Annotated in this window: 43 protein-coding genes and 1 tRNA gene; 28 read left to right on the top strand and 16 right to left on the bottom strand. The window is 71.4% G+C overall.

The features are described from left to right. The first annotated feature begins 1 nt into the window (after position 1). Positions 2-3,541, top strand: coding sequence for an indolepyruvate ferredoxin oxidoreductase family protein (locus IM725_RS08725; protein ID WP_193780189.1), 3,540 nt, complete (start codon positions 2-4; stop codon positions 3,539-3,541). A 64-nt stretch (positions 3,542-3,605) separates the two neighbouring features. On the opposite strand, the gene IM725_RS08720 is transcribed toward IM725_RS08725, so the two are convergent. Then, on the bottom strand, positions 3,606-4,745 hold the full coding sequence (locus IM725_RS08720) for an MFS transporter (RefSeq protein ID WP_193780188.1): 1,140 nt from the start codon (positions 4,743-4,745) through the stop codon (positions 3,606-3,608). Between the two features lie 215 nt (positions 4,746-4,960). Here IM725_RS08720 and IM725_RS08715 point away from each other — a divergent pair. From IM725_RS08715 to IM725_RS08705, 3 genes are all read left to right on the top strand, one after another. Further along, a tRNA-Arg gene (locus tag IM725_RS08715) sits at positions 4,961-5,037 on the top strand. Positions 5,038-5,215: 178 nt separating this feature from the next. Continuing rightward, positions 5,216-5,491 (top strand): DUF4242 domain-containing protein, encoded by a 276-nt coding sequence (locus IM725_RS08710; protein ID WP_193780187.1) that lies wholly within the window; start codon positions 5,216-5,218, stop codon positions 5,489-5,491. Positions 5,492-5,555: 64 nt separating this feature from the next. Further along, positions 5,556-6,695 carry an NAD(P)/FAD-dependent oxidoreductase gene (locus IM725_RS08705; RefSeq protein ID WP_193780186.1) on the top strand — a complete coding sequence of 380 codons (1,140 nt, stop codon included), beginning with the start codon at positions 5,556-5,558 and terminating at the stop codon, positions 6,693-6,695. On the opposite strand, the gene IM725_RS20715 is transcribed toward IM725_RS08705, so the two are convergent. The 4 genes from IM725_RS20715 to IM725_RS08685 form a co-directional block, all read right to left on the bottom strand. After that, the gene (locus IM725_RS20715; RefSeq protein ID WP_193780185.1) at positions 6,692-7,396 is read right to left on the bottom strand and encodes a helix-turn-helix domain-containing protein; all 705 of its coding nucleotides are present in this window, start codon (positions 7,394-7,396) and stop codon (positions 6,692-6,694) included. The two genes, IM725_RS08705 and IM725_RS20715, sit on opposite strands and share 4 nt — an antisense overlap. 208 nt (positions 7,397-7,604) lie before the next feature. Continuing rightward, positions 7,605-7,838: a hypothetical protein gene (locus tag IM725_RS08695; RefSeq protein ID WP_193780184.1), complete on the bottom strand. Its 234-nt coding sequence runs from the start codon at positions 7,836-7,838 to the stop codon at positions 7,605-7,607. Further along, positions 7,835-8,203 (bottom strand): phage holin family protein, encoded by a 369-nt coding sequence (locus IM725_RS08690; RefSeq protein WP_193780183.1) that lies wholly within the window; start codon positions 8,201-8,203, stop codon positions 7,835-7,837. The genes IM725_RS08695 and IM725_RS08690 overlap by 4 nt, the downstream gene beginning before the upstream one ends. Position 8,204: 1 nt before the next feature. Further along, positions 8,205-8,516: a DUF883 family protein gene (locus tag IM725_RS08685; RefSeq protein WP_193780182.1), complete on the bottom strand. Its 312-nt coding sequence runs from the start codon at positions 8,514-8,516 to the stop codon at positions 8,205-8,207. A gap of 101 nt (positions 8,517-8,617) precedes the next feature. Here IM725_RS08685 and IM725_RS08680 point away from each other — a divergent pair, with 101 nt between their 5' ends. After that, complete coding sequence (locus IM725_RS08680; protein WP_193780181.1) at positions 8,618-9,190, top strand: hypothetical protein; 573 nt, start codon at positions 8,618-8,620, stop codon at positions 9,188-9,190. Positions 9,191-9,426: 236 nt separating this feature from the next. Here IM725_RS08680 and IM725_RS08675 read toward each other — a convergent pair whose 3' ends face one another. Further along, positions 9,427-9,861 (bottom strand): response regulator, encoded by a 435-nt coding sequence (locus IM725_RS08675; RefSeq protein WP_193780180.1) that lies wholly within the window; start codon positions 9,859-9,861, stop codon positions 9,427-9,429. Positions 9,862-9,955: 94 nt separating this feature from the next. Here IM725_RS08675 and IM725_RS20710 point away from each other — a divergent pair, with 94 nt between their 5' ends. Next, positions 9,956-12,373 (top strand): bifunctional diguanylate cyclase/phosphodiesterase, encoded by a 2,418-nt coding sequence (locus IM725_RS20710; protein ID WP_193780179.1) that lies wholly within the window; start codon positions 9,956-9,958, stop codon positions 12,371-12,373. A gap of 25 nt (positions 12,374-12,398) precedes the next feature. On the opposite strand, the gene IM725_RS08665 is transcribed toward IM725_RS20710, so the two are convergent. Next, on the bottom strand, positions 12,399-13,157 hold the full coding sequence (locus tag IM725_RS08665; protein WP_193780178.1) for a hypothetical protein: 759 nt from the start codon (positions 13,155-13,157) through the stop codon (positions 12,399-12,401). 179 nt (positions 13,158-13,336) lie between these two features. Between IM725_RS08665 and greB the strand changes: the two genes are divergently transcribed. Further along, positions 13,337-13,897, top strand: coding sequence for a transcription elongation factor GreB (greB, locus tag IM725_RS08660; protein ID WP_193780177.1), 561 nt, complete (start codon positions 13,337-13,339; stop codon positions 13,895-13,897). A 12-nt stretch (positions 13,898-13,909) separates the two neighbouring features. Here greB and IM725_RS08655 read toward each other — a convergent pair whose 3' ends face one another. The 4 genes from IM725_RS08655 to IM725_RS08640 all read right to left on the bottom strand — a co-directional run bounded on the left by IM725_RS08655 (position 13,910) and on the right by IM725_RS08640 (position 18,092). Next, positions 13,910-16,174: a RelA/SpoT family protein gene (locus IM725_RS08655; RefSeq protein WP_407692511.1), complete on the bottom strand. Its 2,265-nt coding sequence runs from the start codon at positions 16,172-16,174 to the stop codon at positions 13,910-13,912. A gap of 202 nt (positions 16,175-16,376) precedes the next feature. Then, the gene (gene rpoZ / locus IM725_RS08650) at positions 16,377-16,580 is read right to left on the bottom strand and encodes a DNA-directed RNA polymerase subunit omega (protein WP_193780176.1); all 204 of its coding nucleotides are present in this window, start codon (positions 16,578-16,580) and stop codon (positions 16,377-16,379) included. Between the two features lie 14 nt (positions 16,581-16,594). After that, the gene (gmk, locus tag IM725_RS08645; RefSeq protein ID WP_193780175.1) at positions 16,595-17,215 is read right to left on the bottom strand and encodes a guanylate kinase; all 621 of its coding nucleotides are present in this window, start codon (positions 17,213-17,215) and stop codon (positions 16,595-16,597) included. A 43-nt stretch (positions 17,216-17,258) separates the two neighbouring features. Further along, on the bottom strand, positions 17,259-18,092 hold the full coding sequence (locus tag IM725_RS08640) for a universal stress protein (RefSeq protein ID WP_193780174.1): 834 nt from the start codon (positions 18,090-18,092) through the stop codon (positions 17,259-17,261). 215 nt (positions 18,093-18,307) lie between these two features. On the opposite strand from IM725_RS08640, the gene IM725_RS08635 reads away from it, so the two are divergent. Next, positions 18,308-19,510 (top strand): extracellular catalytic domain type 1 short-chain-length polyhydroxyalkanoate depolymerase, encoded by a 1,203-nt coding sequence (locus tag IM725_RS08635; RefSeq protein WP_193780173.1) that lies wholly within the window; start codon positions 18,308-18,310, stop codon positions 19,508-19,510. 28 nt (positions 19,511-19,538) lie between these two features. On the opposite strand, the gene IM725_RS08630 is transcribed toward IM725_RS08635, so the two are convergent. Then, positions 19,539-20,441, bottom strand: a complete 903-nt coding sequence (locus tag IM725_RS08630; protein WP_193780172.1) for a YicC/YloC family endoribonuclease — start codon at positions 20,439-20,441, stop codon at positions 19,539-19,541. 82 nt (positions 20,442-20,523) lie between these two features. On the opposite strand from IM725_RS08630, the gene IM725_RS08625 reads away from it, so the two are divergent. The 5 genes from IM725_RS08625 to hemW are packed head-to-tail and all read left to right on the top strand — an operon-like array spanning position 20,524 to position 25,000. Beyond that, entirely contained in the window at positions 20,524-21,543 is a 1,020-nt protein-coding gene (locus IM725_RS08625; protein ID WP_193780171.1) for a serine/threonine protein kinase, read from the top strand. Further along, a complete protein-coding gene (locus tag IM725_RS08620) occupies positions 21,540-22,442 on the top strand; it encodes a PP2C family protein-serine/threonine phosphatase (protein ID WP_193780170.1) in 903 nt (300 codons plus the stop codon). Before IM725_RS08625 ends, IM725_RS08620 begins: the two co-directional genes overlap by 4 nt. A gap of 46 nt (positions 22,443-22,488) precedes the next feature. Beyond that, on the top strand, positions 22,489-23,214 hold the full coding sequence (gene rph / locus IM725_RS08615; RefSeq protein WP_227753688.1) for a ribonuclease PH: 726 nt from the start codon (positions 22,489-22,491) through the stop codon (positions 23,212-23,214). Beyond that, positions 23,211-23,822, top strand: a complete 612-nt coding sequence (rdgB, locus tag IM725_RS08610) for an RdgB/HAM1 family non-canonical purine NTP pyrophosphatase (RefSeq protein ID WP_193780169.1) — start codon at positions 23,211-23,213, stop codon at positions 23,820-23,822. The genes rph and rdgB overlap by 4 nt, the downstream gene beginning before the upstream one ends. Next, complete coding sequence (gene hemW / locus IM725_RS08605) at positions 23,810-25,000, top strand: radical SAM family heme chaperone HemW (protein ID WP_193780168.1); 1,191 nt, start codon at positions 23,810-23,812, stop codon at positions 24,998-25,000. The genes rdgB and hemW overlap by 13 nt, the downstream gene beginning before the upstream one ends. Before the next feature lie 17 nt (positions 25,001-25,017). Here the strand turns inward: hemW and IM725_RS08600 are convergent, their stop codons facing one another. Then, positions 25,018-25,581, bottom strand: a complete 564-nt coding sequence (locus IM725_RS08600) for a GspH/FimT family pseudopilin (RefSeq protein WP_193780167.1) — start codon at positions 25,579-25,581, stop codon at positions 25,018-25,020. Positions 25,582-25,832: 251 nt separating this feature from the next. Here IM725_RS08600 and IM725_RS08595 point away from each other — a divergent pair, with 251 nt between their 5' ends. The 5 genes from IM725_RS08595 (at position 25,833) to IM725_RS08575 (ending at position 33,129) form a co-directional block, all read left to right on the top strand. Further along, positions 25,833-30,653 carry an NAD-glutamate dehydrogenase gene (locus tag IM725_RS08595; protein ID WP_193780166.1) on the top strand — a complete coding sequence of 1,607 codons (4,821 nt, stop codon included), beginning with the start codon at positions 25,833-25,835 and terminating at the stop codon, positions 30,651-30,653. 237 nt (positions 30,654-30,890) lie between these two features. Then, complete coding sequence (locus IM725_RS08590) at positions 30,891-31,523, top strand: ShlB/FhaC/HecB family hemolysin secretion/activation protein (RefSeq protein ID WP_193780165.1); 633 nt, start codon at positions 30,891-30,893, stop codon at positions 31,521-31,523. Between the two features lie 12 nt (positions 31,524-31,535). Then, positions 31,536-31,787, top strand: coding sequence for a ShlB/FhaC/HecB family hemolysin secretion/activation protein (locus IM725_RS08585; RefSeq protein ID WP_193780164.1), 252 nt, complete (start codon positions 31,536-31,538; stop codon positions 31,785-31,787). Positions 31,788-31,919: 132 nt separating this feature from the next. Continuing rightward, positions 31,920-32,189 (top strand): GNAT family N-acetyltransferase, encoded by a 270-nt coding sequence (locus IM725_RS20365; protein WP_227753687.1) that lies wholly within the window; start codon positions 31,920-31,922, stop codon positions 32,187-32,189. 616 nt (positions 32,190-32,805) lie between these two features. Continuing rightward, on the top strand, positions 32,806-33,129 hold the full coding sequence (locus tag IM725_RS08575) for a hypothetical protein (protein ID WP_227753686.1): 324 nt from the start codon (positions 32,806-32,808) through the stop codon (positions 33,127-33,129). An 88-nt stretch (positions 33,130-33,217) separates the two neighbouring features. Here IM725_RS08575 and IM725_RS08570 read toward each other — a convergent pair whose 3' ends face one another. Then, complete coding sequence (locus IM725_RS08570) at positions 33,218-33,673, bottom strand: glycine zipper 2TM domain-containing protein (protein WP_227753685.1); 456 nt, start codon at positions 33,671-33,673, stop codon at positions 33,218-33,220. A gap of 134 nt (positions 33,674-33,807) precedes the next feature. On the opposite strand from IM725_RS08570, the gene IM725_RS08565 reads away from it, so the two are divergent. Continuing rightward, on the top strand, positions 33,808-34,824 hold the full coding sequence (locus IM725_RS08565; protein ID WP_193780162.1) for an HDOD domain-containing protein: 1,017 nt from the start codon (positions 33,808-33,810) through the stop codon (positions 34,822-34,824). A gap of 22 nt (positions 34,825-34,846) precedes the next feature. Here IM725_RS08565 and IM725_RS08560 read toward each other — a convergent pair whose 3' ends face one another. Further along, a complete protein-coding gene (locus IM725_RS08560; RefSeq protein WP_193780161.1) occupies positions 34,847-35,194 on the bottom strand; it encodes a hypothetical protein in 348 nt (115 codons plus the stop codon). Between the two features lie 180 nt (positions 35,195-35,374). Here IM725_RS08560 and IM725_RS08555 point away from each other — a divergent pair, with 180 nt between their 5' ends. Genes IM725_RS08555 through IM725_RS08515 form a run of 9 tightly spaced genes read left to right on the top strand, consistent with a single transcriptional unit; the run spans position 35,375 to position 44,899 of the window. Beyond that, positions 35,375-36,091, top strand: coding sequence for a TetR/AcrR family transcriptional regulator (locus IM725_RS08555; protein ID WP_193780160.1), 717 nt, complete (start codon positions 35,375-35,377; stop codon positions 36,089-36,091). Between the two features lie 4 nt (positions 36,092-36,095). After that, on the top strand, positions 36,096-37,892 hold the full coding sequence (locus IM725_RS08550) for an acyl-CoA dehydrogenase C-terminal domain-containing protein (RefSeq protein ID WP_193780159.1): 1,797 nt from the start codon (positions 36,096-36,098) through the stop codon (positions 37,890-37,892). Continuing rightward, entirely contained in the window at positions 37,889-38,338 is a 450-nt protein-coding gene (locus IM725_RS08545) for a DUF2147 domain-containing protein (protein ID WP_193780158.1), read from the top strand. The genes IM725_RS08550 and IM725_RS08545 overlap by 4 nt, the downstream gene beginning before the upstream one ends. Before the next feature lies 1 nt (position 38,339). Then, a complete protein-coding gene (locus tag IM725_RS08540) occupies positions 38,340-40,733 on the top strand; it encodes a 3-hydroxyacyl-CoA dehydrogenase/enoyl-CoA hydratase family protein (RefSeq protein ID WP_193780157.1) in 2,394 nt (797 codons plus the stop codon). A gap of 2 nt (positions 40,734-40,735) precedes the next feature. After that, positions 40,736-41,944, top strand: coding sequence for an acetyl-CoA C-acyltransferase (locus IM725_RS08535; protein WP_193780156.1), 1,209 nt, complete (start codon positions 40,736-40,738; stop codon positions 41,942-41,944). Positions 41,945-41,996: 52 nt separating this feature from the next. Beyond that, complete coding sequence (locus IM725_RS08530; RefSeq protein WP_193780155.1) at positions 41,997-42,803, top strand: acyl-CoA thioesterase; 807 nt, start codon at positions 41,997-41,999, stop codon at positions 42,801-42,803. A gap of 4 nt (positions 42,804-42,807) precedes the next feature. Beyond that, positions 42,808-43,548 (top strand): SDR family oxidoreductase, encoded by a 741-nt coding sequence (locus IM725_RS08525; RefSeq protein ID WP_193780154.1) that lies wholly within the window; start codon positions 42,808-42,810, stop codon positions 43,546-43,548. After that, positions 43,548-44,138 (top strand): 2-hydroxychromene-2-carboxylate isomerase, encoded by a 591-nt coding sequence (locus IM725_RS08520; RefSeq protein WP_193780153.1) that lies wholly within the window; start codon positions 43,548-43,550, stop codon positions 44,136-44,138. Before IM725_RS08525 ends, IM725_RS08520 begins: the two co-directional genes overlap by 1 nt. Continuing rightward, positions 44,135-44,899, top strand: a complete 765-nt coding sequence (locus IM725_RS08515; RefSeq protein ID WP_193780152.1) for an enoyl-CoA hydratase — start codon at positions 44,135-44,137, stop codon at positions 44,897-44,899. The genes IM725_RS08520 and IM725_RS08515 overlap by 4 nt, the downstream gene beginning before the upstream one ends. A gap of 54 nt (positions 44,900-44,953) precedes the next feature. Here IM725_RS08515 and IM725_RS08510 read toward each other — a convergent pair whose 3' ends face one another. Continuing rightward, positions 44,954-47,134: a penicillin-binding protein 1A gene (locus IM725_RS08510; RefSeq protein WP_407692512.1), complete on the bottom strand. Its 2,181-nt coding sequence runs from the start codon at positions 47,132-47,134 to the stop codon at positions 44,954-44,956. Positions 47,135-47,154 lie beyond the last annotated feature (20 nt).

The raw sequence follows: 47,154 nt of genomic DNA, 5'->3' as shown, positions 1-47,154 counted from the left end.
CCTGGGTGCCGGTCAGGAAGATGGGGCCGCGCTCTGGGCCGAGCGCGGCCCCATCTTCCTGACCGGCACCCAGGCCCTGGTGCGGCTGCTGCTGATGCAGCGTGCGCGGGACGCGGCGGCCGGCCTGGCCAGCCAGGGCTTCATCAGCGGCTACCGGGGCTCGCCGCTGGGCATGGTGGACCAGGCGGTGTGGAAGGCCGGCCCGCGCCTGGCGGAGCGCGGCATCCGCTTCCTGCCGGCGGTGAACGAGGAACTGGGCGCGACCGCGGTGCTGGGCACGCAGCGGGTGGAGTCCGACCCCGAGCGCACCTGCGAGGGCGTGTTCGCGATGTGGTACGGCAAGGGCCCGGGCGTGGACCGGGCGGGCGACGCGATCAAGCACGGCAACGCCTATGGCGCCTCGCCGAACGGCGGCGTGCTGGTGGTGGCGGGCGACGACCACGGCTGCGTCTCCTCCTCCATGTCGCACCAGAGCGACCTGGCCTTCCAGGCCTGGCGCATGCCGGTGGTCTCGCCCGGCTCGGTGGCCGAGATGATCGAGTACGGCCTGTACGGCTGGGCGCTCTCGCGCTTTTCAGGAAACTGGGTCGGCTTCACCGCGCTGTCGGAGATCGTGGAGAGCGGCAGCACCGTGGACCTGGACCGCATCCACGCCCGCATGGCCGCCTGGCAGGACGCGGACAGCGTGCGGGCGCTGACCGGCTTCGTGCCGCCCGAGGACGGCCTGCACTACCGCTGGCCCGACCTGCCCGGCATGAAGATCGAGCAGCGCCTCGCGCACAAGCTGGACGCGGTGCGCGCCTTCGCGCGCATCAACTCGATCGACCGGCTCATCGCACCGGCGCCGCGCGCCACGGTGGGCATCGTCACCGCCGGCAAGGCGCATGATGACTTCATGGAGGTGCTGCGCCGGCTCGAGCTTTCGCCCGAGGTGCTGCAGGCGCACGGCGTGCGCATCCTCAAGCTGGGCCTGACCTATCCGATCGAGCCGCAGCGCATGCGCGCCTTCGCCCAGGGCCTGCGCGAGATCGTGGTGATCGAGGAGAAGGCGCCGGTGGTGGAGCAGCAGATCAAGGACCTGCTCTACAACGATGCGCAGCGGCCGGTGATCACCGGCAAGCATGACGCCGCCGGCGCGCCGCAGGTGCCGGTGGATGCGGAGCTGCGGCCTTCGCGGCTCATCGCCCTGGTGGCGGACTGGCTGGCCGCGCACTTCCCCGACCTGGACCGGCGGGCGCTGGTGCGCGACTTCACGCCCCCGCCGCTGCTCGCCAACGCGGCCGACGCCGTCAAGCGCACGCCCTACTTCTGCGCCGGCTGCCCGCACAACACCAGCACGCGCGTGCCCGAGGGGTCGCGCGCCCAGGCCGGCATCGGTTGCCACTTCATGGCCAGCTGGATGAACCGCGACACCGAAGGCCTGATCCAGATGGGCGGCGAGGGCGTGGACTGGGTCTCGCACGCAATGTTCACCCGCGTGCCGCACGTCTTCCAGAACCTGGGCGACGGCACGTACTACCACTCGGGCTACCTGGCGATCCGCCAGGCCGTGGCGGCGGGCGCCACGCTGACCTACAAGATCCTCTACAACGACGCGGTGGCGATGACCGGCGGCCAGCCGGTGGACGGCAAGGTCAGCGTGGACGGCATCGCGCGCCAGGTCGAGGCCGAGGGCGTGCAGCGCATCGCCATCGTCAGCGACGACATCGCGAAGTACGGGCCGCTGCGCGCGCGCTTTCCCGAGGGCACGAGCTTCCACGACCGCGACGCGCTGGACGCCGTGCAGCGCGAGCTGCGCGAACTGCCCGGGGTGACGGTGCTGATCTACGAGCAGACCTGCGCGGCCGAGAAGCGGCGCCGGCGCAAGAAGGGCCAGCTGGCCGACCCGCCGCGCCGGCTCTTCATCAACGAGCGCGTGTGCGAGGGCTGCGGCGATTGCGGCGTGCAGTCCAACTGCGTGGCGGTGCTGCCGCACGAGACCGCGCTGGGCCGCAAGCGGCGCATCGACCAGGCCGCCTGCAACAAGGACTATGCCTGCGCCAAGGGCTTTTGCCCCAGCTTCGTGGGCGTGCTCGGCGCCAAGCCGCGGCGGCGCAGCGGGAGATTGGGCGGCGAAGACGGCCGCTTCGCCCGCGCGGTGCAGGCCCTGCCGCTGCCGGCGACGCCGGTGTGGACGGGGCCCTGGGACCTGCTGGTCACGGGCGTGGGCGGCACCGGCGTGGTGACCGTGGGCGCGCTGGTGGCCATGGCCGCGCACCTGGAGGGCCAGTCGGCCAGCGTGCTGGACTTCATGGGCTTCGCGCAGAAGGGCGGCGCGGTGTTGTCCTTCGTGCGGCTGGCCGACCGGCCCGAGCGCCTCAACCAGGTCCGCATCGACACCCAGCAGGCCGACGCGCTGCTGGCCTGCGACCTGGTGGTGGGCGCCTCGCCCGAGGCGCTGCAGACGCTGCGCCGGGGCCGCACCCGCGTCATCGCCAACACGCACGAGATTCCGGTCGCCGAATCGCTGCGCAACCCGGACGCGGACCTGCGCGCCCCGCAGCTGCTGGAGAAGCTGCGCTTCGGTGCCGGCGAAGACCGGGTCGACACGCTGGACGCGCAGGCGCTGGCCGAGGCCTGGCTGGGCGACACGGTCGCCGCCAACATCGTGGCGCTGGGCTTCGCCTGGCAGCGCGGGCTGGTGCCGGTGGGGCTGGCCGCGCTGCAGCGCGCGATCGCGCTCAACGGCGTGGCGGTGGAAACGAACCAACTGGCCTTCTCGCTGGGCCGCCTGGCCGCGCACGATGCGCCCGCGCTGGAGCGGCTCTTCGCCACGCCGCACGAGGAAGCGCCGCCCGAGCAGCTCGACGCGCTGCTCGCGCTGGGCAGCGCGCAGCTCACAGGCTGGCAGGACGCCGCCCAGGCCCAGCGCTGGCGGGACTTCGTGCTGCGCGTGCGCGATGCCGAGCAGGCCCTGGCCGCCGACCCCTCCCTGCCGTTCACGCGGGCGGTGGGCGCCTCGCTGCTCAAGCTCATGGCCTACAAGGACGAGTACGAGGTGGCGCGGCTGTACACCGACGGCGAATTCCTGCGTTCGCTGCAGGCCCAGTTCGAGGACGGCTGGACGCTGGAATTCCACATGGCGCCGCCGCTGCTCTCACGCGGCAAGGCCGGCGCCGCGCCGCGCAAGATGCGATTCGGCCCCTGGCTGCTGCCGGTGCTGCGCGCCCTGGCGCGGCTGCGCGCGATCCGCGGCAGCTGGCTGGACCCCTTCGGCCACACGCAGGAGAGGCGCCTGGAGCGCGCGCTGCCGGGGCAGTTCATGGCGCGCATCGAGTCGCTGCTGCCGCGGCTCTCGCGCGACACGCTGGGCATCGCCTGCGAGATCGCGGCCCTGCCCATGGCCGTGCGCGGCTTCGGCCACGTCAAGCTGGGCAACCTGGCGCTGGCCCGCGCGCGCGAGGCGGAGCTGCTGCACCGCTTCGCGCCCCAGGTCTGGCCGCGGCCGGGGCCCTCGCGCGAGGCCGGCCAGCTGCGCGGTATCCCGGTGGTGGCGGGCTGAGGCACTCACTCCGAAGCACGCGGAGCGCAGCCTGTCGTGACGGGACGGCAGGCGGCTCCCGCCCTCAGGCCGCGGCCGCGCGGGGCGCGACCGGGGCTTCGCGGATCGGCAGGTGCACCAGCGCCGCGCCCACGGCCAGCACGATGTCGATGTACCAGACCAGGTCGTAGGAGCCGGTGGCCTCGAAGACGCGCCCGCCCAGCCAGGCGCCCAGGAAGCCGCCGACCTGGTGGGTCAGCATCACCAGGCCCACCAGGGTCGCCAGGTTGGCGGTGCCGAAGAACTTGGCCACCAGCCCGGCGGTGGCCGGCACGGTGGACAGGAAGGTGAAGCCCATCAGCGCCGAGAAGGCCAGCAGCACCGGGCCGGTCTTGGGCGCGAGCACGAACACCAGCACGCCCAGCGCGCGCGTCGCATACACCAGCGAGAGCAGGCGCTTGTAGCGCCAGCGGCCCATGGCCCAGCCCATGGCCAGGCTGCCTGCGATGTTGAACAGGCCGATCATGGCCAGCGACCAGCCGGCCCATTGCGCGGGCAGGCCGCAGGCCGCGATCACGCCCGGCATGTGCGTGCCCAGGAAGGCGACGTGGAAGCCGCAGACGAAGAAGCCCGAGGCCAGCAGCAGGAAGCTGGGCGTGTGCAGCGCCTGCCGCACGGCCTGGCCGGTGGGCAGGGGCGCCGCCACGCCCGCGGCCTGCACGTGGCCGCCGCGCAGCACGAAGGCCGCGGGCAGGGCCAGCAGCACCAGCAGGCCCATCACCTGCAGCGCGGCCGACCAGCCCATCACCGCCATCAGCGTGGTGGCGATGGGCGCCATCAGGAACTGGCCGAAGGAGCCGCCCGCGTTCACCAGGCCGGTGGCAAAGCCGCGCCGGTGCGGGGGCACCAGGCGCAGCGTGGCGCCCATGAGCACGGCGGGGCCGGCCATGCCCGCGCCGCCGGCGCTGAGCACGCCGATCACCAGCACCAGGCCGGCGGTGCTGCCCATGAGCGGGGTAAGGAAGGTGCCCAGCGCGACCAGCGCCACCCCGGCCAGCAGGATGCGCGTGGCGCCCAGGCGGTCGGCCAGCATGCCGGCGAAGGGCTGCGTGAGGCCCCACCAGAGCTGGCCGAAGGCGAAGGCCAGGCTGATGCTGGCCAGGCCCAGGCCGGTGGCGGTGTTCAGGGGCGAGAGGAACAGGCCCATGGACTGGCGCACGCCCATGGTGAGCGCGAAGGTGCCGGCCGCGGCCAGCAGGACGAGTCAGAAGGCTGGCCGCCGGGCGGCGGGGTCGGTCGCGGGCATGGCAACTCCAGATAGGTGTAGATGCACCTATATTACAGGGTCCGCGGCGCGGGGCCACGAAGCAGGGCGGAAACGCGATCGCGCACCGGGGGCCAGCCCGGGGCCGGATTTGGTGTGCTATACTCGCACTCTCAGCGGCTGTAGCTCAGTTGGATAGAGTACTTGGCTACGAACCAAGGGGTCGTGGGTTCGAATCCTGCCAGCCGCACCAGACAAGGTAATCAGACGAAGGGTCCTGCGAATTTCGCAGGACCCTTTTTCTTTGTGCGGCGCCATTGGCCTCCCGTCGCGCAACGGTTCGACGGATGGGTTGGGCCGTTCGGGCCCCTCGCCAGGGGGCTTTGCGCTGTGCATACTGTGTCCCCCGTCAACTCACGCGAGGGTTCACCATGCCGAAGTTCGTCATCGAGCGTTCCATCCCCAACGTCGGGGCTACCAGCGCGGCAGACCTGAAAGCCATCTCGCAGAAATCCTGCGGCGTGCTCAACGAGATGGGGCCCGAGGTGCAGTGGGTCCACAGCTACGTGACCGGCGACAAGATCTACTGCGTCTACAACGCCGCCAGCGAGGAGCTGGTGCGCGAGCACGCGCGCCGGGGCGGGTTTCCGGCCGACAGCGTGTCGCGCGTCATCACCACCATAGACCCCACGACCGCCGAGGCCTGAAGGCCGGCGCAGCCAGGCGCGCCACGCTGCCGCCCGCCAGCGCGCGGGCGGAGAATGCGTGGCCATGGAGTCCTTCGACATCGTCATCGCCGGCGCAGGCATCGCCGGGGCTTCGCTGGCGCACGCGCTGGCCGGCCGGCGCCGCGTGCTGCTGCTGGAGCGCGAACCCCAGCCCGGCTACCACGCCACCGGCCGATCGGCCGCCATGTTCATGGAAAGCTACGGCCCGCCGCAGGTGCGGGCGCTGACGCGCGCCAGCCGGGCCTTCTACACCCAGCCCCCGGAAGGCTTCGCGCCGGTGCCGCTGATGCACCCGCGCGGCGTGCTGTACGTGGCGCAGCCCGGCCAGGAAGACCTGCTGGCCGCCACCTGGCGCAGCCTGCAGGACAGCGGCCAGGGCGTGCAGCGGATCGATGCCCATGAAGCACGGGCCCGGGTGCCGGTGCTGCGCCCAGACCGCCTGCTGGGCGCGCTCGCCGAGCCCGGTGCGCAGGACATCGACGTGAACGCCCTGCACCAGGGCTTCCTGCGTGGCCTGCGCGCCGCGGGTGGCACCCTGCGCTGCGGCGCCGGCGTGGTGGCGGGCCGCCACGACGGCCGGCGCTGGACCCTGCAGCTGGACGATGGCGACGCGCTGCAGGCGGACGTGCTGGTCGATGCCGCCGGCGCCTGGGCGGACGTGCTCGCGCAGGCCTGCGGGGTGAGGCCGCTGGGCCTGCAGCCCTGCCGGCGCAGCGCCTTCACCTTCGACGGGCCGGCGGGCACCGAGGTCTCGGCCTGGCCGACCGTGGTGGGTATCGCCGAGGACTGGTACTTCAAGCCCGACGCCGGCCGGCTGCTCGGCTCGCCGGCCAACGCCGACCCCGTGCCGCCGCAGGACGTGCAGCCCGAGGCGCTGGACATCGCGACCGCCATCCACCGCATCGCCGAGGCCACCACGCTGGAGATCCGGCGGCCCGCCAGCACCTGGGCCGGCCTGCGCACCTTCGCGCCCGATGGCGAGATCGTGATCGGCTTCGACGGCGCGGTGCCGGGCTTCTTCTGGCTCGCGGGGCAGGGCGGCTACGGCATCCAGAGCGCGGCCGGCTGCGCCGCCCTGGCGGCCGCGCTGCTGTGTGGCGAGCCGCCGGACGCGGCCCTGCGTGACCAGGGTGTCGACGCGCGCGCCGTCTCGCCGGCGCGCTTCCAGGGCGGCGGCGCCTAGGGGATCAGCCCCAGGGCCATGGCCTTGGCCACGGCCTGCGTGCGCGTGGAGACCCCCAGCTTGCGCAGCACGTTGGTCATGTGGAAGTGCACGGCCGAATCCGACACGCCCAGGATGGTGGCGACCACGCCGTCGCTCTTGCCCTGCGCGACCCAGCGCAGGCAGGTGGTCTCGCGCTCGGTGAGCCGCGGCGCGAGGCGGGCGAACAGGCGCGGCACCGCGAGCCGCATCACGCTCACGTGCAGCACCCCGGCCAGCAGGCGCAGCGCGTCGGCGACGCGGCGCTCCTGTGCGCTGCCGGCGCGCGGCACCTGCGTGCGGGCGATGCTGAGCACGCTGTCGGCGCCCGGGCCGTGGTGCGCGGCCACCCAGGGCGCCGAGCTGGGCGGCGTGATGGGCGGCAGCTGCGCGGGCAAGCCATGGCGGCGCCACCCCGGCTCGGGCTCGCCGGCGTCCAGCGCCGCGAAGGCATAGGGGCCGTCCAGGTCGTCCCAGCTGTCGCGGCCGGCTCCGCGCACCGGCGGCCCGCAACGGATCGCGTGGTGCACCGGGTCCAGCGGCGGCCGCATCACCCGGATGCGGAACAGCCCGTGCTCGCCTTCCAGGGCCTCCACGGCCAGGCCCATGCGCTCATGCAGCTGGTCCTCGTCCTCGGCGGCGAGCACCGAGGCGATGCGCTCCAGCACCCGGTCCTCACGCACGGGCGGGTCCGGCCGGCGGCGGGCACGGCGCGTGCGTCGGTGGTGGTGAGGGGTCCGGGCGGGGCGTCGGCATGGCGTGGCGGCGTTGGGCCGATTTGACGCGACGAAGCGCGCCCGCCCGTCCCCGGCCGTGCCGTCGATGCAACGAACTAGCTTGGCAGTCAGGTGCGCCGCGTGCGGGCGCACCGGGCCCCTGCGGTGGCGCCGTTCAGCGCGTGCGGCGGGCGCTGAGGCGGGTGGCGATCAGGCCCAGCACCACGGCCGCGACCGGCCCGAAGCGAAAGCGCCGCGACAGCCAGCGGCTGGCACCGGCCACCGCGACGGCGACCAGGGCTTCGCGGCCGCTGGCCACCACGGCCTGGCCGAGGCGGGCCCGCCCGGCGGCGATCTGCGCCTGCAACTGCGCGCGCTCGGCGGCGATGGCCTGCAGGCGGGCTTTCATGGCCGGCGCCCCGCGAGCTGGTCCACGTCCTTGCGCAACTCGGCCATCGTGGCGGCGAGCAGCGGCGGGCGTTCACGCAGGCCCCGCTGCAGGCGCCAGAAGGCCAGCACCGCCCCGGCCACGAAGAACAGGCTCACGCCTACCAGGGCGGCGATGCGCGCGCTGTCCCAGAGCAGCACCACCACCGTGGCGGCGAGGGCGGCCAGCGCTAGCAGCGCCAGCACCGCGACGGCCAGCAGCGCCGCCAGCAGCTGGCCGGCACGCAGGGCCTGGTCCTCGACGTCCAGGGCGGCGAGGGCGAGGCGCTGGCGGCCCGCGTCCGCCAGCCCTGCGCCGAGTGCGCGCAGGCTCTCGGCCAGGGCCATCTCAGCGGCGGCCGATGAGCAGGCCCAGGGCCAGCCCGACCGCGGCGCCCAGGCCCACGGACTGCCAGGGGTTCGCGTGCACGTAGTCGTCGGCGGCCCGGCCGGCGGCCTTGGCACGGTCGACCACCGCGTCCTCGGCGTCCTGCAGGCGGAAGCGCGCGTTGCGCAGCGTTTCCTCGAGCCGGTCGCGCGCGGCCTCGTACTCCTGGCCGGCGTTGTTCGCGGCCTGCCGCAGCAGGATCTCGGCATCGCGCACCACGGCCCGCAGGTCGGCGGCCAGGTCGGGTTTCACATCGGTCGTCGCATCGCTCATCGCGTCCTCCTGAAGTTCGAAAAATGAAACTAAGCCCGGCGTCCATGGCCGCCCTTGACGTGGATCAAGCCTGCCTGCCGCAGAGCTCGCACCATGGTGCCATGAGACTCATCCGCTGGATCGCTGCCGCCGCCCTGGCCCTCGTGGCCGGCTGCTCCGCCATGCTGCCGCGCGGTGGCGCCTCGACGCCTTCGCCCTTCGACAGCTATGCCCAGGCCCAGGCCGCTGCAGAGCGGATCCTACCCTTCCAGACGCGGGTTGCCGAGCTTCAAGGTCTTGGCTTCGACGCGGCGGGCGGCACCAACGTCACGGCCATTCCCTACCCCGACCTGCTGGCGCGGCTGGCCCCCTATTCGGGCGTGCCCATGGATGCGCTGGACCCCGGCATCCGCCAGTGCATCCTCGCACGGGCCTCCTGCCGGGCCTGGGTGTTCCACTTCGAGCGCATGGAGCGCGATCGCGAAGGCGGCTTCCTGGCCGATTTCTTCAACGTGAACCGCGTCACCCGCATCACCGGCTGGTCCTTCGACGTCACGGTGGTGGCCAGCGAGGATCTCGTGCTCTTCCGCAACGCGGGCGGGCAGGCGCGCATCGACCGCGTGGAGCGCCAGCACAACCCGCTGGGGCCGCTGCAGCCGGCGGGCGAATCCGCCGGCAGCCTGCTCACGCGCTGAGCGCCCCCGCCGCGGCCCGCAGGGCCTTGGCGCCTTCGCGCGCTACGGGGACCCGAACAACAGCAGCCTGCCCACGGCCTAGCCGACCTGGCCCGGCAAGCTGGTGTTCGACGCCACGCCGACCCAGGCAGTCATCAGCGCGCAGTCGCCGCCTTGCCCATCGGTGGCGTCCTACACGCTTGTAGGGCGCCATCCCGCAGGCGGCGCGGCGGCCGCGCCCTACAGTTGCGCTCGCATCAGGCCGCCTGGGCCTGGGAAACCCGGTAACACTGATGGGCGCAATACTCGACCAGCGCGTCGATCTCGGTGGACTTGTCGAACACCGCGTCGACGCCGATCTGCGCACAGCGCTTGCGCACGCTGGCGTTGATGTAGTTGCTGAACACCACCACCTTCTGCCCCGGCCGCGCGCGCTGGATGCGCTGCGCGAGGTGGATGCCGCTGCCCTGCTTGAGGAAGAGGTCGACGATGATCAGGTCCCAGGCCTGCGGATTCGCCGCCAGCCAGGCCAGGGCCTCGTCCTCCGTCGCGCTGGTGCCCGCCACGCGCAGGCAGGTCAGCTCCTCCAGCGTTCCGACCAGGTTCTCGCGGATGGTGGGGTTGTCCTCGATGACGAAGGCCTGGAGGTTCACGAAGGGCTGGAGCGCGGTGCCAAGACGGGGAGCTTGCATCATGCGGCCCTGGCTCTGCCTGGCGGCCCGGACGCGCTCCCGTCCTGGGGTAGGACCGGACCTACCGGCGCGGGCGGTCCCCTCGGACCTTTGAATGCACGCCGCGCTGGGTGAACCCCTGCTGCAGGAGGACGCGCTGCGCGGCCTGATGGAGCGCACCGCGCGCATGGGCACCTGGGTGCTCGACGTCGCCAGCGGCGAGCTGGCCTGGTCGCCCGAGCTGGTGCAGCTGCACGAGGCCCCGCCCGGCTTCCAGCCCACGGCCGAGCAGGCCGGCGCCTTCTACACCCCCGAGTTCCGCGAGCGCATGCGCGAGCAGCTGCGGGCCTGCGTGGCCGCGGGCCGCGACTTCGACGAGGAGGTGCAGATCAGCACGCAGCAGGGCCGCCGGCTCTGGGTGCGCAGCGTGGGCCAGGCCGTGCGCGGCGAGGACGGGCGCGTCGAGCGCGTGCAGGGCGTGCTGCAGGTGATCGAGCCGCACGGCCGGCACGCCGGCGACGAGCCCTTCGCCACCATCGACGCCGACGGCCGCATCAGCTACCTGAACGAGGCCGCGGCCGCCCTGCTCGCCGGGGGCGAGGCCGGGCCGCAGCGTCCCACGCTCATCGGCCGCTCGCTCTGGGCCTGCTTCCAGAAGACGGCGCGGGTGCGCCTGGAAGAAGGGCTGCGCCATGCCCTGGCCTCGGGCGAGCGTTTCGAGCTGGAGGCGCAGGATGCGCGCCTGGCCCGCCACATCGAGCTGCAGGGCGACGCCTTCGGCGCCGGGCTCGCGCTGCGCATGCGCGACGTGACCGAGCGCCATGCCGCGCAGCAGCACCTGCGCCTGCTGGAGAGCAGCATCGCGCGGCTGAACGACCTGGTCATCATCACCGAGGCCGGGCCCTTCAGCGAGCCGGGCCCGCGCATCGTCTTCGTCAACGAGGCCTTCGAGCGGCGCACCGGCTACGCGGCCGAGGAGGTGCTGGGCCGCACGCCGCGCCTGCTGCAGGGGCCCGCCACGCAGCGCAGCGAGCTGGACCGCATACGCACGGCCCTGGAGCAGTGGCAGCCGGTGCGGGTGGACCTGGTCAACTACAAGAAGAACGGCGAGCCCTTCTGGGTCGACCTGGAGGTCTCGCCGGTCTGGGACGCACAACGCCGGCTCACGCACTGGGTGGCGGTGGGGCGCGACATCACCGAACGCAAGACGGCCGAGGAGAAGATCCAGTACCTCGCCTTCTACGACCCGCTGACCCGGCTGCCCAACCGGCAGCTGCTGCTGGACCGGCTGCATGCCGCGCTGGACGACCCCGCCTCCCCGCGCGAGGGTGCGCTGATGTTCATCGACCTGGACAACTTCAAGGTGCTCAACGACACCCTGGGCCACCAGCAGGGCGACATGCTGCTGCAGCAGGTCGCCGAGCGGCTGCGCTCCTGCGTGGCGCGCGGCGACACGGTGGCGCGCCTGGGCGGTGACGAGTTCGTGATCCTGCTGGAGAACAGCGGACAGAAGCCCATGGACCCGCTGACGGGCGCCCGGGCGGTGAGCGAGCGCATCCTGGCCAAGCTGGGCGAGCCCTACGGCCTGGCCGGGCACCAGCACCACTCCACCTGCAGCATCGGCGTCGCCCTGTTCGGCAAGACGCCCTGGTCGGTCAGTGAGCTGCTCAAGCATGCCGACCTGGCCATGTACCAGGCCAAGGCCGCGGGCCGCAACACGGTCCGTTTCTTCGACCCCGAGATGCAGGCCACCGTGACCGCCAGCGCCACCCTGGCGACCGACCTGCGCCAGGCCTGGCGCGAGGGCCAGTTCCTGGTCGACTACCAGCCGCAGGTGGCCGTGGACGGCCGGCTCACGGGGGTGGAGGCGCTGCTGCGCTGGCGGCATCCGCGGCGCGACATGGTGCCGCCGGCGGACTTCATCTCCACCGCCGAGGAGACCGCGCTCATCGTGCCCATAGGCCGCTGGGTGCTGGAGCAGGCCTGCGCGCAACTGGCGGTGTGGGCCGCCGTGCCCTCGCGCGCCCACCTCAGCATCGCGGTGAACGTCAGCGTGCGTCAGTTCCGCCACCCGGACTTCGTGGAGGAGGTGCTGGAGATGATCCGCCACGCCAAGGTGCCGCCCAACAAGCTCAAGCTCGAGCTGACCGAAAGCCTGCTGGCCGAGGACATCCAGGGCACGGCGGCGCGCATGCAGCAGCTCAAGGCCATGGGCGTGGCGCTGTCCATCGACGATTTCGGCATGGGCTATTCATCGCTCAGCTACCTCAAGCGCCTGCCGCTGGACCAGCTCAAGATCGACCGCGAATTCGTCAAGGACATCCTCACCGACCCCAGCGATGCCGCCATCGCGCGCACCATCATCGGCCTGGCGCAGAGCCTGGGCCTGGGCGTGGTGGCGGAGGGCGTGGAGACCGAGGCGCAGCGCGACTTCCTGGCCCAGCAGGGCTGCACGGAATACCAGGGTTTCCTGTTCAGCAAGCCGCTGCCGATCGCGCAGCTGGAGGCCTACATCGACGCGATGCCCGCCTGAGGGGCACGCGCCGCAGCGGCGCGCTTCAGACCGGCGCGATCTTCAGCGGCGCGCCCGGGAAGGAGCGTGGCAGGCGCAGCAGGATCTGGCCGCTCTCGCGCAGCAGCTCGGCGCCTTCCACCTGGGCCAGGGCCTGCACGTCGGACCAGTCGAGCTGGCGGTAGGCGGGCTCGAAGGGCAGGCCCTCGAAGCCGTCGTCGCGCGGGGCGGTGCGCACCGTGATCTGCGCGAAGCCCGGCAGCACCTCGGCCCGCACCGACACCACGCAGGGACCGCCGGCCGCGTCGGTGAGTGTGATCAACGAGGCGATGAGCAGGTTGCGCAGCGCCACGCGCGAGACCTGGAAGGCGGTGTCGGGCACCTCCCGCTGCACCAGGAAGCCGCGGAAATTGAAGTTGCTGGCCAGCAGGGCCAGGCACTCGTCCACGCCCTCGGGCAGGCGGACGATCTCGTCCTCGCCCGGCTCGATCCAGGCCGCCACCTTCAGGCAGTTCGCCACCGCCTCGCGCGCCAGCCGGTTGAGCTTGGCGATGCTGGAGGCGAATTCCTGCGGGGCGGGCGTGCTGCGCTCCAGGCGCGCGTTCAGCACCTCCGCCATCATCGCGATGGCCTGCAGGTTCACCACCATGTCGTGCTTGAGCGCCGGTCCCAGCCGCCGCAGCACGCCGTAGCGGGCCGCCTCGGCGCCCGCGCGCGAGCGCCGCGCGCCGGGCGTCGCGGCCAGGGGGGTGGGGGCGGCAGGGCCCCGTGCACCGGCGATGCCGGTGTCAGCGAACGCGGCCATGGGCGTCTCTTTCGTTCACGAAGGGCAATCGGCGATCCAGGACTGCGGAGATGAGCCATGCATGGTGCCAAACCCAGGCGCCCAGCTTGCGTGGGCCTGGGGCGCACGCGGCTGTAGGAGAGCGCCCGCAAGCGCGGCCGTCGGGCGACCCGTCCGCCGCGCGGCGCTATGCTCGGGCGATGAACAAGGCTTTCACCCGCGAGCCGGAGGGCGAGGGCGACGACGACGAGGCCGTCCTGCCGCAGGTCCCACCAGGCACCCGGAACTACATGACGCCCCAGGGCTACGCGCGGCTGCGTGCGGAACTCATGCAGCTCATCGATGAGGAGCGGCCCAAGGTGGTGGAGGTGGTGCACTGGGCCGCCTCCAACGGCGACCGCTCCGAAAACGGCGACTACATCTACGGCAAGAAGCGCCTGCGCGAGATCGACCGCCGCATCCGCTTCCTCACCAAGCGGCTGGAGGCCGCCGAGGTGACCGACCCCTCGGTGCACCACGGCAGCGACCAGGTCTTCTTCGGCGCGACGGTGACCTATGCGGACGGGGAGGGCCAGGAGCGCACCATCACCATCCTGGGCATCGACGAGGCCGACAGCCTGAACGGGCAGGTCAGCTGGATCTCGCCGGTCGCGCGGGCGTTGCTCAAGGCCCGTGTCGGTGACGCGGTGCGCCTGGTGACGCCGGCCGGCGTGCAGGAGATCGAGGTGCTGGAGGTGCGCTACCCGGCCGCGCCGGCCTGAGCCTGCGCGCGCTCAGTTGGCCCCGGGGCGCACGCGTTGCACCCGCATCACCGAAGGCGTGCGGCGCAGCGTGCGCATGGCAGCCTCCAGGTGGCTGCGGTCGCGCACCGCGACCAGGAACTTCAGGTCGGTCGCGTCCTGCGCCTTTTCGTCGTCCATCACCACGTGCGTGATGTCGGCCTCGGCGCTGGCCAGCGCCGCGGCAACGCGGGCCAGCACGCCCTTGCCGTTGCCGACGGTGACTTGCAAGCCGGTCTCGAAGGGGCGCACCGGCTCATCGCTCCAGCCCACGGTGATGAAGCGCTCGGGGTCCTTGTGCTGAAGCCGGCGCGCGACCGCGCAATCCTCGGCGTGCACCACCAGGCCCTCGCCGCGCCCCAGGTAGCCCAGGATGCGGTCGCCGGGCACCGGCCGGCAGCAGCTGGCGAACTGCACCGAGGCGTTCTCGCTGCCGTCCAGCATCACCTCGCCCTGCGAGACGTTCTCGTGCGCGGTGTAGCGCTCGCGGCTGATGAGCAGCTGGTCGGGCTTCTCGCCGCGCTCGGCCAGCAGGTTGACCAGGCGCTTGGCGACGATGCTGGCGATGCGCTTGCCCAGGCCGATGTCGGTCAGCAGTTCCTCGCGGCTGCGGTTGCCGGTGAAGCGCAGCAGGCGCTCCCAGATGCTGCGGTGTTCCTCGCCGTCGCCGGGCAGCTTCTCCAGGCCTTCGGCGCGCAGGGCCTGCGCCAGCAACTTGACGCCCAGCTCCTGCGATTCGGTCTGCTTGAGCGTCTTCAGGTGGTGGCGGATCTTGGAGCGGGCGCGGCCGGTGCGCACGAAGCCCAGCCAGGCCGGGTTGGGCGCCGACACCGGCGCCGTCACCACCTCCACCACGTCGCCGTTCTTCAGCTCGGTGCGCAGCGGCACCTGCACGCCGTTGATGCGCGCCGCCACCGTGTGGTCGCCCACGTCGGAGTGGATGGAATAGGCGAAGTCCACCACCGTGGCGCCGCGCGGCACGGCGATGATCTGGCTCTTGGGCGTGAACACGTAGACCGCGTCGGGGAACAGGTCGATCTTGACGTGGTCCCAGAACTCGGCGGCATCGCGCGTCTCGTGCTGGATGTCCAGCAGCGACTGCAGCCACTTGGTGCCCAGGCGGTCGGACTGGTCGGCGGCCAGGTCGCTGGCCTTGTACAGCCAGTGCGCGGCCACGCCGGACTCGGCCACCAGGTGCATGGCCTCGGTGCGCAGTTGGAACTCCACGTTGACGCCCGAGGGCCCCACCAGCGTGGTGTGCAGCGACTGGTAGCCGTTCACCTTGGGGATGGCGATGTGGTCCTTGAAGCGGCCGGGCACCGGCTTGTAGAGCTGGTGCAGCACGCCCAGCGCGGTGTAGCAGTCGATCACGCCCGGCACGATCACGCGGAAGCCGTAGATGTCGGTGACCTGCGCGAAGCTCAGGTGCTTCTCGTCCATCTTGCGGTAGATGGAGTAGAGCGTCTTCTCGCGGCCGGCGATGCGCACCTGCAGGCCGGACTGCTCGAAGGCGGCCTCCACGTCGCGCTGCACTTTCTGGATGATGTCGCGGCGCCGGCTGCGGGCGCGCGACACGGCCTTGTTCAGCACCTGCCAGCGCCAGGGCTGCAGGTGGCGGAAGGACAGCTCCTGCAGCTCGCGGTAGGTCTGGTTCAGGCCCAGGCGGTGCGCGATGGGCGCGTAGATGTCCAGCGTCTCCGACGCGATGCGCGACCACTTCTCGCGCGGCACGTCCGACAGCGTGCGCATGTTGTGGGTGCGGTCGGCCAGCTTCACGAGGATGACGCGCACGTCGCGCGCCATGGCCAGCAGCATCTTGCGGAAGGACTCGGCCTGGCTCTCCTCGCGCGTGTTGAACTGCAGCTTGTCCAGCTTGGTGAGCCCGTCCACCAGCTCGGCCACCGGGGCGCCGAAGCGCTCGATCAGGTCCGGCTTGGTCACGCCACAATCCTCGATCGCGTCGTGCAGCAGGGCGGCCATCAGGGCCTGGGCGTCCAGCTTCCACTCCGCGCACTGCGCCGCGACGGCGATGGGGTGGGTGATGTAGGGCTCGCCGCTGGCGCGCATCTGGCCCAGGTGGGCCTCGTCGGCGAAGCGGTAGGCGCGGCGCACCTGCTCGACCTCGGCGGCATCCAGGTAGTCCAGCCGGGCCGTCAGCGCGGCGAAGCTCGCCGCCGCCGCATTCATGGCCGCCGGGCTGGACGCATCCGGGCCCGGGCGCCTGCCCTTGCCGGATGAGGATTGGATGACCGCGCTCACGGCTTCAATGTAGCGCACCGGCCCGGCCGCGGCACCCCGGCGGCGGGAAAGTCCTGTCGCAGCTTGCGAAAAGTCGCGCAGCAGCCCCTGCAGGGCGCGTGCGGGCGATGCGGCCGGGGCAAAGAAAAAGGCACCGCGCGGGCGGTGCCTTGGCGTGCCGGTGTCCACCGGCGGGGGCCAGCCGGGGCCGGCGCCACGGGACTCAGCCCGGGACCTTCTTGAGCATCTCCAGGCCGACCTTGCCGTCGGCGATCTCACGCAGGGCGGTGACGCCCGGCTTGTTCTTGCTCTCGATCTTGGGCGTGTGGCCCTGGCTGAGCATGCGGGCGCGGTAGGTCGCGGCCAGCACCAGCTGGAAGCGGTTGGGGATCTTCTCGAGGCAGTCTTCGACGGTGATGCGGGCCATGGGGGTCTTCCGTTTCAGAGGATGTTGAGGGCCTTGAAGGTGTCGGCGCGGGCGCGGTGCTGGGCCGAGTACTTCAGGCGCTGGGCGTGGACGATCGCCTTGAGGTCAAAAAGCGCCCGTTCAAATAACTCATTGATTATAACGAAGTCGAATTCCTTGGCCTGGGCGAGTTCTTCCTGCGCGTTGCGCAGCCGGATCTCGATCACCTCGGCCGAATCCTCGCCGCGGCGCTCCAGGCGGGAGCGCAGTTCCTCCCAGCTGGGCGGCAGGATGAACACCAGCACCGCGTTGGCAAAGATGCGCTTGACCTGCAGGGCGCCCTGGTAGTCGATCTCCAGGATCACGTCCGCGCCGGTGGCGATGCGTTCCTCGATGGCCCGCTTGGAGGTCCCGTAGCGGTGGCCGTGCACGTTCGCCCATTCGAGGAAGCCGCTGGCCAGGACCATGGCGTCGAACTCCTGGGTCGAGACGAAGAAGTACTCGCGGCCGTGCTTTTCCTGGCCGCGTGGCGGCCGGGTGGTGTGGGAGACGGAGGGCTGGACGAGCGAGTCCAGCTCCAGCAAAGCCTTGACCAGACTCGATTTGCCCGCGCCGCTGGGCGCGGCGACGACAAAGAGGTTGCCGGGGTAATCCATGCCGAATTTTAGCGGGCCGGCCCGGCCCCCCGCGCAAAGGCGCTCAGTGCGCCACCAGCACGGGCACCGTCATGGCCTGCAGCACGGTGCGCGAGGCACCGCCCAGCACCCATTCCCGCGCCCGCGAATGGCCGTACACGCCCATCACCAGCAGGTCGGCGCCCAGGTCGCACGCGCGCGAGAGGAAGTGGTCGCCCACGGTGTCGGGCTCGGCCTCGGCCTCGCGGTGCCAGCGTGCTTCCACCCCCCGGCGCTGCAGCCAGGCCGGCAAATCCAGGCCGCCCGCCGGCGTGGTGGCGCCTTCGCCCCAGGTGAGCACGTGCACCTCGCGCGCCTGCTGCAGCAGCGGCAGGGCCGCCGCCACCGCACGCGCGGCCTCGCGGGTCGGTTTCCAGGCGATCGCGAGGGTCTGGGGCAGTTCCAGGGCGCGGGCCGTGTAGGGCACCACCAGCGCCGGCTTGCCGGCGGTGAGCAGCACGCTCTCGACGAAGTCGAAGGGGATGCCGGCCGGCCCGCCCTCGGGCTGGTGCTGGCCCAGCACCAGCAGGTCGGCGTACAGGGCCTGCTCCGAGAACGAGCTCACCAGCGGGAAGCCGGACAGCTCGCACCAGCTGGCCGTGTCGCCCGGCGCCTGCGAGGCGTCGAAGACCGCATGGGCCTGGGCCCGGCGCTGCACGTCGATCTCGCGCAGCGCGTCCAGGGCCTGGGGCCCGGCCTCGGCGGCGAAGGGCACCTCGACCATGGACGGGATCACGGCGTAGGCCGCGGCCAGCGCCGCCTCATGCCGGGCGGCGATCTTGCGGGCGTAGGCCAGGCGCACCGCGGCGGGGGCGGCGTCGTCGAGGTGGACCAGCAGCTGGTGCAGGGGGGCTTTCATGGCAGGCTCCGGGACAACGGGGATGCCTGCATCTTGCGGCGCGGGCCAGCGCGCGGGGTTGACGATCATCAATGGCCACCCGTCCCCGCGGTGCCGGCTCATGGGGCGGGCCGCCGCCGCCGGGCTTGGCGCCGCAACAAAGCGATTCAGCTGCGGCCCTTGCAGACCGGCCCGGCGGTGCCACCTGCCCCAGAATGACCCCGGACAACGACCGCATGCCCAACCCTGAATTCCTACGCCTCATGCAGGAGGCCACCGCCCTGACCCGCGCCGGCGACCTGCGGGCCGCCACGGCCGCGATCCAGCAGGCCCTGGCCGGCGGGGTGCCCCAGGGGGAGGGCGGCGCCCCGGCCCCGGCCCGGCCCCAGGAAGAGGTGATCGACGTGGAGGCCCGCTGGGTGCCCGAGGCCCGGCCGCTGGCGGGGCCGCAGGAAGAGGGCGTCGGTCCGGGTTCGGTCGAGGGCAACGAGGTACCGGCGGCTCCGGGCGTGGAGTCCCGGGCGCCAGCGCAGGACACTGCCGGCGCCGGCGCCGGTGCAGGCCCGGGCGCAGGCCCGTCTTCCCAGCCCGAAGCCTTCATCGCCGGCCGCTGGGGCGAGGGCCCTGCCGCGCGCGACTACAAGCTCTACATCCCGCCGGCGGCCGGCGCCGGCCGGCCCCTGCCGCTCGTGGTGATGCTGCACGGCTGCACCCAGCACCCCGACGACTTCGCGGCCGGCACGCGCATGAACGAGGCGGCGCGCGAACGCGGGCTCTACGTGCTCTACCCCGCCCAGTCGGCCCAGGCCAACCCGCAGCGCTGCTGGAACTGGTTCAAGCACAGCCACCAGGGCCGTGACCGGGGCGAGCCCGCCATCCTGGCCGGCATGGTGCGCGAGATCGCCCGCCGCCACGCCGTCGACCCGGCGCGCATCTATGTCGCCGGCCTGTCCGCGGGCGGGGCCATGGCGGCCATCCTGGGCCAGGCCTACCCGGACCTGTTCGCCGCGGTGGGGGTGCACTCCGGGCTGGCGGCGGGCGCGGCGCGCGACCTGCCCTCGGCCCACCACGCGATGCGTGCCGGCGCCCGGCCCGCGGCCGGGCAGGCCCCGCGCGTGCCCACCATCGTGCTGCACGGCGACGCCGACAAGACGGTGCACCCCGACAACGGCCAGCAGCAGTTCGCGGCCGCCGCCGGGCTGGGCCCGGACCACGGGGCCGCGGAGGCCGGCCGCGCCCCGGGCGGGCGGCGCTTCACGCGGCGCGTGCGCCGGGACGCCGCCGGGCGGGTGGTGGCCGAGTACTGGGAGGTGCACGGCGCCGGCCACGCCTGGTCGGGTGGCAGCCCGCGCGGCAGCTACACCGACCCGCAGGGGCCGGATGCGACCGAAGCCATGCTGCGCTTCTTCGATGGCCAGCGCCGCACGCCGTCGGCCTGAGGGCCGGCCGCGCTGCGGCCAAGGTCCCTCACTCGATGTTCTGCACCTGTTCGCGCATCTGCTCCACCAGCACCTTCATGTCGACGGAGATGCGCGTCAGCTCCAGGCTGGCCGACTTGGATCCCAGGGTGTTGGCCTCGCGGTGAAGCTCCTGGATCAGGAAATCCAGGCGCTTGCCCGCTTCGCCGCCCTTCTTCACCAGCCGCTCGATCTCGTCCAGGTGCGAGGCCAGGCGCGTCAGCTCCTCGGCCACGTCGATGCGGATCGCGAAGGCCGTGGCCTCGGCCAGGGCCCGGTCCTCGGCGGCCTGCGGCGCGGTGGCGCCGGCGGCCAGGTTCATGGCCTCGCGCCAGCGCTCCAGGAAGCGTTCGCGCTGCTGTTCCACCAGCTGGGGCACCAGGGGGGCGGCCTGCTGCGCCAGCGTGCGCAGCTGCCCCAGGTGGCCGAGCAGCATGGTGGCCAGCCGGGCGCCCTCCCGGGCGCGGGCGGCCTGCAGCTCATCCACGGCCTCGCGCGCCAGCTGCATCAGGGGCTGGGTCCAGTCGGTGCCACCGGCGCCGTCCGTGGCCGACAGCCGCAGCACGTCGGCCACGCCCAGGGGCCGGGCGTCCGGCATCCAGGCCCGCACGCTGTCCTGCAGGGTCGCCAGGCGCTGGAGCAGGCGGGGGCTGGGCTCGCGCACCGCGTCGCTGGCGGTGGATTCGACCCCGGCACGCAGTTCGACCTTGCCCCGCTTCAGCCGCTGCTGCAGCAGCTCGCGCAGGGCCGGCTCGTGGGCCCGCAGCTCCTCGGAGAGGCGGAAGCTGATGTCCAGGAAGCGGCTGTTGACGGCCCGGATCTCCAGGCCGATCCGTGTGGCGGGCGCACCGGCCGTGGCCGCCGCGAGGATGTGCTGGCCGGACGCATAACCGGTCATGCTGTAAACTGACATCGAGGGTCTTTCCGTCAGGGAGTGGGGGGCGCAAAAGCGGGGATCGCGAGCCCTCCCGAGTGGGCGGTGCCTCGCTGAAATTATGTCAAAGGTCAAACCCTCGCCCCTTCCGCCCGACACCGTCATCGGTGGCTATCGCGTCGTCCGCAAGGTCTCGGCGGGTGGCTTCGGGGTGGTGTACCTCGCGGTCGACAGCGAAGGCCAGCAGGTGGCCGTCAAGGAATACCTGCCCGCGTCCCTGGCCACGCGGGCCCCGGGCGAGCTGCTGCCGCAGGTGCCGCCCGAGAAGCTCTCCCTGTACCGGCTCGGCCTGAAGAGCTTCTTCGAGGAGGGGCGCTCGCTCGCCCAGATCTCGCACGCCTCCGTGGTGAGCGTGCTGAACTTCTTCCGCGAGAACGAGACCGTCTACATGGTGATGAACTACCTGGAGGGCGCGACCCTGCAGGACTTCATCATCACCGCGCGCGAACTGAAGAAGCAGAAGGTGTTCCGCGAGTCCACCATCCGCTCGCTGTTCGACGAGATCCTGCGCGGGCTGCGCATCGTGCACCAGCACAAGATGCTGCACCTGGACATCAAACCGGCCAACATCTTCATCACCGACGACAACAAGGCGGTGATGATCGACTTCGGCGCCGCGCGCGAAGTGCTCTCGAAAGAGGGCAACTTCATCCGCCCGATGTACACCCCCGGCTTCGCGGCCCCCGAGATGTACCGGCGCGATTCGTCCATGGGCCCGTGGACCGACATCTACGCTATCGGCGCGTGCATCTACGCCTGCATGCAGGGCTACCCGCCCAACGACGCCCCCCAGCGGCTCGAGAAGGACCGCCTGGCGCTCGCGCTCTCGCGGCTGCGCGGCGTCTACTCCGACAACCTGATCGAGGTCGTCGAGTGGTGCATGTCGCTGGACCCGCTGTCGCGCCCGCAATCGGTGTTCGCGCTGCAGAAGGAGCTCAGCCGCGAGGGCGAGCGTCGCTACACCAAGCTGACCGTGGGCGAGAAGATGCGCCTGCAGTTCGACAACATGGTCTCGGACACCAAGAAGACCGTGAAGCGCGCCGCCGCGGCCACCGGCTTCGGCAGCAAGGGCCGCGCATGAAGTTCTCGGTCTTCCAGGTCAGCCGCAAGGGCGGGCGCGAGAAGAACGAAGACCGCATGGGCTACTGCTACACGCGGGAGTCCGGGCTTTTCCTGCTGGCCGACGGCATGGGCGGCCACCCCGAGGGCGAGGTCGCGGCCCAGCTGGCGCTGCAGTCGGTGGCGGCGCTCTACCAGAAGGAGGCGCGGCCGGTGATCCAGGACGTGACCGGCTTCCTGGCCATGGCCCTGATGTCGGCGCACCACCAGATCATCCGCTACGCCAGCGAGAAGGGCATGCTGGACACGCCCCGCACCACGCTGGTGGCCGCCGTGGTGCAGGGCACCGCCGCCACCTGGGTGCACTGCGGCGATTCGCGGCTGTACGTGGTGCGCGGCGGCGAGCTCGTCACCCGCACGCGCGACCACTCCTACCTGGAGCAGCAGGCCGCCGCCGGCATGCGCGGCGCGCCGGTCAACCGCAACATCCTCTTCACCTGCCTGGGCTCGCCCACCAAGCCGGTGTTCGACGTCACCGGCCCGGTCACGCTGCAGCAGGGCGACAAGATCCTGCTGTGCTCGGACGGGCTGTGGGGCGCGCTCAGCGATGCCGAGATCGTGCGCCACCTGTCGGCCAAGCCGGTCTCCCAGGCCGTGCCCGACCTGGTCGAGCTGGCGCTGCGCACGGCCGGCACCCACAGCGACAACGTGACCGTGATCGCGCTGGAGTGGGAAACGCCCGACACCTTCGAGTCCACGCGCGGCATCTCCACCGACAGCATCAGCGACGGCGTCTTCGCCTCCACCATCCAGGCCGGCGTGGGCGATGCGCCGGTGGACGACCTGGACGATGCCGCCATCGAGCGCTCCATCGCCGAGATCAACGAGGCGATCCGCCGTTCGGCGGCCCGCAAGACCTGACCCCGCACGCCGCCTGCGCGGCGTGCCTTCCAGCCCCAGGAATCCCATGAGCTTCATCCGTACCGGCGGCCGCACCGCCGACCAGCTTCGTCCCGTGCGCATCACGCGCGGCTACACCATCCACGCCGAGGGCTCGGTGCTGGTCGAGTTCGGCCAGACCCGGGTGCTGTGCACCGCCTCCGTCGAGGAGAAGGTGCCACCGCACAAGCGGGGCAGCGGCGAGGGCTGGGTGACGGCCGAGTACGGCATGCTGCCGCGTGCCACCCACACCCGCGGCGACCGCGAAGCGGCGCGCGGCAAGCAGAGCGGCCGCACGCAGGAGATCCAGCGCCTGATCGGCCGCTCGCTGCGCGCCGTGTTCGACCTGAAGCGCCTGGGCGAGCGCAGCATCCAGCTCGACTGCGACGTGCTGCAGGCCGACGGCGGCACGCGCACGGCGGCCATCACGGGCGCCTGGGTGGCCGCGCAGGACGCGGTCAATCGCCTGCTGGCCGAGGGCAAGCTGAAGGAGTCGCCCATCACCTCGCACGTGGCCGCCGTCTCGGTGGGCATCGTCGAGGGCACGCCGCTGCTGGACCTGGAGTACGTGGAGGACGTGTCCTGCGACACCGACATGAACGTGGTCATGACTGGCGCCGGCCATTACGTGGAAGTGCAGGGCACGGCCGAGGGCGTCCCCTTCACCCGCAAGGAGATGGACGAGCTGCTGCGCCTGGCCGAGAAGGGCATCGCCGAGCTGGTGCAGATGCAGGAAGCGGCCCTGAAGGCATGAGCATCCGCCGCCTCGTCCTGGCCTCCAACAACGCCGGCAAGCTGGCCGAGTTGCAGGCCATGTTCGCGCCGCTGGGCCTGGAGCTGGTGCCGCAGGGCGCGCTGGGCATCCCCGAGGCGCCGGAGCCGCACCGCACCTTCATCGAGAACGCGCTGGCCAAGGCCCGCCATGCCGCGCGCGAATCGGGCCTGCCCGCGGTGGCCGACGACGCCGGCCTGTGCGTGGAGGCCTTCGGCGGCCTGCCGGGGGTGGACACCGCCTACTACGCGACGCAGTTCGGCTACGCCAAGGGCGACGACAACAACGTGCGCGCCCTGCTGGAGCAGATGCAGGCGGTGGACAACCGCCGCGCCGCGCTGGTCAGCACCCTGGTGGCGCTGCGCAGCCCGGAGGACCCGGAGCCGCTGGTGGCCGTGGGCCGGGCGGCCGGCGAGATCACGCGTGCGCCCGTCGGGGAGAACGGCTTCGGCTTCGACCCGGTGATGTTCATCCCCGAGTTCGGCAAGACCTTCGCCCAGCTGCCGGTCGAGGTGAAGAACGCCCACAGCCACCGCGGCCAGGCCGCCCGGCAGATGGTCGAACTGATGCGCCGCGCATGGCCGATCTGAGTCACTTCCTGCGACCCGGCACGCTGCAGCTGGGCGCGCCGCCGCCGCTCTCGCTGTACGTGCATCTGCCGTGGTGCCTGCGCAAGTGCCCCTACTGCGACTTTAATTCGCACGAGATGAAGGCGGGCGAGCTGCCCGAGCAGCGCTACCTGGACGCGCTGCTGGCCGACCTGGAGGCCGCCCTGCCGCTGGTGTGGGGCCGGGGCGTGCACAGCATCTTCATCGGCGGCGGCACGCCCAGCCTGTTCTCGCCCGCGGGCATCGCCCGCCTGCTCAGCGACATCCGCGCGCGGCTCAAGCTCGCGCCCGATTGCGAGATCACGCTGGAGGCCAACCCGGGCACCTTCGAGCGCGACCGCTTCCGCGCCTTCCGCGACGCGGGCGTGACGCGCCTGTCCATCGGCGTGCAAAGCTTCGACGACGACAAGCTGCATGCGCTGGGGCGGGTGCACGACCGGGCACAGGCGATCGCCGCGGTGGAGGAGGCGCAGCGCGCCTTCGACACCTTCAACATCGACCTGATGTACGCGCTGCCGGGGCAGGACCTCGCCGGCCTGGAAGCAGACCTGGGCGAGGCGATCGCGCTCATGCCACCGCACCTGTCCGTGTACCACCTCACGCTGGAGCCCAACACCTATTTCGCCAAGTTCCCGCCGCAGGTGCCCGACGAGGACCTGGCCTACACCATGCTGGACCGCATCACCGAGCTGACCGGCCTGGCGGGCTACGGCCGCTACGAGGTGTCGGCCTATGCCAAGCCCGGCCACCGCTGCTGGCACAACCTGAACTACTGGCAGTTCGGCGACTACCTGGGCATAGGTGCGGGGGCGCACGGCAAGCTGAGCTTCCCGCACCGGGTGGTGCGCCAGGTGAAGCTGCGCGAGCCCCGCCTGTACATGGAAAAGGCCCTGCAGGGCCAGGCGCTGGCGCAGGAAGAGGAGGTGCCGCGCGCGCAGCTGCCCTTCGAATTCATGCTCAACGCGCTGCGCCTGCGCGAGGGCTTCGCCCTGAAGGACTTCCAGGACCGCACCGGCCTGCCGCTCTCGGCCATCGCGGACGCGCTGCAGCAGGCGCAGGCGCGGGGCCTCATCGAACGCACGCTCACGCAGGTGACGCCCACCGAGCGCGGTTTCGATTTCCTGAGCGACCTGCAGTCGCTGTTCCTGCCCTCGGACTGATCGCGGCGGGCTGCGCCTCAGGCGCAGGTGGCGTGGCCCGTGGCCAGCAGGGCCCGGCCCGCGTTGTTCACCCGAATGCACTGCACGGCCTCCTGGCCCGGGGCGCGCAGCGCCCAGGTGTGGACCGTGCCGGGCAGGCCCTGCAGGCGGCCGTCGGGACCGAAGGCGACGCTGGCCGTGCCCGCGGTGCTGAACAGGCTGGGGTCCGTCGACCCTTGCGGCCTGACCCGCAGCACCGGTTCACCCGGGTCCAGCCGGCCGTTGCCATCGATGTCGACCCAGACCGTGCGCGCATGCCCCCAGTGGTTGCGCAGGCCGCAATCGGCCCCCGCGCCCGCGCAGACGCCCACCCGCTTGCCGCGCCGCGCGGCCTGCTCCTGCGCATAGGCGAGGTCGGCAACGAAATCGCGGGCCTGTGCGGCGCTGCGGCGGGCCTGCCAGCTGTCGTGGATGCTGGGCGCCGCCAGGCCGCCCAGAATGCCGGCCACGAGCAGGCCCGCCACCAGGTCGGGCAGCACGCGCCCGGACGCGCGCCGCCTGGTGCCTGTGAATCTGCCCGTGTTCGTGATGGCGTCGTGCATGAAACCTCCCTGGGATGTAGTGCCGAACTGCGGTCCTGGCATGACCTTAGGCAGCAGCGGCGGGGCGCGGGCATCGGGATCGCAAATCGTCCTGGGCGGTAACGAAACATCACTTCCAGGGAACGGAACGGCTGAGTCCGGGTTATGCGTCGCACGCATAACCCGGCTGGAAAGCGGCATTTGCGCCGTCGGGCGGGCGGTCCTAGAGTGGGCACGGGCCACAAGCCCGCTTCACGAGAACAAGAGACCCCATGAACGCCACCACCCCCCAGATCCATGACCGCGTGCAAGCGGTGATCGCGCTTGCGGCCACGAGCCTTGCGGGCGCCACCCGGCAGAAGGTCCAGGCCACCGCGGCGGACTACTTCCGCCGGCTCGACAGCGATGATGTGAGCGCCCGCTCGCCGGAAGACCTCCTGGCCGCGCTGGTCTCCCACCTCTCGCTCGGCGAGCAGCGCCGGCCCGGCGAACTGCGCATGCAGATCCACAGCCCGGGCGCCGGGGAAGGCAGCGGCCCGCGCCGCACGGTGGTGCAGCTGGTGAACGACGACATGCCCTTCCTGGTCGATTCCAGCAGCCTGGAGATCAGCCGCCAGGGCCTGGGCCTGCACCTGATCGTGCACCCCATCTTCGCGGTGCAGCGGGACGGCCAGGGCCGGCTGGGCGCGATCGCGCCGCGTGCCGAGGCGCCGCAGGCCCCGCGCGAATCCTGGATCCACATCGAAATCGACCGGCTGCTGGACGCCGAGCGCCAGGCCGCGCTGGCCGAGGGGCTGCGCCACGTGCTGGGCGACGTGCGCGCCGCGGTGGGCGACTGGCGCGCCATGCTGGAGCGGCTGGCGGCCGTCACCGACGAACTCGGGCGCGCGCCCGGCAGCGTGCCGCTGGCGGAGGTGGCCGAGAGCCGCGCCTTCCTGCAGTGGCTGGCCGACGACCACCTCACCCTGCTCGGCTACCGCAACCACGACCTGGTGCAGCACGAAGGCGGGGCGGCCCTGCGCGTGGTGCCGGGCAGCGGCCTGGGCGTTCTGCGCGAGCAGGACGGCGACACGCTCTCGGCCAGCTTCATGGCGCTTCCGCCGCAGGCCCGAGCGCTCGCCGCCGCGCCCAGCCCGGTGCTGGTGGTGACCAAGTCCAACACGCGATCCACGGTGCACCGCGCCGGCTACACCGACTACGTGGGCGTGAAGCGCTACGACGACCAGGGCCGCGTGGTGGGCGAGCACCGCTTCCTGGGCCTCTTCACCTCCACCGCCTACAGCGCCCGGGTGGACGAGACCCCGCTGCTGCGCGGCAAGGTGGCGCAGGTGGTGGAGCGCGCCGGCCTGCCTGCCGGCAGCCACCTGGCGAAGGCCCTGGTGCATGTGCTGGAGAGCTATCCGCGCGACGACCTGTACCAGGTGCCGGACGAGGCCCTGTACGGCACCGCCATGGGCATCGTGGCGCTGGGCGAGCGCCAGCGGCTGCGGCTGTTCGCCTGGACCGACCCCTTCGAGCGCTACGTGTCCTGCCTGGTGTACGTCCCGCGCGATGCCTACTCCACCGACCTGCGGGTGAAGTTCCAGCGCATCCTGATGGCGGCCTACGCCGGCAGCAGCGCCGAGTTCGACGTGATGCTGACCGAGCAGGTCCTGGCGCGCATCCATTTCACCGTGCGCACCACGCCCGGCGCGATCCCGGTGGTCGATGCGCGCGAGGTCGAGCGCCAGCTGGCCGCGGCCGCACGCCGCTGGGACGACGAATTGCGCGACGCCCTGGTCGAGGCACGCGGCGAGGCCGAGGGGCTCGCGCTGCACAAGCGCTGGGGCGCGGCCTTCCCGGCCAGCTACAGGGAGCGCTTCGATGCACGGGCCGCCGTGCCGGACGTCGGCAAGCTGGACGCGCTGGACGCCGCGCAGCCCCTGGGCCTGGCGCTGTATGCGCGTGACCCGGCGCGGCCGGGCGCGCTGGGCCTGAAGGTCTACCGCCGCGGCCAGCCCCTGGTGCTGTCCGACAGCCTGCCGCTGCTGGAGGCCATGGGCGCGCGTGTGATCGCCGAGTCGAGCTGGCAGGTGCAGAACCCGCAGGCCGGGGACGCGAGCGCGCTGTGGATCCACGACTTCGAGCTGGAGGCGGCGCTCTCCGGTGAGGTCGCGCCCGATGCGCTGGCGGCCCTGTTCGAGGACGGCTTCGCGCGCGTGCTGCGCGGCGAGGTGGAGGGCGACGACTTCAACCGGCTGGTGCTGCTGGCGGCCTTGCCGGCGCAGGAGGTCGTGGTCCTGCGGGCCTATGCGCGCTACCTGCGGCAGATCGGCTTCCCGCAATCGCAGGCCACCATCGCCGCCACGCTGGCGGCCCACCCGCGCATCGCCCGCATGCTGGTGTCGCTGTTCCGCCTTCGCTTCGACCCGGCCCAGCACGACGCCGAGGCCGCCGCCGCCCAGGTGCGTGCCATCGCCCAGGCGCTGGACAAGGTGGAGAACCTCAACGAGGACAAGGTGCTGCGCCAGCTGCTGGCCCTGGTGCAGGCCACCCTGCGCACCAACTTCTGGCGCACCGGCACGGGCGCGAGCGGCGAGGCCGGCCCGCGCCGCGCCTTCCTCAGCCTGAAGCTGGACAGCGCGGCCGTGCCCGGCCTGCCGCAGCCGCGCCCGTTGTACGAGATCTGGGTCTACTCGCCGCGCTTCGAAGGCATCCACCTGCGCGGTGGCAAGGTGGCGCGCGGCGGGCTGCGCTGGTCCGACCGGCCGGACGACTTCCGCACCGAGGTGCTGGGCCTGGTGAAGGCGCAGATGGTCAAGAACACCGTGATCGTGCCGGTGGGCTCCAAGGGCGGCTTCGTGCTGAAGAAAGCGCCGCCGGCCAGCGAGCGCGAGGCCTTCATGAAGGAGGGCGTGGCCTGCTACCAGGATTACCTGCGCGGCCTGCTGGACCTCACCGACAACCTGGTCAAGGGCCAGCCCGTGCCGCCGCCGCAGGTGGTGCGCGCCGATGGCGACGACCCCTACCTGGTGGTGGCGGCCGACAAGGGCACGGCCACATTCTCGGACTACGCCAATGCGGTGAGCGAGGAGTACGGCCACTGGCTGGGCGATGCCTTCGCCTCGGGCGGCAGCGTGGGCTACGACCACAAGGCCATGGGCATCACGGCACGCGGCGCGTGGGAGAGCGTGAAGCGCCACTTCCGCGAGCTGGGCAGGGACATCCAGTCCACCGACTTCACGGTGGCCGGCATCGGCGACATGTCGGGCGACGTCTTCGGCAACGGCATGCTGCTGTCGCGCCACATCCGGCTGGTGGCGGCCTTTGACCACCGGCACATCTTCCTGGACCCGGCGCCCGAGGTCGCGGCCTCCTTCGCCGAGCGCGAGCGGCTCTTCAAGCTGCCGCGCTCGTCATGGGCCGACTACGACGCGGGGCTCATCTCCGCCGGCGGCGGCGTCTGGGCGCGCAGCGAGAAGTCCATCCCGCTCTCGCCGCAGGTGCGCGAGGTGCTGGGCATCACCGCCGAGCGGCTGGCGCCCGCCGAGCTGGTCTCGGCCATCCTGAAGGCCCCGGTGGACCTGCTCTACAACGGCGGCATCGGCACCTACGTCAAGGCGTCCAGCGAACGCCATGCCGAGGTCGGGGACCGCGCCAACGACGCGCTGCGCATCGACGGCCGCGAGCTGCGTTGCAAGGTGGTGGGCGAGGGCGGCAACCTGGGCTTCACGCAGCGCGGGCGCATCGAGGCGGCGATGGCGGGCGTTCGCCTGTACACCGACGCGATCGACAACTCGGCCGGCGTGGACACCTCGGACCACGAGGTCAACATCAAGATCCTGCTGGGCCTGGCCGAGGGCGAGGGCCGCCTCACGCGCGAGGCGCGCAACGCGCTGCTGCCCACCATGACCGACGAGGTCGCGGCGCTGGTGCTGCGCGACAACTATTTCCAGACGCAGGCGCTTTCCATCGCGCGGCGCACGGCGCCCCAGATGCTGGACGAGCAGGCCGGCTTCATCCGCTTCCTCGAGAAGGCCGGCCGGCTGGACCGGGGCATCGAGTTCCTGCCCGGCGACGAGGAGATCGCGCAGCGTCGCGCGCGGGGCGCCGGCCTCACCGCACCGGAGCTGGCGGTGCTGCTGGCCTACAGCAAGATGTGGCTGTACGACGAGATCCTGGGCTCGCAGCTGCCGGAGGACCCCTGGGTCGCGGGCGTGCTGCAGCGCTACTTCCCGAAGGCGCTGCAGGAGCGCTTCGGCGAGGACATCCCGCGCCATCCGCTGCGGCGCGAGATCATCGCCACCTACGTGGTCAACAGCATGGTGAACCGTGTCGGCCCCAGCTTCGTCTGGCAGATGGCCGAGCAGACCGGGGCCAGCGCCGACCGTGTCGTGCGCGCCTGGCTGGCCGCCCGCGAAGCCTTTGGCAGCGTGCCCCTGTGGCAGGCGGTGGAGGCGCTGGACAACCGCGTGCCCGACGAGGCGCAGGCCGCGATGGCGCTGGAATGGCGCCGCCTGCTGGAGCGCGGCTGCGACTGGTTCCTGCGCTCGCGCCGCGGCGCCGAGCCGCTGGACGCCCTGGTGGCCCGCCTGGGCCCGGCCGTGGCGCTGGTGCGCGAACGCCTGCAGTCCGCCGGTGCGGACGACCTGCGCGCGCTTGCCTGGCAGCAGGTGGGCGTGCCGGCGCCGCTGGCGGCGACCGTGGCCTCGGCGCAGCGCCTCTTCGGCGCGCTCGACGTGGCCGAGATCGCCGAGACGGCCCGCTGCGCGCTGGGCACCACGGCGGACGTGGCCGCGATCGTGGGCGAGCGCCTGGGCCTGGAGCGCCTGCGGGTGCAGATCGAGGCCCTGCCCACCGACAACCGCTGGCAGGTACTGGCCAAGGCGGCGCTAGCCTCCGACTTGGCGGGCCTTCGCCGCACCATCACGCTGGACGCGGCCAGCCAGCCGCAGGGCGATGGCGAGGCGCGGGTGGCGGGCTGGCAGGCGCGCAATCCGCTCGCTTTCGCGCGGGCGCAGCGGCTGGTGACGGAACTGGGAGAGGCGGCGAGCCCGGACCTGGCGATGCTGTCGGTGGCGTTGCGGGAGCTTCGCAACCTCGTCGAGGGTTGACGCGCACGACCGGCTCGTCGGGGACAAGGTGTCCTGTGGGCCGGCAACAACGGGCGCCTGGTGCGGGACTGTTTGAGGCGATCGAGAACGAACAATGGCTTCTGCGACACCGATGCCATGTTCTCTGTAATGAATCGTCGCATCCTCCGCGTCCCGGGCACGCGCGCATACCAGGAGGATCAGACAAAACGCGCGCGCCAGGCGTCGTGAGGGCCTGGCCGGACCACCATGCGATGCATGGTGGAGTGCAGGCCCACGTGGGTTCTTATTGGCGTCCTTTCCGGCGCAGTCCATGCTCAGGGCGTTGATGCCCTGAGCGATCAGGCGCGCAGGGAGCGCGAGCGCCAAGAGCAGTTCCGCGAGCTGTTGCAGCCCTCCCCCAGCATTCAGCTGCAGCGGAACCCGACGCCCCGAGTGGGACGGTTGCCCGAGGAGCTTCCATGCGTCCGGGTCAACGCCATCGTCATCGAGGGCCAGGAACCCCTGGCGGTTCGCGAGGACGAGCTTCCGCTGTGGCTCGCCGGGCCGGGTGAGGATCCCATCGGCCGCTGCATCGGGGCCCGCGGCATCGATCTGCTGGGGACCCGCCTGCAAAACGGATTGATCGGGCGCGGGTATGTCACCTCGCGCGTTCTCGTTCCGACCCAGCAGGTCGCGCAAGGTGTCCTGACCTTCACCGTACTGCCCGGTCGAATCGCAGGCATTCGAGGAGATTTCCCCAGGGCGGGCGCAATCCCGCCGCTGCGGCCCGGCGACGTTCTCAACCTGAGGGACATCGAACAGGCGCTGGAAGCGTTGCAACGCGTCCCCACGGCGCGAGCCGACATCCAGATCGAGCCGGCTTCCGACGCCTCGCTGGGCCCGGGCTAAAGCGACCTGGTGGTGAACTGGTCGCAGCAGAAGAGCTGGCGCACCACCTTCACCCTGGACGACAGCGGCAGCCGCGGTACGGGGAAGCTGCAGGCCAGCGCCACACTGAGCCTGGACAACGCGCTGGGCCTGAACGATCTCTTCTATGCCACGCTGGGCCAAAGTGCCGGCTGGGCCGACGCGGGTCCCCGAGGCAACCGCGCGCTCACCTTGCACTATTCCGCACCCGTGGTCGCCTGTTCCTCAGCTTCCCAACGCAGCTGAGAACGAACTTGCTCGTGTGCGCGCTGACTCCGAGGGGTTCATCGCCAGAATGGACGACCTAGAAGCCAAAGGCCACCCGTAACGCTGCCGGACGGCTCAGTTCTGAAGCGCTTGCCCGGGCTTCGGCGCTGGATGTGGGACGGAGAATTCTGCGGCAACATCGATTTGCGCTGGCAAATCGGAACGACAGAACTGCCGCCTCACTTCCATGGCCATATCGGCTTTGGGGTGGTGCCCTGGAAGCGGGGGCTTGGCTACGCGAAGTCGGCATTGGCCCAGCTCTTGCCTGAGGCTGCGTCCCTCGGACTTCCCTTCGTTGACCTCACCACCGATCCTCACAACTTCGCCTCTCAGCGTGTCATCGTGGCCAACGGTGGTGTGCTCGTAGAGCAGCTTCCTTAAGCCGTCGAAGTCCGGCATTCAGCCTGGGCTTCGGTTTCGCATCTCGTTGGAGCGCAGCGTCACCTTGGCCGACAGAAGGAAGGCAGGCCGCTAAATCGCATGGATTTTCTTGAGTTTTTCGAATTGAGTCAGAGTTCGCCTCGTCCGAACGAACTTGGGCTTTGCGCCGCGGCAGGCGGCTTGCACGGGTGAATTGCAGTCCGCGCTGCGTAGGCCTGGCCGGTAGGGGCTGCCCCTTCGCTTTGCCATCACGCCTTCGATGCGCAGCCCAGCCCCAACCATCGCCGCGAACAGGTCATCGTCGGCCGGAGGGTCTCCGGAGAGAACGACGCTGGCCTTGGGCCATGACGCATCGAGCCGCTGCAGGCGCTCAAGTCGGGTGCCGTCTGGTTCTGGGCTGCTGATCTGCCTTGCTCAGGCCTTCCCGAGGTATTTTTATCCTTGTCCTGAAAATAGAGCCCTGATACAAGCACGGGCTACAACAGACGCGTTCGGAATACCAAACACTTGGCAGGGCATAGAGGAGGCACCTTGGCATCCACGGGGATGGCAGGCCAACTTCGAATACTGCCGCAGTGCGCGACCTGCGCAGCCTTGTGAGTTCATACCCGTGGAGATGCCGAGCAGCAAATGCCCTGTCTCCTCTCGGCAGGATCTTACTCCCCCATTCACCAACACCGGGCCGAAGATGAAATCTCTTCCTTTGTCCGTGACCTGCCTCGCCCTGGCAGGCTGCGTAACCCTCACGGGTACCTACGAAGTCAAGGCCGTCGATGCTGACGGGGTTCAGCTCAACAAGCTCACCAACATGGCCTTCGGCCGAAGCATCTATACCGTTCGCAACGCGTTGTGCATCAGGTTCCCGAAGTCCAAGGTGGTGATCACCGACTGGGAAACCAAGAAAGAGTTGTCGGGTGAGAGCCCGTACCAATGCGCCTGATGCACTGCGCGCCCTGAAGGCGCGCTCAAGGTTGACTGGTTAGAGCGTATGCGCCGCGAGGCCTATGCGTTTCGCAGGCATCGATCCCTCACGCCAGTCTCGCCCGGTTCCCTTCCACCACCACCCGCGCCCCACGCGGCAGCGCGCGGGTCTGTTCCACGGTGCGCAGGCTGCCATCCTGCATGCGGATGCGCATCAGGTAGGCGGTGTAGCGGCCCTTGTTCTTCTCCACGTAGTGGCCGGCATAGGCGCCGCCTGCTGCGCCGAGCACGGTGGTGGCGGCCTTGCCGCTGCCGCCACCGAGCTGGTTGCCCAGCACGCCGCCGACCACGCCGCCGATCGCCATGCCGGGCGTGATGCCGGTGCCGGCGATGCCCTTGGTGGGCGCATGCCGCTCCACCGGCACCACCGACTCCACCACCCCGCAGTGGGGACAGGGGGCCTGGGGTGCGATGGGCCCCGGCCCCTGGGCGTGGGCGGCCAGCGGCAGGGCGAAGGCAGCGGCCAGCGCCCAGGCTGCGGGGTGATGGTGACGTCGGGTCATGGCGCGATCCTCCTGCTCTGGCACCACTGTGCGCGCGCGCGTGGCCCGGCGCGGTAGGCCGGCCGCGCAGGCCGCTGTCGGCCATGCCCGCCTTTTGCACGTACCATGCATGCTCTTCCTTTTCGAGGGTATGCATGGACCTGGCCCGGCTGTGGCGGCGCCTGCGCAAGTCTCCCGGCGCGGCGGCCCGGGAGGCGCGCGCCGCCACCACCTTCGACACCACCCTGCCGTGGCTGGACGACAGCCGCAGCGGCCCGCGAGCCGCCATGGGCGGCCTGCCTTCGCCCGAGGTGCTGGGTTGGATGCTGGCACTGCCCGGCGGCCCGCCCGCGGAGCCTGTGCGCGTGGCGCAGCTCCTGGCGATCCTGGACGCCGCGCTGGTGCGCGAGGCGGCCGCGGGCCGGCTGCTGCGCCGCGCGCCCAACCTGGTGCCCCGCCTGGTCAATGCCCTGCGCTCGGACGCGTGGAGCCGGCGCGAGGTGGTGGAGCAGATCCAGCGCGACGCGGTGCTCACCGCCGAGACCCTGCGGCTCGCGCGCTCGGCCCTCTACGGACGCCAGGGCGAGGGCGGCGACGTGGCGCAGGCGGTGGACCTGCTGGGTGCCGAAGGCCTGAAGCAGGTGATCGCGCGCGTGCTGGTGCGCCCTCTGTTCCAGGCTGACGGCGACAGCCTCTCTGCCCGCGCGGCGCCCCGCATCTGGGAAGAATCCGACCGCTGCGCGCGCCTGGGTGCGGCGCTGGCGCGCGAAGCCGGCGATGACAGCGTGGAGGCCTGCCTCGCGGGCCTGCTGCACAGCGTGGGCTGGAGCGCGCTGCTGCAGCTGCGCACCCCCGCGGGCGCCGAGCTCGTGCTGGACCAGGGGCTGCTCGGGGTGCCGGGGGCCGTGCAGGGCCTGGCCCTGCGGCGCGACCGCATCCTGTCCCTCCTGCTGCCGGACTGGGGCCTGGGCCCGCTGCTCACGGCCTGGGGCAGCTCGATGCGCCCCGACGCGGCGGCCGCGCCTTCGCATGGGCTGGCGGTGCTGACCGCAAGGCTGGCGCAGGCCGAGTCGCTGGTCGCGCTGCGGCGCGAGATGCTGCTCGCGGGGGCGCCAGTGGCGCCGCCCCCGGGGCTTGCGCCCGCCGTCGCGCGCGTGTGGGCCGAAGACTGACCCCGGGCCGTCGCCAGGCGCCTCAGCCGGCCTGCAGGGCCCGCACGCAGGCACTGCGCAGCGCGTGCACGCAATCGCCGTGGCGCTGCACCAGGGTGGCGGGCGCGGGGTGGCACCCCGCGCGGCCGGCGCGGTCCTGCCACAGCGCCCCCAGCAGCTCGGAGTGGGCGATGCGCAACGCCAGGGCGGACGCGGCGAGCCCCGGCAGGGCGGCCGCCCGCTGCACCAGTTCCTCGATCTCGCCGCTGACGCGGCGGTAGAGCTCGGGGTCCAGCCAGCGTTCCACCAGCTGGGTGGCATGGTTCTCGTAGCGTTCCAGGAGGGCCACCACCTGGAAGTGCAGCGCAGTGCTGAGCTTGGTTGTCTGCATGGGCGGCAGTCTAGGACCGCGCATCGGCCCCAGCCTGCTCTGCAATGACTGCTTACCTCACTTTGCGCGCCCGCATGACGGCGGCGCGGCGGCCTAGTCACCGGACCCTAATATGCGTCGAACGCCCAACGGGGACGGCCTTTGGTGCAAAATAGAACGACCGTTCGTTTTATTTCGCCCATGTCCGACCCCGATCCGATTGCCAAGCCCTCACGCCCGTCCCGCGAGTCCGGCCGCGGCCTGTTGAAGGGCCAGCAGACCAAGGCTGCCATCGTCGAGGCCGCGCTCGGCCTGGCGACGCAGATCGGGCTGGAGGGGTTGTCCATCGGCGCCCTGGCCGAAGTGACGCAGATGAGCAAGTCGGGCGTGTTCGCCCACTTCGGCTCGCGCGAGGAACTGCAGATCTCGGTCATCCGCGAGTACCACACGCGCTTCGAGGACGAGGTGTTCTATCCGGCGATGGCGCAGCCGCGCGGCCTGCCGCGCCTGCGCGCCCTGTTCGCCAACTGGATGAAGCGCACCTCGATCGAGATCGATTCGGGCTGCATCTACATCAGCGGTGCGGTCGAGTTCGACGACCGGGCCGGCCCGGTGCGCGACGCGCTGGCCAGCTCCGTGCGCACCTGGCACGCCGCCATGATCCGCGCCATCGCCTCGGCCAAGGAAGAGGGCCATCTGGACGCCGGCGTCGACGAGGCGCAGGTGCTGTTCGAGATCCACGGCCTGATCCTCGCGCTGCACTACGAGGCGCGCTTCCTGAAAAGCCCGGGCGCGATCGCCCGCGCCGAGGCGGGTTTCCGCAACATTCTTCGCAACGCCGGCGCCGGCGCCTGCGACGCGCCGACCGCCCCCGCCACGGCCGCGCGCCGCAAGGCCTCACGCCCTTCCAAGGAGTAGTTCCATGCCCATCTACAACCCGCCGCTGCGCGACATGCGCTTCGTGATGCACGAGGTGCTGAAGGTCGCCGACGAGTACCAGGCCATGCCGCGGCATGCCGAGGTCGATGTGGACACCATCAACGCCATCCTCGAAGAGGGTGGCAAGTTTGCCGCCGAAGTGACCTTCCCGCTCAACCAGGGCGGCGATGCACAGGGCTGCACGCTCGACAAGACAACCCATGAGGTGGCGACCCCGCAAGGGTTCAAGGAGGCGTACCACAAGTACGTGGAGGGGGGCTGGCCGTCGTTGTCCTGTGATCCGGACTTCGGCGGCCAGGGCCTGCCCATCGTGGTCAACCAGGCCTTCTATGAAATGCTCAACAGCGCCAACCAGGCCTGGACCATGTACCCGGGCCTGACGCACGGTGCCTACGAGGCGCTGCACGCGCACGGCACCGAGGCGCAGAAGCGCATGTACCTGCCCAAGCTCACCAGCGGCGAATGGACCGGCACCATGTGCCTGACCGAACCGCACTGCGGCACCGACCTCGGGCTGCTGCGCACCAAGGCCGAACCGCAGGCCGACGGCAGCTACCGCATCACCGGCCAGAAGATCTTCATCAGCGCCGGTGAGCACGACCTGGTCTCCAACATCGTCCACCTGGTGCTGGCCCGCCTGCCCGATGCGCCCGCGGGCAGCAAGGGCATCAGCCTGTTCGTGGTGCCCAAGTTCCGCGTCAACGAGGACGGCTCGCTGGGCGAGCGCAACGGCATCTACTGCGGCGGCCTGGAGCACAAGATGGGCATCCACGGCAACGCCACCTGCCAGATGGTGCTGGACGGTGCCGTGGGCACCCTGGTCGGCCAGCCGAACAAGGGCCTGGCCGCGATGTTCGTGATGATGAACGCCGCCCGCCTGGGCGTGGGCATCCAGTCGCTGGGGCTGACCGAGGTCGCCTACCAGAACGCGCTGGCCTACGCCAAGGACCGCATCCAGATGCGCTCGCTCTCGGGCACCAAGGCCAAGGACAAGCCGGCCGACCCCATCATCGTGCACCCCGACGTGCGCCGCATGCTGATGACGGCCAAGGCGTACGCCGAGGGTGGCCGCGCGCTGGCCATGTACTCGGCCCTGCTGATCGACCGCGAGCTCAGCCACCCCGACGAGAAGGTGCGCAAGGAGGCGGCCGAGATGGTGGCGCTGCTCACCCCCATCGTGAAGGCCTTCCTCACCGACAACGGCTGGATCGCGACCTCCGAATGCCTGCAGGTCTTCGGCGGCCACGGCTTCATCCGCGAGTGGGGCATGGAGCAGTACGTGCGCGACTCGCGCATCAACATGATCTACGAAGGCACCAACACCATCCAGTCGCTGGACCTGCTGGGCCGCAAGATCCTGGGCAACCAGGGCGCCACGCTGAAGAAGTTCGGCAAGCTCATCGGCAAGCTGGTCGAGGAGGAAGGCGTGAACGAGAAGATGGCCGAGTTCATCAACCCGCTCGCGATGCTGGGCGAGCAGATGACGAAGTTCACCACCGAGCTGGGCTTCCGCGCCTTCCAGAACGCCGACGAAGTGGGCGGCGCCGCGGTGCCCTACCTGCGCGTGGCCGGCCACCTGGTGTTCGGCTACTTCTGGGCCCGCATGGCGCAGGTCGCGCTGCGCGAGATCCAGGCCGGCAACACCGACCCGTTCTACCAGGGCAAGCTGCAGACCGCACGCTTCTATTTCGCACGCCTGTTCCCCGAGACGGCCATGCTGATGCGCCAGGCGCGCTCGGGCGTGAAGGCCCTCATGGACACCGACGCGGCGCTGGCATGAAGCGCCTGCTCGCCGCGACCCTGCTGGCGCTGGCCCCGCTGCTCGCGCTCGCGCAGTCCTCGCCCGTGGGCCTGTGGCGCAACATCGACGACAAGACCGGCGAGGCCAAGGCCGAGATCCGCATCGCCGAGGGGCCCCAGGGCCTCACCGGCCGCATCGAGCGCGTGCTGAGGAAGGACGCCAAGCCCGACGAGACCTGCGTGGAGTGCAAGGACGAGCGCAAGGGCCAGCCCATGGTGGGGCTGGAGATCATCCGCGGCGGCCGCAAGGCCGCCGACGGCGAGGTGTGGGAAGGCGGGCAGATCCTGGACCCGGAGAACGGCCGTGAATACCGGCTGAAGATGGCGCTGCTGGAAGGCGGCCAGAAGCTGCAGGTGCGTGGCTTCCTGGGCCCCTTCTACCGCACGCAGGTCTGGACGCGCGTCGCGCCCAACGGAAAGAACTGAGATGAAGACCGTCCGACAAGTCGCCGTGCTCGGCGCCGGGGTGATGGGCGCGCAGATCGCCGCCCACCTCGTGAACCTGAAGGTGCCGGTGGTGCTGTTCGACCTGCCCGCCAAGGAGGGCCCCAAGAACGGCATCGTCACCCGCGCGATCGAGAACCTGAAGAAGTTGAAGCCTGCGCCGCTGGGCGTGGCGACCGACGCCGCGCTGATCCGCGCCGCGAACTACGAGGACGACCTCGCCCTGCTGGGCGAGTGCGACCTGGTGATCGAGGCCATCGCCGAGCGCATGGACTGGAAACTGGACCTGTACCGCAAGGTGGCGCCGCACATCGCGCCGCAGGCCATCGTCGCCTCCAACACCTCGGGCCTTTCGATCACCGCGATGGGCGAGGCCCTGCCCGAGGCGCTGCGCGCCCGCTTCTGCGGCATTCACTTCTTCAACCCGCCGCGCTACATGCAGCTGGTGGAGCTGATCCCCACACCGGCGACCGACCCCGCGGTGCTGGACGCGCTGCACGACTTCGTCACCACCGGCCTGGGCAAGGGCGTGGTGCGGGCCAAGGACACGCCGAACTTCATCGCCAACCGCGTCGGCATCGCCGGCATGCTGGGCACGCTGCGCGAGGTCGAGAAATACGGCCTCGCCTTCGACGTCGTCGACGACCTCACCGGCAAGAAGCTGGGCCGCGCCTCCAGCGGCACCTTCCGCACCGCGGACGTGGTCGGCCTGGACACGCTCGCGCACGTGGTGCGCACGCTGCAGGACAACCTGGACGCGGCGAGCGACCCCTTCTACGCCAGCTTCGCCACGCCCGAGGTGCTCAAGGTGCTGCTGGAGATGGGCCACCTGGGGCAGAAGACCAAGGCCGGCTTCTACCGCAAGCAGGGCCGCGAGGTGCTGCGCTTCGAGCTCGAAAGCCGCAGCTACGTGCCGGCGGGCGGCAAGGCCGACGAGGTGTACGCGCGCATGCTGAAGAAGCCGGCCGCCCAGCGCCTGAAGCTGCTGCGCGAGAGCGAGGGGCCGCAGGGCCGCTTCCTCTGGGCGATCCTGCGCAACAGCTTCCACTACGCCGCCGTGCACCTGGGCAGCATCGCCGAGACCGCGCGTGACGTGGACCTGGCGCTGCGCTGGGGCTTCGGCATGCAACAGGGCCCCTTCGAGCTCTGGCAGGAGGCCGGCTGGCTGCAGGTGGCGCAGTGGGTGCAGGAAGACATCGCCAAGGGCGAGGCGCTGTCCACGGCGCCGCTGCCCGCCTGGGTGTTCGAAGGCCCGGTGGCCCAGGCCGGCGGCGTGCACACTGCTGAAGGGTCCTGGAACCCCACCAGCGGCCGCTTCGAGGCGCCGCGACAGCGGCCCGTGCAGCAGCGCCAGCTGTTCCCCGAGACCGTGCGCGGCGAGGCGGCTTCCGACTGGAAGACGGCCGGCCGCACCGTGCACGAGGACGCCAGCCTGCGCCTGTGGACGCTGGACGAGGACATCCTCATCGCCAGCCTCAAGACCAAGATGCACGCGATCAGCCCCGAGCTGTGCGAGGGCCTGCAGCTGGCCGTGGACACGGCCGAGCGCGAGTTCCGCGGCCTGGTGGTCTGGTCGGGCGACGAGCCCTTCTCCGTCGGCGCGGACCTGCAGGCCATGCTGCCGGCCTTCATGGCCGTGGGCGTGGCCGCCATCGAGGACGCCGAGGGCTTCATGCAGCAGACCATGCTGCGCCTGCGCTACGCCGGCGTGCCGGTGGTGTCCGCGATCCGCGGCATGGCGCTGGGCGGCGGCTGCGAGCTGGCCGTGCACTCGGCGCGCCGCGTCGCCGCGCTGGAGAGCTACATCGGCCTGGTCGAAGTGGGCGTGGGCCTGGTGCCCGGCGCCGGTGGCCTGACCTATATCGCGCGCCGCGCCGCCGAACTGCAGGCGCGCACGGCCCACAAGGACCTGCTGCCCTTCCTGTCCGCCGGCTTCGAGGCCGCCGCCATGGCCAAGGTGGGCACCAGCGCGCTGGAGTCGCGCCAGCTGGGCTACCTGCTGGACGACGACATCGTGGTGCCGCACAAGGACGAGCTGCTCTACGTGGCGATCCAGCAGGCCAAGGCCATGGCCGAGGCGGGCTGGCGCGCGCCGCTGCGCCGGCCCTTCCCGGTGGCGGGCCGCAGCGGCCGGGCCACCATCCAGGGCCAGCTGGTGAACCTGCGTGATGGCGGCTTCATCAGCGGCCACGACTTCCACATCGCTTCGCTGATCGCCCACGTGGTCACCGGCGGTGACGTGGACGCGGGCACCCTGGTGACCGAGGAGTACCTGATGACGCTGGAGCGCCGCGCCTTCTGCGAGCTGGTGCAGCACCCGAAGACGCAGGATCGCATCCTGGCCATGCTCTCCACGGGCAAGCCGCTGAGGAACTGAACATGAGCAAGCAACTCCAGGACGCCTACATCGTCGCCGCCACCCGCACGCCCATCGGGCGCTCGCACCGCGGCTACCTGCGCCAGACCCGGCCCGACGACCTGCTGGCGATGGCGCTGCGTGCCGCGCTGGCCCAGGTGCCGGGCCTGGACCCCGCCGCCATCGAGGACGTGGTCTGCGGCTGCGCCATCCCCGAGGCCCAGCAGGGCCTGAACGTGGCGCGCGTGGGCGCGGTGCTGGCCGGCCTGCCCAAGAGCGTGGGCGGCATCACCGTCAACCGTTTCTGCGCCTCGGGCCTGTCGGCCGTCCAGATGGCGGCCGACCGCATCCGCGTCGGCGAGGCCGACGTGATGGTGGCTGCCGGCACCGAGAGCATGAGCATGGTGCCCATGATGGGCAACTCGCCCTCGCTCTCGCCCGCGATCTTCAGCAACCCCGACGACCTGGACCGCTACGGCATCGCCTACGGCATGGGCCTCACGGCCGAGAAGGTGGCGCAGCAGTGGAAGGTCTCGCGCGAGGCGCAGGACGAGTTCGCCTACCGCTCGCACATGAAGGCGCTGGCGGCCATGCAGGCGGGCGAGTTCGGTGACGAGATCACGCCCGTGACCGTGGAGGAGCGCGAGCTGGACCTGGCCTCTGCCGAGGTGAAGGTCACGCCGCGCACCGTCTCGCTGGACGAGGGCGCTCGCGCCGACACCACGCCGGAAGGCCTGGCGAAGCTGCGCACCGTGTTCGCCGCCCGTGGCAGCGTCACCGCGGGCAACAGCTCGCAGACCTCGGACGGCGCCGGGGCGCTCATCCTCGCCAGCGAGGCGGCCGTGAAGCGCTTCAACCTGCAGCCCCTGGCCCGCTTTGTGAGCTACGCCAGCCGGGGCGTGCCGCCGCACATCATGGGCATCGGCCCGGTGGAGGCGATTCCGGCGGCCCTGCGCGCGGGCGGCCTGCGCCAGGACGACATAGCCTGGATCGAGCTCAACGAGGCCTTCGCCGCGCAGTCGCTCGCCGTGATGAACACGCTCGGCCTGGACCCGGCCAAGGTCAATCCCATGGGCGGCGCGATCGCCCTGGGCCACCCGCTGGGCGCGACCGGCGCTATCCGGTCGGCGACAGTGGTGCACGCGCTGCGGCGCAAGAATCTGCGCTACGGCATGGTGACCATGTGCGTGGGCATGGGGCAGGGCGCGGCAGGGATCTTCGAGCGCGTGTGACCCCGGCCCTCCGGAGCGAGGAGACCTGGATGCATTGCGAAGGCACGGCCACATGAGCCGCACCCTGTTCGACGAGGCGGTGGCCCTGGCGCCGGCCGGCGAAGGCTGCTGGACCGGCCACACCCACCCCGGCTGGGCCAACATGATCGGGCCCTTCGGCGGCATCAGCGCCGCGGCCCTGCTGCACGCCGTGCTGCTGCACCCGCAGCGCCTGGGCGAGCCGGTCTCGCTCACGGTGAATTTCGCGGCCGCGGTCGCCGACGGCCCCTATGAGCTGCGGGCCCGGCCCGCGCGCACCAACCGTTCCACCCAGCACTGGTGGGTGGAGATGCTGCAGGGCGGCGAAACGGTGCTCACCGCGACCGCCATCACGGCTGTGCGGCGCGACACCTTCGAGATGACCGAGGCGCTGGCGCCCGTGGTGCCCCGCCCGCTGGACCTGCCGCGCAGCGACCCGGCCCGCGTGACCTGGACCCGCCGCTACGACCTGCGCGTGGTGGAGGGCGAGCCGCCGGCCACCTGGGACGCCAGCGACAGCGGCCACAGCCGCAGCCTGCTCTGGATGCGCGACGACCCGCACCGCCCGCTGGACTGGCTCTCGCTCACGGCCCTGGCCGACGTCTTCATCCCGCGTATCTGGCGCCGCCGCGCGACCCTGGTGCCGCTGGGCACCGTGACCATGACGGTGTACTACCATGCCGGTCCGCAGCAGCTGGCGGAGACGGGCACCGGCTTCGTGCTCGGCCAGGCGCAGGCCCAGGGCTTCCGCGCCGGCTACAACGACCAGGCGGCGCTGCTGTGGAACGAGGCCGGCACGCTGCTCGCCTCCAGCCACCAGTGGATGTACTACAAGGAGTAGCGCGATGGACACACGACAGCCCGTGGCCCTGGTGGTGGGTGCTGGTGACGCCACCGGCGGCGCCATCGCGAAGCGCTTCGCGCGCGGCGGCCTGGTGGCCTGCGCGGTGCGCCGCAGCGCTGAGAAGCTGGAGCCGCTGCTGGCCGAGATCCGCGCCGCCGGCGGCGTGGCGCACGGCTTCGGCACCGACGCCCGCAAGGAGGAGGAGGTCGTGGCCCTGGTCGAGCGCATCGAGCGCGAGATCGGCCCCATCGCGGTGATGGCCTTCAACATCGGCGCCAACGTGCCCAGCAGCATCCTCGACGAGACCGCGCGCAAGTACTTCAAGGTCTGGGAGATGGCCTGCTTCAGCGCCTTCCTGTGCGCCCGTGAGGTCGCCAGGCGCATGGTGGCGCGTGAAGGTGGCGGGCGCGGCACCCTGCTCTTCACCGGCGCCACGGCTTCGATGCGCGGCGGCGCGAACTTCGCCGCCTTCGCCGGTGCCAAGCACGCCTTGCGGGCCCTGGCCCAGAGCTGCGCGCGCGAGCTGGGGCCGCGCGGCATCCACGTGGCGCACGTGGTGGTCGACGGCGGCATCGACACCGCCTTCATCCGCGAGAATTTCCCCGAGCGCTATGCGTTGCGCGAGCACGATGGCATCCTCAACCCCGACCACATCGCGGAGAACTACTGGATGCTGCACCAGCAGCCCCGCGATGCCTGGACGCACGAGCTCGACCTTCGGCCCTGGATGGAGAAATTCTGATGAGCAAGACGGTGGACTTCTGTTTCGACGTGGGCAGCCCGGCCGCCTACCTGGCCTGGACGCAGCTGCCGCGCCTGGCGCGCGAGACCGGCGCGACGGTGAACCGCATCCCCATCCTGCTGGGCGGCGTGTTCCAGGCCACGGGCAACCAGTCGCCCATGATGGTGCCGGCCAAGGGCCGCTACATGATGGAAGACTTCCAGCGCCATGCTGCGCGCTACGGGGTGCCCTTCAAGCACAATCCGCACTTCCCCATCAACACGCTGCTGCTGATGCGCGGCGCAACCGGCCTCGCCCTGCGCGATCCGGCCCGCCTGGAGCCCTATGTGGACGCGGTGCTGCGCGCCATCTGGGTCGACGGCGAGAACATGAACGATGCGCAGGTGGTGGGCCGCGTGCTCGGGCAGGCGGGCTTCGATGCCCAGGCCCTGGTCGCGCTCGCGCAGGAGGCGGACGTGAAGGACGCGCTGAAGCAGGCCACGCAGCGTGCCATCGAGCGCGGCATGTTTGGCGCGCCCACCTTTTTTGTCGGCGACCAGATGTTCTGGGGCCAGGACCGTATCGAATTCGTCAAGGAAGCCCTGTCATGAGCGAGATCCTCAGCCACGCCGAAGCCGGCGTCCTCACCCTCACCCTGAACCGCCTGGAGCGCAAGAACTCGCTCACGGCCGCGATGTACGGCCAGCTGGCCGACGCGCTGGAGGCCGCGGCCGCCGACGCCTCGGTGCGCGTGGTGCTGCTGCAGGGCCACGAGACCATCTTCTCGGCCGGCAACGACATCAACGACTTCCTAAACAACCCGCCCTCGGGCGAGGGCTCCCCGGTGTTCCGCTTCCTGCGCGGCATCGCGGCCTTTCCCAAGCCCGTCGTGGCGGCGGTGTGCGGGCCGGCGGTGGGCGTGGGCACCACCCTGCTGTTCCACTGCGACCTGGTGGTGGCGGGCGACAACGCCGCCTTCTCCATGCCCTTCGTCAACCTGGGCCTGTGCCCGGAGGCGGCGTCCAGCCTGCTGGTGCCGCAGATGATGGGCTACCACCGCGCCGCCGAGGCGCTGCTGCTGGGCGAGCCCTTCATGGCCGAGGCGGCGCAGGAAGTCGGCCTGGTCAATCGCGTGGTGCCGCCCACCGAGGCGAACGCCTATGCACAGGCCCTGGCCCGCAAGCTGGCCGGCAAGCCGGTGAGTTCGCTCATCGAGACCAAGCGCCTGATGAAGCACGGCCAGCAGGCGCGGGTGATCGAGCAGATGGACGAGGAAGGCAAGAGCTTCGGCCGCATGCTGCGTGAACCGGCCGCCCGCGAGGCCTTCACCGCCTTCATGGAAAAGCGCAAGCCCGACTTCAGCAAGGTCTGAGCGCAAGGGCCGGGGGCCGGCTGTCTTCCTTCGAGCGGGGCGGACGCACCCCGCTCAGGGCCGGCCTTCGCGCAGGATGCGTATGCCGCCGTCCGGCGTCATCGCGCCCGGGGGCCCGGCCCCCATGGCGCCCAGGTTGCCGACCTCGCGCGGCGGCGGCGCGGGCGTGCCGATCGCCACCGGCGGTGCAGCCGGCGTCTCCACGCGGGCATTGCCCTGGAACACGCTCTGGATCCACTGGTTCATGCGGTCCATCACGGAAGGATCGGGCGGCGGCTCGTAGTGCACGTGCGGCGCCTGGAACACCGCACGCGGATCCATCAGCCGCGCCTTCTCGGCCTGCTGGGCGAAATCGCCCACCACCAGCAGCGCGTTGCGCGCGCCCTGGCCCCAGGCATCGGGCATGGTGTTGCGCGGGTCGTTGAAGCCGACCCAGGCGCCCGCCACCAGCTGCGGGTGCATGAGGATGAACCAGCCGTCGGTGTTGTCCTGGGTGGTGCCGGTCTTGCCCGCCAGGTCGCCGCGCAGGCCGAAGCGGCTGCGGATGCCGGCGCCCGTGCCTTCGTCGACCACGCCCCGCATCACGTCCAGCAGCACGCGGTCCGCCTCCGGGTCCAGCGCGGCCTCGGGCGCCGGCGGAGCGAAGGATTGCAGCACGCGGCCGTGGCGGTCGCGCACCTGCGTCACCAGCACGGGCTCGATGTAGCGGCCGTCGTTGGCGATGGTGCCGTAGGCGCTGACCATCTCCTTGAGCGTGACCGGGCTGGTGCCCAGGGCCAGCGAGGGCACCACGTCCAGGTGGCTCTGGCGCACGCCCATGGCCTGGGCCAGCTTGGCCACCGGCGCCGCGCCCACCCGCTGGACCAGCTGCGCGGTGATGGAGTTCTTGGAATACACCAGGCCGTCGCGCAGCGTGGTCGGCAGGCCGGTGGTCTCGTGCACGTCGCCGGGCTTCCACACGCCGTTGCCCACCGGGATCTCGACCGCCTGGTCCAGGTAGGTCTCGCCCGGGTTGATGCCCTGCGCGAAAGCGGCGCCGTAGACGAAGGGCTTGAAGGTGGAGCCGGGCTGGCGCCGCGCCTGCGCCACGTGGTCGAACTGGTCGTCGCGGAAATTGCGGCTGCCGATCCAGGCCTTGATGTGGCCGTTCGCGGGGTCCTGCGCCAGGAAGGCCACCTCCAGCAGCGGCGGCGCGGGCTGCCGCCGCCGTTTGCGGTCGGCGACGGCCAGAGCCTGCAGGCGTTCGCCCTGCCGCGCCACGGCCTGGGCCGCCAGCGTCTGCAGGCGCGAGTCGATGGTGGTCTGCACCACCAGGCCGTCGGTGTACATGTTGTAGCCGTGGTCGTCGGCCCAGCCCGAGAGCCACTGGCGCAGCTGCTGCGCCACGTGCGGCGCGATGCCCAGGTCGTCCTCCTGGCGCTCGAAGTCCAGGCCCAGCGGGCGCGCCTGCAGCTGGGCCAGCTGCGTGCTGCCCAGGTCGCCGGCACGCGCCATCTGCGCCAGCACGATGTTGCGCCGTGCGCGCGCGCGGTCCGGGTTGAGCACGGGGTTGTAGTAGGTCGTGCCCTTGAGCATGCCCACCAGCGTCGCGGCCTCCAGCGTGTCCAGCTCGCCCGCCGATTTCTGGAAGTAGGTGCGCGCCGCCATCTCGATGCCGTAGGCGTTGTAGAGGAAGGGCACCGTGTTCAGGTACATCTCCAGGATCTGGTCCTTGCGGTAGAGATGCTCCAGCCGCAGCGCGGTAACGGCCTCCTTGATCTTTCGCTCCAGCGTGGGCGCGCGCCCGATCTCCTCGGGAAAGAGGTTGCGCGCCAGCTGCTGGGTCAGCGTGGAGCCCCCCTGCAGGTCGCCGCGCACGGTGTGCCAGGCCGCGGACAGCGTGCGCCGCAGGTCCAGCCCGCCGTGCTGGTAGAAGCGCCGGTCCTCGGTGTCCAGCAGCGCCTGCACCACCGGCTTGGAGATCTCGTCCAGCCGCACCCACTCCCGGTGCGTGCGGCGGAAGCTGGCCAGCTCGCGCCCGTCGGCGCTGAGGATCACCGCCGGGTATTCGCTGTGCGGCCGGGCCTGGATCTGCGCCTCCGTGGGTGCGCGGGCGGCGATGCCGGCGGCCCACAGGCCGGCGCCGGCCAGCGCCAGCAGCGGCAGGACCAGCAGCAGCGCGAGCAGGATCACCAGGCCCCGCTGCCGGCCGGCCCGGCCGCGGCCGCCGCGCCCTGCCGCGACGCCATGGCGCAGCGGGGCCTGGTGATCCTGCT

The sequence above is a fragment of the Ramlibacter aquaticus genome (assembly GCF_015159745.1).
Taxonomy (GTDB): domain Bacteria; phylum Pseudomonadota; class Gammaproteobacteria; order Burkholderiales; family Burkholderiaceae_C; genus Ramlibacter; species Ramlibacter aquaticus.
Note: the sequence above shows the minus strand (reverse complement) of the source record. Positions and strands in the feature narration are given on the sequence as shown.

Coding starts and splice junctions, on each gene's coding strand:
- IM725_RS08710 (WP_193780187.1), top strand. CDS start 5,216: ATGCCGAAGTTCGTCATCGAGCGTTCCATCCCCAACGTCGGGGCTACC.
- IM725_RS08685 (WP_193780182.1), bottom strand. CDS start 8,516: ATGAGCGATGCGACGACCGATGTGAAACCCGACCTGGCCGCCGACCTG.
- IM725_RS08565 (WP_193780162.1), top strand. CDS start 33,808: ATGGACCTGGCCCGGCTGTGGCGGCGCCTGCGCAAGTCTCCCGGCGCG.
- IM725_RS08630 (WP_193780172.1), bottom strand. CDS start 20,441: ATGTCAGTTTACAGCATGACCGGTTATGCGTCCGGCCAGCACATCCTC.
- IM725_RS08520 (WP_193780153.1), top strand. CDS start 43,548: ATGAGCAAGACGGTGGACTTCTGTTTCGACGTGGGCAGCCCGGCCGCC.
- IM725_RS20710 (WP_193780179.1), top strand. CDS start 9,956: ATGCACGCCGCGCTGGGTGAACCCCTGCTGCAGGAGGACGCGCTGCGC.
- IM725_RS08555 (WP_193780160.1), top strand. CDS start 35,375: ATGTCCGACCCCGATCCGATTGCCAAGCCCTCACGCCCGTCCCGCGAG.
- IM725_RS08720 (WP_193780188.1), bottom strand. CDS start 4,745: ATGGGCGTGCGCCAGTCCATGGGCCTGTTCCTCTCGCCCCTGAACACC.
- IM725_RS08525 (WP_193780154.1), top strand. CDS start 42,808: ATGGACACACGACAGCCCGTGGCCCTGGTGGTGGGTGCTGGTGACGCC.
- IM725_RS08575 (WP_227753686.1), top strand. CDS start 32,806: ATGCCGAGCAGCAAATGCCCTGTCTCCTCTCGGCAGGATCTTACTCCC.
- IM725_RS08620 (WP_193780170.1), top strand. CDS start 21,540: ATGAAGTTCTCGGTCTTCCAGGTCAGCCGCAAGGGCGGGCGCGAGAAG.
- IM725_RS08665 (WP_193780178.1), bottom strand. CDS start 13,157: ATGGCCGCGTTCGCTGACACCGGCATCGCCGGTGCACGGGGCCCTGCC.
- IM725_RS08675 (WP_193780180.1), bottom strand. CDS start 9,861: ATGCAAGCTCCCCGTCTTGGCACCGCGCTCCAGCCCTTCGTGAACCTC.
- IM725_RS08590 (WP_193780165.1), top strand. CDS start 30,891: ATGGTGGAGTGCAGGCCCACGTGGGTTCTTATTGGCGTCCTTTCCGGC.
- IM725_RS08690 (WP_193780183.1), bottom strand. CDS start 8,203: ATGGCCCTGGCCGAGAGCCTGCGCGCACTCGGCGCAGGGCTGGCGGAC.
- rph (WP_227753688.1), top strand. CDS start 22,489: ATGAGCTTCATCCGTACCGGCGGCCGCACCGCCGACCAGCTTCGTCCC.
- IM725_RS08625 (WP_193780171.1), top strand. CDS start 20,524: ATGTCAAAGGTCAAACCCTCGCCCCTTCCGCCCGACACCGTCATCGGT.
- IM725_RS08535 (WP_193780156.1), top strand. CDS start 40,736: ATGAGCAAGCAACTCCAGGACGCCTACATCGTCGCCGCCACCCGCACG.
- IM725_RS20365 (WP_227753687.1), top strand. CDS start 31,920: ATGTGGGACGGAGAATTCTGCGGCAACATCGATTTGCGCTGGCAAATC.
- IM725_RS08540 (WP_193780157.1), top strand. CDS start 38,340: ATGAAGACCGTCCGACAAGTCGCCGTGCTCGGCGCCGGGGTGATGGGC.
- IM725_RS08550 (WP_193780159.1), top strand. CDS start 36,096: ATGCCCATCTACAACCCGCCGCTGCGCGACATGCGCTTCGTGATGCAC.
- IM725_RS08635 (WP_193780173.1), top strand. CDS start 18,308: ATGCCCAACCCTGAATTCCTACGCCTCATGCAGGAGGCCACCGCCCTG.
- IM725_RS08600 (WP_193780167.1), bottom strand. CDS start 25,581: ATGCACGACGCCATCACGAACACGGGCAGATTCACAGGCACCAGGCGG.
- IM725_RS08570 (WP_227753685.1), bottom strand. CDS start 33,673: ATGACCCGACGTCACCATCACCCCGCAGCCTGGGCGCTGGCCGCTGCC.
- IM725_RS08530 (WP_193780155.1), top strand. CDS start 41,997: ATGAGCCGCACCCTGTTCGACGAGGCGGTGGCCCTGGCGCCGGCCGGC.
- IM725_RS08640 (WP_193780174.1), bottom strand. CDS start 18,092: ATGAAAGCCCCCCTGCACCAGCTGCTGGTCCACCTCGACGACGCCGCC.
- rdgB (WP_193780169.1), top strand. CDS start 23,211: ATGAGCATCCGCCGCCTCGTCCTGGCCTCCAACAACGCCGGCAAGCTG.
- hemW (WP_193780168.1), top strand. CDS start 23,810: ATGGCCGATCTGAGTCACTTCCTGCGACCCGGCACGCTGCAGCTGGGC.
- IM725_RS08560 (WP_193780161.1), bottom strand. CDS start 35,194: ATGCAGACAACCAAGCTCAGCACTGCGCTGCACTTCCAGGTGGTGGCC.
- rpoZ (WP_193780176.1), bottom strand. CDS start 16,580: ATGGCCCGCATCACCGTCGAAGACTGCCTCGAGAAGATCCCCAACCGC.
- IM725_RS08705 (WP_193780186.1), top strand. CDS start 5,556: ATGGAGTCCTTCGACATCGTCATCGCCGGCGCAGGCATCGCCGGGGCT.
- IM725_RS08680 (WP_193780181.1), top strand. CDS start 8,618: ATGAGACTCATCCGCTGGATCGCTGCCGCCGCCCTGGCCCTCGTGGCC.
- IM725_RS08595 (WP_193780166.1), top strand. CDS start 25,833: ATGAACGCCACCACCCCCCAGATCCATGACCGCGTGCAAGCGGTGATC.
- IM725_RS08695 (WP_193780184.1), bottom strand. CDS start 7,838: ATGAAAGCCCGCCTGCAGGCCATCGCCGCCGAGCGCGCGCAGTTGCAG.
- greB (WP_193780177.1), top strand. CDS start 13,337: ATGAACAAGGCTTTCACCCGCGAGCCGGAGGGCGAGGGCGACGACGAC.
- gmk (WP_193780175.1), bottom strand. CDS start 17,215: ATGGATTACCCCGGCAACCTCTTTGTCGTCGCCGCGCCCAGCGGCGCG.
- IM725_RS08515 (WP_193780152.1), top strand. CDS start 44,135: ATGAGCGAGATCCTCAGCCACGCCGAAGCCGGCGTCCTCACCCTCACC.
- IM725_RS08545 (WP_193780158.1), top strand. CDS start 37,889: ATGAAGCGCCTGCTCGCCGCGACCCTGCTGGCGCTGGCCCCGCTGCTC.